Annotated in this window: 66 protein-coding genes (1 of these 66 only partly in view); 18 read left to right on the forward strand and 48 right to left on the reverse strand. The window is 32.3% G+C overall.

From position 1 onward, the window contains the following. Positions 1-127: the 5' portion of a biotin--[acetyl-CoA-carboxylase] ligase gene (locus BXY80_RS12355; protein ID WP_120202402.1), read on the reverse strand. 605 nt of this gene lie to the left of the window's left edge; only the first 127 of its 732 coding nucleotides appear in the window; its start codon is at positions 125-127; its stop codon lies off the left edge, out of view. A gap of 95 nt (positions 128-222) precedes the next feature. Here BXY80_RS12355 and rsfS point away from each other — a divergent pair, with 95 nt between their 5' ends. The 7 genes from rsfS to BXY80_RS12390 all read left to right on the forward strand — a co-directional run bounded on the left by rsfS (position 223) and on the right by BXY80_RS12390 (position 6,207). After that, positions 223-594, forward strand: a complete 372-nt coding sequence (gene rsfS / locus BXY80_RS12360; protein ID WP_120202404.1) for a ribosome silencing factor — start codon at positions 223-225, stop codon at positions 592-594. A gap of 10 nt (positions 595-604) precedes the next feature. After that, complete coding sequence (gene ftsH, locus BXY80_RS12365) at positions 605-2,530, forward strand: ATP-dependent zinc metalloprotease FtsH (protein WP_120202407.1); 1,926 nt, start codon at positions 605-607, stop codon at positions 2,528-2,530. A 112-nt stretch (positions 2,531-2,642) separates the two neighbouring features. After that, on the forward strand, positions 2,643-3,248 hold the full coding sequence (locus BXY80_RS12370; protein WP_120202408.1) for an LUD domain-containing protein: 606 nt from the start codon (positions 2,643-2,645) through the stop codon (positions 3,246-3,248). Continuing rightward, on the forward strand, positions 3,249-4,070 hold the full coding sequence (locus BXY80_RS12375; RefSeq protein ID WP_120202410.1) for a phosphatidate cytidylyltransferase: 822 nt from the start codon (positions 3,249-3,251) through the stop codon (positions 4,068-4,070). Further along, positions 4,060-4,713 (forward strand): phosphatidylserine decarboxylase family protein, encoded by a 654-nt coding sequence (locus BXY80_RS12380; protein ID WP_120202412.1) that lies wholly within the window; start codon positions 4,060-4,062, stop codon positions 4,711-4,713. The genes BXY80_RS12375 and BXY80_RS12380 overlap by 11 nt, the downstream gene beginning before the upstream one ends. Further along, entirely contained in the window at positions 4,710-4,976 is a 267-nt protein-coding gene (locus tag BXY80_RS12385) for an acyl-CoA-binding protein (RefSeq protein WP_120202414.1), read from the forward strand. Before BXY80_RS12380 ends, BXY80_RS12385 begins: the two co-directional genes overlap by 4 nt. Before the next feature lie 61 nt (positions 4,977-5,037). After that, the gene (locus BXY80_RS12390; RefSeq protein WP_120202416.1) at positions 5,038-6,207 is read left to right on the forward strand and encodes a M20/M25/M40 family metallo-hydrolase; all 1,170 of its coding nucleotides are present in this window, start codon (positions 5,038-5,040) and stop codon (positions 6,205-6,207) included. Here BXY80_RS12390 and BXY80_RS12395 read toward each other — a convergent pair. Together BXY80_RS12395 and BXY80_RS12400 are read right to left on the reverse strand one after the other, a co-directional pair. After that, entirely contained in the window at positions 6,204-7,118 is a 915-nt protein-coding gene (locus BXY80_RS12395; protein ID WP_120202583.1) for a dimethylarginine dimethylaminohydrolase family protein, read from the reverse strand. The two genes, BXY80_RS12390 and BXY80_RS12395, sit on opposite strands and share 4 nt — an antisense overlap. Before the next feature lie 63 nt (positions 7,119-7,181). Beyond that, positions 7,182-8,468, reverse strand: a complete 1,287-nt coding sequence (locus tag BXY80_RS12400) for a citrate synthase (protein ID WP_120202418.1) — start codon at positions 8,466-8,468, stop codon at positions 7,182-7,184. A 216-nt stretch (positions 8,469-8,684) separates the two neighbouring features. Between BXY80_RS12400 and BXY80_RS12405 the strand changes: the two genes are divergently transcribed. Then, positions 8,685-9,434 carry a DUF481 domain-containing protein gene (locus BXY80_RS12405; RefSeq protein ID WP_120202419.1) on the forward strand — a complete coding sequence of 250 codons (750 nt, stop codon included), beginning with the start codon at positions 8,685-8,687 and terminating at the stop codon, positions 9,432-9,434. Between the two features lie 11 nt (positions 9,435-9,445). Here BXY80_RS12405 and eno read toward each other — a convergent pair whose 3' ends face one another. The 34 genes from eno to rpsL form a co-directional block, all read right to left on the reverse strand. Then, entirely contained in the window at positions 9,446-10,738 is a 1,293-nt protein-coding gene (eno, locus tag BXY80_RS12410; protein WP_120202421.1) for a phosphopyruvate hydratase, read from the reverse strand. 162 nt (positions 10,739-10,900) lie between these two features. After that, a complete protein-coding gene (gene carA, locus BXY80_RS12415; RefSeq protein WP_120202423.1) occupies positions 10,901-12,001 on the reverse strand; it encodes a glutamine-hydrolyzing carbamoyl-phosphate synthase small subunit in 1,101 nt (366 codons plus the stop codon). Between the two features lie 85 nt (positions 12,002-12,086). Continuing rightward, entirely contained in the window at positions 12,087-12,557 is a 471-nt protein-coding gene (gene rplQ / locus BXY80_RS12420) for a 50S ribosomal protein L17 (RefSeq protein ID WP_120202424.1), read from the reverse strand. A gap of 73 nt (positions 12,558-12,630) precedes the next feature. Next, complete coding sequence (locus BXY80_RS12425; RefSeq protein WP_120202586.1) at positions 12,631-13,623, reverse strand: DNA-directed RNA polymerase subunit alpha; 993 nt, start codon at positions 13,621-13,623, stop codon at positions 12,631-12,633. A gap of 94 nt (positions 13,624-13,717) precedes the next feature. Then, the gene (rpsD, locus tag BXY80_RS12430) at positions 13,718-14,323 is read right to left on the reverse strand and encodes a 30S ribosomal protein S4 (RefSeq protein WP_120202426.1); all 606 of its coding nucleotides are present in this window, start codon (positions 14,321-14,323) and stop codon (positions 13,718-13,720) included. A 170-nt stretch (positions 14,324-14,493) separates the two neighbouring features. Next, on the reverse strand, positions 14,494-14,877 hold the full coding sequence (rpsK, locus tag BXY80_RS12435) for a 30S ribosomal protein S11 (RefSeq protein ID WP_120202429.1): 384 nt from the start codon (positions 14,875-14,877) through the stop codon (positions 14,494-14,496). Between the two features lie 105 nt (positions 14,878-14,982). Further along, complete coding sequence (gene rpsM / locus BXY80_RS12440) at positions 14,983-15,357, reverse strand: 30S ribosomal protein S13 (protein WP_120202431.1); 375 nt, start codon at positions 15,355-15,357, stop codon at positions 14,983-14,985. Between the two features lie 2 nt (positions 15,358-15,359). Next, the gene (ykgO, locus tag BXY80_RS12445) at positions 15,360-15,476 is read right to left on the reverse strand and encodes a type B 50S ribosomal protein L36 (RefSeq protein WP_008269159.1); all 117 of its coding nucleotides are present in this window, start codon (positions 15,474-15,476) and stop codon (positions 15,360-15,362) included. Between the two features lie 55 nt (positions 15,477-15,531). Then, entirely contained in the window at positions 15,532-15,747 is a 216-nt protein-coding gene (infA, locus tag BXY80_RS12450; protein WP_027126052.1) for a translation initiation factor IF-1, read from the reverse strand. A gap of 9 nt (positions 15,748-15,756) precedes the next feature. Then, positions 15,757-17,112 (reverse strand): preprotein translocase subunit SecY, encoded by a 1,356-nt coding sequence (gene secY / locus BXY80_RS12455; protein ID WP_120202433.1) that lies wholly within the window; start codon positions 17,110-17,112, stop codon positions 15,757-15,759. Positions 17,113-17,125: 13 nt separating this feature from the next. Next, positions 17,126-17,578: a 50S ribosomal protein L15 gene (gene rplO, locus BXY80_RS12460; RefSeq protein ID WP_120202435.1), complete on the reverse strand. Its 453-nt coding sequence runs from the start codon at positions 17,576-17,578 to the stop codon at positions 17,126-17,128. 9 nt (positions 17,579-17,587) lie between these two features. Next, on the reverse strand, positions 17,588-17,770 hold the full coding sequence (gene rpmD, locus BXY80_RS12465; protein ID WP_120202437.1) for a 50S ribosomal protein L30: 183 nt from the start codon (positions 17,768-17,770) through the stop codon (positions 17,588-17,590). Between the two features lie 12 nt (positions 17,771-17,782). Then, positions 17,783-18,307: a 30S ribosomal protein S5 gene (rpsE, locus tag BXY80_RS12470; protein WP_120202439.1), complete on the reverse strand. Its 525-nt coding sequence runs from the start codon at positions 18,305-18,307 to the stop codon at positions 17,783-17,785. A 6-nt stretch (positions 18,308-18,313) separates the two neighbouring features. Then, positions 18,314-18,670 carry a 50S ribosomal protein L18 gene (gene rplR / locus BXY80_RS12475; protein ID WP_120202441.1) on the reverse strand — a complete coding sequence of 119 codons (357 nt, stop codon included), beginning with the start codon at positions 18,668-18,670 and terminating at the stop codon, positions 18,314-18,316. Positions 18,671-18,680: 10 nt separating this feature from the next. Further along, positions 18,681-19,223 carry a 50S ribosomal protein L6 gene (rplF, locus tag BXY80_RS12480; protein ID WP_120202443.1) on the reverse strand — a complete coding sequence of 181 codons (543 nt, stop codon included), beginning with the start codon at positions 19,221-19,223 and terminating at the stop codon, positions 18,681-18,683. An 11-nt stretch (positions 19,224-19,234) separates the two neighbouring features. Further along, positions 19,235-19,633, reverse strand: a complete 399-nt coding sequence (gene rpsH / locus BXY80_RS12485) for a 30S ribosomal protein S8 (RefSeq protein WP_120202445.1) — start codon at positions 19,631-19,633, stop codon at positions 19,235-19,237. A 62-nt stretch (positions 19,634-19,695) separates the two neighbouring features. Then, positions 19,696-19,965 (reverse strand): 30S ribosomal protein S14, encoded by a 270-nt coding sequence (gene rpsN / locus BXY80_RS12490; RefSeq protein ID WP_099563531.1) that lies wholly within the window; start codon positions 19,963-19,965, stop codon positions 19,696-19,698. A 4-nt stretch (positions 19,966-19,969) separates the two neighbouring features. Beyond that, positions 19,970-20,521: a 50S ribosomal protein L5 gene (rplE, locus tag BXY80_RS12495; RefSeq protein ID WP_120202447.1), complete on the reverse strand. Its 552-nt coding sequence runs from the start codon at positions 20,519-20,521 to the stop codon at positions 19,970-19,972. Positions 20,522-20,523: 2 nt separating this feature from the next. Continuing rightward, positions 20,524-20,835 carry a 50S ribosomal protein L24 gene (rplX, locus tag BXY80_RS12500; protein WP_120202588.1) on the reverse strand — a complete coding sequence of 104 codons (312 nt, stop codon included), beginning with the start codon at positions 20,833-20,835 and terminating at the stop codon, positions 20,524-20,526. Between the two features lie 11 nt (positions 20,836-20,846). Continuing rightward, a complete protein-coding gene (rplN, locus tag BXY80_RS12505) occupies positions 20,847-21,215 on the reverse strand; it encodes a 50S ribosomal protein L14 (protein WP_040248536.1) in 369 nt (122 codons plus the stop codon). 2 nt (positions 21,216-21,217) lie between these two features. Continuing rightward, entirely contained in the window at positions 21,218-21,475 is a 258-nt protein-coding gene (rpsQ, locus tag BXY80_RS12510; protein WP_006988541.1) for a 30S ribosomal protein S17, read from the reverse strand. An 18-nt stretch (positions 21,476-21,493) separates the two neighbouring features. Beyond that, positions 21,494-21,685, reverse strand: a complete 192-nt coding sequence (gene rpmC, locus BXY80_RS12515) for a 50S ribosomal protein L29 (protein ID WP_120202448.1) — start codon at positions 21,683-21,685, stop codon at positions 21,494-21,496. 12 nt (positions 21,686-21,697) lie between these two features. After that, on the reverse strand, positions 21,698-22,117 hold the full coding sequence (gene rplP / locus BXY80_RS12520; protein WP_120202450.1) for a 50S ribosomal protein L16: 420 nt from the start codon (positions 22,115-22,117) through the stop codon (positions 21,698-21,700). A 20-nt stretch (positions 22,118-22,137) separates the two neighbouring features. Next, on the reverse strand, positions 22,138-22,851 hold the full coding sequence (gene rpsC, locus BXY80_RS12525) for a 30S ribosomal protein S3 (protein ID WP_120202452.1): 714 nt from the start codon (positions 22,849-22,851) through the stop codon (positions 22,138-22,140). Positions 22,852-22,859: 8 nt separating this feature from the next. Further along, complete coding sequence (gene rplV / locus BXY80_RS12530) at positions 22,860-23,267, reverse strand: 50S ribosomal protein L22 (RefSeq protein WP_120202454.1); 408 nt, start codon at positions 23,265-23,267, stop codon at positions 22,860-22,862. A 6-nt stretch (positions 23,268-23,273) separates the two neighbouring features. Then, positions 23,274-23,552 (reverse strand): 30S ribosomal protein S19, encoded by a 279-nt coding sequence (gene rpsS / locus BXY80_RS12535; RefSeq protein ID WP_120202456.1) that lies wholly within the window; start codon positions 23,550-23,552, stop codon positions 23,274-23,276. A gap of 10 nt (positions 23,553-23,562) precedes the next feature. Then, positions 23,563-24,390, reverse strand: a complete 828-nt coding sequence (rplB, locus tag BXY80_RS12540) for a 50S ribosomal protein L2 (RefSeq protein ID WP_120202458.1) — start codon at positions 24,388-24,390, stop codon at positions 23,563-23,565. Between the two features lie 10 nt (positions 24,391-24,400). Next, positions 24,401-24,691, reverse strand: coding sequence for a 50S ribosomal protein L23 (gene rplW / locus BXY80_RS12545; protein WP_120202459.1), 291 nt, complete (start codon positions 24,689-24,691; stop codon positions 24,401-24,403). 7 nt (positions 24,692-24,698) lie between these two features. Further along, positions 24,699-25,328: a 50S ribosomal protein L4 gene (gene rplD, locus BXY80_RS12550; protein WP_120202461.1), complete on the reverse strand. Its 630-nt coding sequence runs from the start codon at positions 25,326-25,328 to the stop codon at positions 24,699-24,701. Then, a complete protein-coding gene (rplC, locus tag BXY80_RS12555) occupies positions 25,328-25,945 on the reverse strand; it encodes a 50S ribosomal protein L3 (RefSeq protein WP_120202463.1) in 618 nt (205 codons plus the stop codon). The genes rplD and rplC overlap by 1 nt, the downstream gene beginning before the upstream one ends. A 153-nt stretch (positions 25,946-26,098) precedes the next feature. Further along, positions 26,099-26,404: a 30S ribosomal protein S10 gene (rpsJ, locus tag BXY80_RS12560; protein ID WP_106461997.1), complete on the reverse strand. Its 306-nt coding sequence runs from the start codon at positions 26,402-26,404 to the stop codon at positions 26,099-26,101. Between the two features lie 11 nt (positions 26,405-26,415). After that, positions 26,416-28,542 carry an elongation factor G gene (gene fusA / locus BXY80_RS12565; RefSeq protein ID WP_120202465.1) on the reverse strand — a complete coding sequence of 709 codons (2,127 nt, stop codon included), beginning with the start codon at positions 28,540-28,542 and terminating at the stop codon, positions 26,416-26,418. Between the two features lie 6 nt (positions 28,543-28,548). After that, positions 28,549-29,025 (reverse strand): 30S ribosomal protein S7, encoded by a 477-nt coding sequence (rpsG, locus tag BXY80_RS12570; protein WP_120202467.1) that lies wholly within the window; start codon positions 29,023-29,025, stop codon positions 28,549-28,551. Positions 29,026-29,047: 22 nt separating this feature from the next. Then, positions 29,048-29,422 (reverse strand): 30S ribosomal protein S12, encoded by a 375-nt coding sequence (gene rpsL, locus BXY80_RS12575; RefSeq protein WP_019386263.1) that lies wholly within the window; start codon positions 29,420-29,422, stop codon positions 29,048-29,050. Positions 29,423-29,596: 174 nt separating this feature from the next. On the opposite strand from rpsL, the gene BXY80_RS12580 reads away from it, so the two are divergent. The 6 genes from BXY80_RS12580 (at position 29,597) to rlmB (ending at position 38,053) form a co-directional block, all read left to right on the forward strand. Then, complete coding sequence (locus tag BXY80_RS12580; RefSeq protein ID WP_120202468.1) at positions 29,597-31,285, forward strand: BamA/TamA family outer membrane protein; 1,689 nt, start codon at positions 29,597-29,599, stop codon at positions 31,283-31,285. Between the two features lie 102 nt (positions 31,286-31,387). Beyond that, positions 31,388-34,591, forward strand: coding sequence for a SusC/RagA family TonB-linked outer membrane protein (locus tag BXY80_RS12585; RefSeq protein WP_120202470.1), 3,204 nt, complete (start codon positions 31,388-31,390; stop codon positions 34,589-34,591). A gap of 18 nt (positions 34,592-34,609) precedes the next feature. Next, on the forward strand, positions 34,610-36,049 hold the full coding sequence (locus BXY80_RS12590; protein WP_120202472.1) for a SusD/RagB family nutrient-binding outer membrane lipoprotein: 1,440 nt from the start codon (positions 34,610-34,612) through the stop codon (positions 36,047-36,049). 19 nt (positions 36,050-36,068) lie between these two features. Beyond that, positions 36,069-36,707, forward strand: a complete 639-nt coding sequence (locus tag BXY80_RS12595) for an immunoglobulin-like domain-containing protein (protein ID WP_162843315.1) — start codon at positions 36,069-36,071, stop codon at positions 36,705-36,707. A gap of 23 nt (positions 36,708-36,730) precedes the next feature. Beyond that, a complete protein-coding gene (locus BXY80_RS12600) occupies positions 36,731-37,252 on the forward strand; it encodes a lipid-binding protein (protein WP_120202476.1) in 522 nt (173 codons plus the stop codon). Positions 37,253-37,318: 66 nt separating this feature from the next. Further along, positions 37,319-38,053, forward strand: coding sequence for a 23S rRNA (guanosine(2251)-2'-O)-methyltransferase RlmB (gene rlmB, locus BXY80_RS12605; protein ID WP_120202478.1), 735 nt, complete (start codon positions 37,319-37,321; stop codon positions 38,051-38,053). Here the strand turns inward: rlmB and BXY80_RS12610 are convergent. Next, a complete protein-coding gene (locus BXY80_RS12610; RefSeq protein WP_120202480.1) occupies positions 38,050-38,793 on the reverse strand; it encodes a rhomboid family intramembrane serine protease in 744 nt (247 codons plus the stop codon). The genes rlmB and BXY80_RS12610 overlap by 4 nt on opposite strands. Positions 38,794-38,880: 87 nt before the next feature. On the opposite strand from BXY80_RS12610, the gene BXY80_RS12615 reads away from it, so the two are divergent. Next, on the forward strand, positions 38,881-40,161 hold the full coding sequence (locus BXY80_RS12615) for a replication-associated recombination protein A (RefSeq protein ID WP_120202482.1): 1,281 nt from the start codon (positions 38,881-38,883) through the stop codon (positions 40,159-40,161). Here the strand turns inward: BXY80_RS12615 and BXY80_RS12620 are convergent. The 4 genes from BXY80_RS12620 to radC all read right to left on the reverse strand — a co-directional run bounded on the left by BXY80_RS12620 (position 40,158) and on the right by radC (position 43,855). After that, positions 40,158-41,006: a hypothetical protein gene (locus BXY80_RS12620; protein ID WP_120202484.1), complete on the reverse strand. Its 849-nt coding sequence runs from the start codon at positions 41,004-41,006 to the stop codon at positions 40,158-40,160. The genes BXY80_RS12615 and BXY80_RS12620 overlap by 4 nt on opposite strands. Before the next feature lie 76 nt (positions 41,007-41,082). Further along, a complete protein-coding gene (locus BXY80_RS12625) occupies positions 41,083-41,772 on the reverse strand; it encodes a YjjG family noncanonical pyrimidine nucleotidase (RefSeq protein ID WP_120202486.1) in 690 nt (229 codons plus the stop codon). A gap of 73 nt (positions 41,773-41,845) precedes the next feature. Further along, the gene (locus BXY80_RS12630) at positions 41,846-43,156 is read right to left on the reverse strand and encodes a polysaccharide deacetylase family protein (protein WP_120202488.1); all 1,311 of its coding nucleotides are present in this window, start codon (positions 43,154-43,156) and stop codon (positions 41,846-41,848) included. Further along, positions 43,157-43,855 (reverse strand): RadC family protein, encoded by a 699-nt coding sequence (gene radC, locus BXY80_RS12635; protein WP_120202490.1) that lies wholly within the window; start codon positions 43,853-43,855, stop codon positions 43,157-43,159. It abuts the gene before it with no gap. A 58-nt stretch (positions 43,856-43,913) separates the two neighbouring features. Between radC and BXY80_RS12640 the strand changes: the two genes are divergently transcribed. Beyond that, complete coding sequence (locus BXY80_RS12640; RefSeq protein WP_120202492.1) at positions 43,914-44,507, forward strand: FMN-binding negative transcriptional regulator; 594 nt, start codon at positions 43,914-43,916, stop codon at positions 44,505-44,507. Here the strand turns inward: BXY80_RS12640 and BXY80_RS12645 are convergent. Further along, positions 44,504-45,859 carry a UDP-N-acetylmuramate--L-alanine ligase gene (locus tag BXY80_RS12645; RefSeq protein ID WP_120202494.1) on the reverse strand — a complete coding sequence of 452 codons (1,356 nt, stop codon included), beginning with the start codon at positions 45,857-45,859 and terminating at the stop codon, positions 44,504-44,506. The genes BXY80_RS12640 and BXY80_RS12645 overlap by 4 nt on opposite strands. Before the next feature lie 76 nt (positions 45,860-45,935). Next, positions 45,936-46,889, reverse strand: coding sequence for a tetratricopeptide repeat protein (locus tag BXY80_RS12650; protein WP_120202496.1), 954 nt, complete (start codon positions 46,887-46,889; stop codon positions 45,936-45,938). A gap of 316 nt (positions 46,890-47,205) precedes the next feature. On the opposite strand from BXY80_RS12650, the gene BXY80_RS12655 reads away from it, so the two are divergent. After that, entirely contained in the window at positions 47,206-53,457 is a 6,252-nt protein-coding gene (locus tag BXY80_RS12655; RefSeq protein WP_120202497.1) for an alpha-2-macroglobulin family protein, read from the forward strand. Positions 53,458-53,553: 96 nt separating this feature from the next. Next, positions 53,554-53,925 carry a DoxX family membrane protein gene (locus tag BXY80_RS12660; protein ID WP_120202499.1) on the forward strand — a complete coding sequence of 124 codons (372 nt, stop codon included), beginning with the start codon at positions 53,554-53,556 and terminating at the stop codon, positions 53,923-53,925. A 146-nt stretch (positions 53,926-54,071) separates the two neighbouring features. Here BXY80_RS12660 and BXY80_RS12665 read toward each other — a convergent pair whose 3' ends face one another. The 4 genes from BXY80_RS12665 to BXY80_RS12680 form a co-directional block, all read right to left on the reverse strand. After that, the gene (locus tag BXY80_RS12665; protein WP_120202501.1) at positions 54,072-54,587 is read right to left on the reverse strand and encodes a DUF4136 domain-containing protein; all 516 of its coding nucleotides are present in this window, start codon (positions 54,585-54,587) and stop codon (positions 54,072-54,074) included. Between the two features lie 35 nt (positions 54,588-54,622). Then, positions 54,623-55,330, reverse strand: a complete 708-nt coding sequence (locus tag BXY80_RS12670) for an ion transporter (protein ID WP_245977302.1) — start codon at positions 55,328-55,330, stop codon at positions 54,623-54,625. Between the two features lie 84 nt (positions 55,331-55,414). Next, a complete protein-coding gene (gene obgE / locus BXY80_RS12675; RefSeq protein WP_120202503.1) occupies positions 55,415-56,410 on the reverse strand; it encodes a GTPase ObgE in 996 nt (331 codons plus the stop codon). A gap of 100 nt (positions 56,411-56,510) precedes the next feature. After that, positions 56,511-57,620, reverse strand: a complete 1,110-nt coding sequence (locus BXY80_RS12680; RefSeq protein WP_120202505.1) for an adenylate kinase — start codon at positions 57,618-57,620, stop codon at positions 56,511-56,513. Positions 57,621-57,671: the final 51 nt, after the last annotated feature.

A 57,671-nucleotide genomic window follows, 5' to 3' on the forward strand; every position in this document is an offset into this window, starting at 1 on the left:
TTTGACCTCTACCATTGGTTTGGTGTTTAGCCACTACAACAGTATAATCATCTAACGGCACATTAGTACTCAAAGCTCTTAAATAAGAGTTGGTAGAGTCAATGGCATTAAGTTTGATTATATGCATATAAATGGCAAATATTAATTTATAAATTTCTTAAGAGAAATAAGACTCTAAAGAACTAAAAAAATAATAACTTTGCACAAAATTAAATCAATTTAATGGCGAAAAAAAATACGAATGCTGACCAACTAATTACTACTGTATTAGCTGGTATTGAAGATGTAAAAGGAAAAGAGATTACAATTCTAGATTTAAGAGACATAGAAAATACAGTTTGTGATTATTTTATTATATGCGAAGGTACTTCTAACACACAAGTAAATGCCATTGTAAATTCAATTCAAAAAAAGGTAAGTAAAGAACTCAAAGATAATCCTTGGCATGTTGAAGGAAGTGATAATGCAGAATGGGTTTTAATTGATTATGTTAATGTTGTTGTACATGTGTTTCAAAAACATGTAAGAGAATATTATGATATAGAAAGCCTTTGGGGAGATGCTAAAACAACTACTATAGAAACTAGTTACTAAAAAAACATTAATGGCAAAAGACAACAAAAACATAAATAAAAAACCTAAGTTTAGTCCGTATTGGATTTACGGAATAATAATAGCTGCTTTTTTAGCAATACAACTATTTTCAGGACTTGGAAGCCAAGCATCTGGAAAAACAACACCTACAGAATTTTTTACTTTTTTAAGAGATGGTGATGTCGATAAACTTCAAATAATAAATAATAGAGAAGCAAGAGTTTTTTTAACTAAAGAAGCGCTCGAAAAAGAAATACATAAAAAAACAAAGCCAAATAATATTTTACCTTCTGTTAGCCCTCAAGCCAACTATACTTTTGAGTTTGGTGACTTAAAATTATTTCAAGAAAAATTAGCTAATGTTGAAGCAGAAAATAATTTAAACGTTCCTGTTTCCTTTAATACTGAGGAAAACCTTTGGGGCAATTTTATATTTTCATTACTCCCTTTTATACTAATTATTGGTGTATGGATTTTTATTATGAGACGTATGTCTGGAGGTGCTGGTGGTGGTGCTGGCGGACAAATTTTTAATATCGGAAAATCTAAAGCAAAGCTTTTTGACGAGAAAACAGATATTAAGACTTCATTTCGTGACGTAGCAGGATTAGAAGGTGCAAAAGAAGAAGTACAAGAGATTGTTGATTTCCTAAAAAATCCAGAAAAATACACCTCACTTGGTGGTAAAATACCAAAAGGCGCATTATTAGTTGGACAACCAGGAACAGGAAAAACATTACTAGCTAAAGCCGTTGCAGGTGAAGCAAAAGTACCTTTCTTTTCTTTATCTGGCTCAGATTTTGTTGAAATGTTTGTTGGTGTTGGAGCATCAAGAGTGAGAGATTTATTTAAACAAGCAAAAGAAAAATCACCAGCTATTATTTTTATAGATGAAATTGACGCTATAGGTAGAGCTCGTGGTAAGAGCAATTTTTCAGGCTCAAATGACGAACGTGAAAATACACTTAATCAACTTTTAACAGAGATGGATGGGTTTGGTACAAATACTAATGTTATTGTACTAGCTGCTACAAATAGAGCAGATGTTTTAGATAAGGCACTTATGCGTGCAGGACGTTTTGATCGTCAAATTTATGTTGACCTTCCAGATGTTAGAGAGCGTAAAGAGATTTTTGAAGTTCATTTAAGACCAATTAAACAATCAGAAAAATTAGATGTAGATTTTCTAGCCAAACAAACGCCAGGCTTCTCTGGTGCTGATATAGCCAATGTTTGTAACGAAGCTGCATTAATTGCTGCTCGTAATGGTAAAAAAGCTGTAGATAAGCAAGATTTTCTTGACGCAGTAGATAGAATAGTTGGTGGTTTAGAAAAGAAAAATAAAATTATTACACCAGAAGAAAAACGTGCAGTTGCTTTTCACGAAGCTGGTCATGCAACTATAAGCTGGATGCTTGAACATGCTGCACCTTTAGTTAAAGTAACTATTGTGCCTAGAGGACAGTCTCTTGGTGCAGCTTGGTATTTACCAGAAGAACGTCTTATTGTTCGTCCAGAACAAATGCTAGACGAGATGTGTGCTGCACTTGGTGGTAGAGCTGCTGAAAAAGTAATTTTCGATAAAATATCTACTGGAGCTTTAAGTGATTTAGAAAAAGTAACTAAACAAGCAAGAGCTATGGTTACTATTTATGGCTTAAGTGATAAAGTTGGAAACTTAACGTATTATGACTCTTCTGGTCAGTCTGAGTATGGCTTCACAAAACCTTATAGTGAGCAAACTGCTGAGTTGATTGACAAAGAAATTTCAGATATTATAGAAAAGCAATATCAGAGAGCCATTCAATTATTAGAAAAGAATAAAGATAAGCTTACAGAATTAGCAGAAGTACTTCTCGAAAAAGAAGTGATTTTTAAAGACAATTTAGAAAAGATTTTTGGAAAGCGTCCTTTTGGTAAAGACGAAGAAGAATAAATAATTTTCTATCAACAATCTTATAAAAAACTTAAATTAACTAATCATTAATTTAAGTTTTTTTATATTTGATAAATACTATAATTAATATAGGTTAATAGCTATTCCTTAAATGAGTCTATTTCGTAAAATCTTTGGTCTTAAAGACAGTACAGAAGATAACATAAAAAGCGAAGAGAGAGGCAAGTATATGCCTGATATCAAGTTACCTATAGACGAACGTTTTACAATAAACTTTAAAGCAAATGGTGGTAAATTTTTGTATTGTGAAAATATACAAGAAATTTATAATAGCTTAAAAGAGATTTTAAAAGAAAATCAATGGCAAAATAATCAAGCATTAATTTTTGATGAACGCTTAAATGAGCTTTTTAAAGATTTTAATTTAAAAGCAACAAAACAAATTTCAGAAAGCACCTATTTTTTATCCACTTGCGAATATTTAATTTCTAATGACGGTTCTCTTTTAATATCATCTAACCAAATTGCTGAAAAAAAACTTAAAGAATTACCTACAAACTTTATTATATACGCAACCACAAGTCAGTTTGTAGAAAATATTGGTGAAGGCTTAAGAGGTATTAAAGGAAAAAACAGAGATAAGATTCCTACTAACATTACAACCATAAAGCACTTTAAAACTGCCGAAGATAAAGACTTCCTTACTTACGGAAGTAGTTCAAAAAACTTATATTTGCTTCTTTTAGAAGATTTATAGATGAAAGAACTTGGTACACGAGCACTATCAGGATTATTATACATTGCATTATTAATTGGTTCGTTATATTCTAAATATGCTGTAATCGCTCTTTTTTTTGTGTTCGGTATTATCTGTATGGCTGAATTTAAAAAACTCATTCAATTAAAAAGCTTTTTTCCGTATGTTGCTTTTACTATTCTTTATCTAGGATTTGCTTATTGGTCTATCCTTTCTCCAGTAAACACTGGAGTTAATGAAGCACTTCAAATTTTATTAGTCATCACTATTTTTGTTCAGCTATTTTTAATAAAAGATTTATTTTCAGAGAAAACCATTCCTTTATTCAGTTCAAAACGATTTATTGTAACTACATTCTATCTTACAACTGCATTTATATTTTTAATATCAATTGCAAATTTTGACAATACATTTACGCCATTACTTTTACTAGGCGCTTTTATTTTAGTTTGGATAAACGATACTGGCGCATATTTAGTTGGCAAAAATTTTGGAAAACAAAAGCTATTTCCAAGTGTATCACCAAAAAAGACTGTTGAAGGCTTTCTTGGAGGCTTATTTTTTTCGTGCTTAGCTAGTTATTTTATTACTCATTTTACTGGCACATTAGACTTTACAAATTGGTTAATATTAAGTATTATTGTAAGTGTATTTGGTACACTTGGCGATTTAATAGAGTCTAAGTTTAAAAGGCAAGCAAATGTAAAAGATAGCGGTGTTATTATGCCAGGACACGGTGGTTTGTTTGACCGCTTAGATAGCGTTATTTTTGCTGCACCATTTATTTATTTATTTTTAAGACTAACAACCTATGTTTCATAAAGAAGGCCATAAAATAATTTTTATAACACTAGTAATTGTAGTGCTTTCAGTATTTTTAATTGACTATTTTGTACAATTATCATGGTTACGCACACTGTTAATGCTTACAATGGTTGTATTTTTGGTGTTAATTCTTCAGTTTTTTCGAAACCCTAAACGACATACTCAAACAAATCCTAATAATGTAGTTTCTCCTGTTGATGGTAAGGTTGTTGTTATTGAAGAAGTTTTTGAAAAAGAATTTTTCAACGATAAACGTCTACAAGTTTCAGTATTTATGTCTCCATTAAACGTACATGTAACACGCTACCCTATTGCTGGAAATGTAGTTTTTAGTAAATATCACCCAGGAAAATATTTAGTTGCATGGCACCCTAAAGCTAGTGAAGAGAATGAGAGAACAACTGTAGTTGTAGAAAATTCAACTTTTGGTCAAGTACTCTATAGACAAATTGCTGGAGCTTTAGCAAAGCGTATAGTTAATTATGCTAAGGTAGACGATAAAACAATACAAGGAGCAGACTCTGGATTTATAAAATTTGGATCTCGTGTGGATTTGTTTTTACCACTAGATGCAAACATTAAAGTAACTCTTAATCAAAAAGTAAAAGGAGGCGAAAGTATTATTGCTACTAAATCATGACACCCGAGGAGTTAGACATAGAATTTAAAGATGCTGTAAAGCGAATTAATGGACTTGAAGGACCTTTTCCAGCAGATTTCCTGCTACGCCTTTATGCCTATTATAAAAAAGCAAGTGATGATTATGGAAGACCAAGTAGTAGCAAACCTATTATTAATGCGTTTAAAACCAACGCGCTTTTTCAAGTAAAAAATGTTTCTCAAGATGAGGCCAAACGTATTTATATTGATTTAGTTAACAACTACTTTTTATATCGCAAATAATCCCATCTCAAATTAAAAATATAAAATCTTATTTTTGCCATCAAAATAAATTAACTGAATCATGAAACACCTACTTCTTAATGCAATTCTATTAGTGTTTTTTACAACAAGTTTTACTACTAGTGGTCAAACTTATAAAGCTTTTTATGGTGACATTGTAAGTAATGTATCGTCTACTAATATTCTAAATGACTTAACAACATTTGAAAATTTTGGAATTAAAGATGTTGGATCTACAGCACTTACAAATGCAGAAAATTGGATTATATCTCGATACCAAACTTTAGGGTATACAAATGTTGCTACACAATCTTTTACATATTCTGCTGGTACAAGTAATAATATTATTGTTACTAAAACTGGTACGCTATACCCAAACACTTATGTGATTATTGATGCACATTATGATACTATAAATGGTCCAGGAACCAATGACAATGGAAGCGGTACTGTGTTACTTATGGAAATAGCACGTTTACTTAAAGATGTCGATACAGAATATTCTATTAAATTCATTCATTTTAGTGGTGAAGAAGATGGACTTATAGGAAGCAACTATTATGTAAATAATACTGTAAATCCTCAAAACCTAGACATTAAAGTCGTTTTTAACATTGATGAAGTTGGAGGTATTAGCGGACAAACTAATGACACAATAGTTTGTGAAGAAGATAGAAGCAATCCGCCTGCTAACAACTCTCAATCGTCGACCATGACTGCAATATTGGCTACAACAATTGGGTTATATTCTAACTTAAATACAGAAATTTCTTTTGCCTATGCATCAGATTATATTCCTTTTGAAAATAATGGCGAAATTATCACAGGTCTTTATGAAAAAAACGAAACGCCATATGCTCATACGGCAAATGATTTGTTAGTAAATATGGATCCTAATTATGTGTTTGAAGTGACTAAAGGTTCTTTAGGAGCATTAATGGAATTTGCAGGTGCATTTGATACTTTAGGAATCGATGCTCAAACTTTAGAATCTGAAATCTCAATGTATCCAAATCCATCAAACGGAAATATAAATATTGCATTTAAGTCAAATTTTGACGGCAATACTACTCTTTTCACACTTTATGATGTTCTAGGTAAACAAGTATTTCAGCAAAACCTAATACAACAGAATACATCAGTTAATTTACAGGCTCTAAATAAAGGCATGTATATGGCTGTTTTTCAATCTGGACATACAAAAACTGTAAAGAAATTAGTGCTAAACTAATCTCTAATTAGTGGCATAGTAGAACAGCGTAATAAACCTTCTTGTTTAGCGATTTCTGCATATGGGACTTCTTCAACTGTAAAGCCTTGTTCACGTAACCATGTGTTTAAACGTGTGAAATTTTGTTCTGAAATAATGACGTCTTCAGCAATAGAAAACACGTTACTATTCATATTATACATTTCATCTTTGGTGATTTCAAAAACGTTTTCTTTTCCGAAGAAATTAAGCAACCATTCATATTCGCTTTCTACTAAAAAACCGTTTTTATGAAGTATAGCCTTATTAGTGCCTATAGGTTGAAAACAACAATCTAAATGTAACGCATTATTTTTTGGTTCTGTATTAGATTTTCTAAGTTCAAAAGATTTTACAATTTTATCAGGAAATAATTCTTGAATAGCAATTACAGCATCTGTATTTGTTCGCGCTGTAATATAATCTGGATAATCTTTACCTGAGTATGTACCAATAAAAATATAATCATTCCAAGGCATTACATCACCACCTTCTACATGACATTTTTCTGGAAGTTGAATTACATTATCACTTTTAATTTGTTCTATTACATGTTTAATTGCTTCATACTCACGTTCGCGATCTGGCAAAATATTAGCTTTAATAAGCTTGTTTTCAATTACAAAAGCAATATCTCTTGAAAATATTTGATTATAGTCTTTAATTACTTCTGGTCTATAAACCTTTACATCATATTTTTTAAATACTTTTGCTACAGCTTCCATCTCTTTAACCATATCTGCTTCAACTGGATATGTTCCTGCTTTTATATGCTCAATAGATTTTGGATCGTAAGCCTCTTCAATAGAAGGTGTTGGCCCATTGCTTTCTGCTGTTCCTAAAACAACAGCGCGAAGCCTTCCTGTTTCATTTTTAATGTTGAGTTCTAACATAGTGTTTAAAAATATAAAAAGCTCCATAACTATGTATGAAGCTTTTCTATAAGGATGATAAGTTTATCTTTTATTAATATCTACAAAAGGTCTGTGGTTTTCCCCAACATAAACTTGTCTAGGTCGTCCAATTGGTTCTTTACGTAAACGCATTTCACGCCATTGAGAAATCCAACCTGGTAAACGCCCCAAAGCAAACATTACTGTAAACATTTCTGTTGGTATTCCCATACCTCTGTAAATGATTCCTGAATAGAAATCGACATTTGGATATAGTTTTCGCTTTACAAAGTAGTCATCATTTAAAGCTTCTTGTTCTAACCCTTTTGCGATTTCTAAAATTGGGTCTTCTATTCCTAAATCACCAAGCACTTCATCTGCTGCTACCTTTATTATTTTTGCTCTAGGATCAAAATTTTTATAAACACGATGTCCAAAACCCATTAAACGGAAAGGGTCTTCTTTATCTTTAGCTTTGCCCATGTACTTTTTAGTATCTCCTCCATCTTCTTTAATTGCTTCAAGCATTTCTAGAACAGCTTGGTTTGCACCACCATGTAATGGTCCCCAAAGCGCAGATATTCCTGCAGATAATGAAGCAAATAAACCTGCGTGTGACGAACCTACTATTCTTACTGTTGATGTAGAACAGTTTTGCTCGTGATCTGCATGAAGAATTAATAATTTATCTAAAGCATTAACCAAAATTGGGTTTTGTGTATATTCTTCATTTGGTTGTTTAAACATCATTTTTAAAATGTTCTCAACATAACCTAAAGAGCTATCCCCATAATCTAATGGTAAGCCTTTAACTTTACGCATTGTCCAAGCTACTAAAACTGGAAATTTACCTAAAATTCTAACAATAGCATTATACATTTCTTCTTCAGAATCTACATTAACTGATGTAGGATTAAATGCTGTTAGCGCACTTGTTAATGAAGATAAAACACCCATTGGATGAGCCGTTTTAGGAAATGCATCTAATATCTTTTTCACATCGTCATCAACAACCGCATGCTTTTTTATATCTGAATGAAACGTATCTAGTTGTTCAGTAGTTGGTAACTCACCAAAAATTAATAAGTATGCCACTTCAAGAAAATCTGCTTTTTCAGCTAACTCTTCAATAGAGTAACCTCTATACCTAAGTATTCCTTTTTCTCCATCTAAAAACGTTATACCACTTTCACAAGATCCCGTGTTTTTATATCCTGGATCAATTGTTGTAACACCACCTGTTACGCCTCTTAACGCTTTTATATCTATTGCAACTTCATTTTCTGTTCCTGTAATTAAAGGAAACTCATGCTTTTGTCCATTAATTTCTAATGTAGCTTTATCTGACATATATCTTGAAAATTTATTTTTATTTTGCGGAATGCTAATTTACAAAATATCTAAGGATTTATAAAGTCTATTTTTAAAGGATTTATTAATTCTAATATTGATATAATTGATAGGCATTAAACACAAATTGTACTCTTTGATCACTTAAAAATTTTAATGCTTCTATTCTTGATTTACGCTTTTAATACTATTATTTTTGACTAATAATTAACCATTATGCTTAAGAAGTTTTTCGTCTTGTTTTTTGTTTGTTCATTTAGTAATGCACAAGTTATCAATATAGAATCACTTAGAAAGCCAAGTGATTCTACTAAATGGTCTGGATCTGCTAGCTTAGATATAGGTTTGATTAAAAATGTAAATAGTATTTTTAGAATTGCTAATAAAGTGCATATACAATACACTAATAAGAAAAATTTATGGCTATTTATAAATGATTTAAACTTTCAAAAATTAGAAGGTAATTCGTTTGTAAACAGAGGAACTCAACACTTACGTTATAATTATAAACTAGCAAAAAAGTTAAAATTAGAAGCTTTTACGCAGGCTCAATATGATGCCATTTCTCAAATTGATTTTAGAGGTTTAATAGGTATTGGTCCAAGATATAAGTTGAGCTCTAATGATAATTATAGGTTTTACGTAGGCACTTTAATTATGTATGAGTATGAAAAACCTTCAAATGATGTTATAGATAAATTACAAAAAGATATTAGAGGCAGTGCTTATTTATCATTTAGCTTATATCCAACAAAAACTTTATCAATTATTAGCACATCGTACTACCAACCAAAATTAAAAGCATTTAAAGACTATAGATTTTCTAGTGATACCTCAATACTCTTTAAAATTTATAAAGACTTGGCTTTTAAAACAAATTTTAATTATCGCTACGATAGGTTTCCAATTACTGGTATTACAAAAGCCCAATACGAACTAACGAATGGGCTTTTATATACGTTTTAAAATAAATATTATTATCTCACTTTAAATGCTTTTTCTTGTGGAAAGTATGCAACAACATTTAACTCTTCTTCTATACGCAGTAATTGATTGTATTTAGCCATACGATCACTACGTGAAGCAGAACCTGTTTTAATTTGCCCACAGTTTAAAGCAACAGCTAAATCTGCAATAGTATTATCTTCTGTTTCTCCAGAACGATGTGACATTACAGAAGTATAACCTGCATTATGTGCCATATTTACTGCCGCAATAGTTTCTGTTAACGTACCAATCTGATTTACTTTTATTAATATAGAGTTTGCAATACCATTATTTATACCACGAGATAAGCGTTCTACATTTGTCACAAATAAGTCATCACCAACTAACTGTACTTTATCACCAATTCTATCGGTTAAGTATTTCCAGCCTTCCCAATCGTTTTCATCCATTCCATCTTCTATAGAAATAATTGGATATTTATGAACCAATTCTGCTAAATAATCTGCTTGCTCTTGACTTGTTCTTACAACACCTGATTCTCCTTCAAAAATTGTGTAGTCATATTTTCCGTCTTTGTAGAATTCAGCAGCAGCACAATCTAAAGCAATCATAACATCATCGCCAAGAGTATATCCTGCATTAGCTACTGCTTTAGCAATCGTTTCTAAAGCATCTTCTGTTCCGCCTTCTAAGTTTGGTGCAAAACCTCCTTCATCACCAACTGCTGTACTTAAATCTCTATCGTGCAATACTTTTTTAAGGTTATGAAAAATTTCAGTCCCCATTTGCATAGCATGAGTGAAATTTTTTGCTTTTACAGGCATTACCATAAACTCTTGAAATGCAATTGGCGCATCACTATGTGAACCTCCATTAATGATGTTCATCATTGGTACAGGAAGTGTATTAGCAGAAACACCACCAACATAACGATATAATGGCATTCCTAACTCAGCAGCTGCTGCTTTTGCGACTGCCAAAGACACACCTAAAATAGCATTAGCGCCAAGTTTAGATTTATTTGGCGTACCATCTAATTCACACATAAATGTGTCTATATGATTTTGCTCAAACACTGATGTTCCTAATAGCTCTTGAGCAATAATTTTATTTACATTTTTCACAGCTTTTGTAACGCCTTTTCCCATGTATGCATCATCACCATCACGTAGCTCAACTGCTTCATGTTCTCCTGTTGAAGCACCAGAAGGAACAGCGGCTCTACCAATAAATCCGTTTTCGGTTTCCACATCAACTTCTACTGTTGGGTTTCCTCTAGAATCAAAAATCTGTCTCGCATGAATATTTATTATAATGCTCATTAAATTGTGTTTTTAAATCGTTAAAAAGTTTCGAATGCAAAATTACAAAATAGTTAGACCAATTAATTATTAGGATTTAACTATTACATTAAAATTACCTATAATATTTTCGTAATTAAAAAATGACAGCAAATATTAGTTTCTGCAGTCATTTCTCTAATGTTATTTTTTTAGATTTTCTATAAACTCATCAAATAGATATGATGAATCGTGTGGTCCTGGACTTGCTTCTGGATGGTATTGAACTGAAAAGCAATTTTTACTTTTCATTTTAATACCTGCAACTGTATTATCATTTAAATGTACATGAGTTATTTCTATATCTGGATGCTGTTCGGCATCTTCTCTACTTATTGCAAAACCATGATTTTGAGACGTAATTTCTCCTTTTCCGGTTAATAAATTTTTAACTGGGTGATTAATACCTCGATGGCCATTATGCATTTTATAGGTTGAAATTCCGTTAGCTAATGCAATAACTTGATGACCTAAACATATACCGAATAAAGGTAGGTTTCTATCTATAATTTCTTTAGCTACCGCTTGTGCTTCAACTAAAGGTTCTGGATCTCCTGGACCATTTGATAAAAAATAACCATCTGGTTTAAATGCTTCTAAGTCTTCAAATTTTGAATTATAAGGGAACACTTTAATATAGGTGTCTCTTTTTGCTAGATTACGAAGAATATTAGTTTTAATCCCAATATCTAAAGCAGCCACTTTATAAGTTGCATTCTCATCTCCATAATAATAAGGTTCCTTAGTTGACACTCGTGATGCTAACTCTAAACCGTTCATATTTGGCACTTTACTTAGTTGCTCTTTTAAGTCTTGTATATTATCTACATCAGTAGAGATAACAGCATTCATTGCTCCATGATCTCTTATGTAACTTACAAGTGCTCTTGTATCTACATCAGATATTGCTAAAAGATTATTTTTTTCGAAAAAACTATCTAGAGATTCTATAGCATCTTCTCTTGAATAATTAAAACTAAAGTTTTTACAAATTAATCCAGAGATTTTAATTGTATCAGACTCTACTTCATCTTGATGTGCTCCATAATTACCAATATGTGCATTGGTAGCAACCATTAGTTGCCCAAAATAAGATGGATCTGTGAAAATTTCTTGATAACCGGTTGTTCCTGTATTAAAGCAGACTTCTCCAAAGGCAGTGCCTTCTTTTCCTATAGATTTACCATGAAAAATTGTTCCGTCTGAAAGAAGGATTAAGGCTTTTTTACGTTTTTGATATTTCATTTAAAAAAAAGGTTTTACAAAATTGCATAAAAAAAAGGATAAACTAAAATAGTTTATCCTTTATATTATTAATGCTTATTAACATTTATTCTTCCTCGTTAGTTGCTTTAGTATCAACTGGTGGAGTTGCAGGTTTAGAACCTCCTCTTCTACTTCTACGAGTTGTTTTCTTTTCTGTTTTACCAGCATTATAGATTTCGTTGTAATCAACTAATTCTATCATTGCCATATCTGCATTATCACCAAGTCTATTTCCTAGTTTGATAATTCTTGTATAACCACCTGGACGGTCTCCAACTTTTACAGCAACATCTCTGAATAATTCTGTAACTGCATCTTTTTGTCTTAATCTAGACATTACGATACGTCTGTTGTGTGTTGTATCTTCCTTTGATTTTGTGATCATTGGCTCTACAAATTGCTTTAAAGCTTTTGCTTTTGCAACTGTAGTGTTGATACGCTTATGCTCGATTAACGAACATGCCATATTAGCTAACATTGCTTTTCTATGAGCAGTTTGTCTTCCTAAATGGTTAAATTTCTTTCCGTGTCTCATGACTTTTTAATTTATCATCTTGCTTCCAAACTCAATATTTTGAGGAGCAAAATATGATTATTATAATTTAAAATTAATCTTTATCTAATTTGTATTTTGCTAAGTCCATTCCAAAATTAAGACCTTTAACGTTTACAAGCTCTTCAAGCTCTGTTAAAGATTTTTTACCAAAGTTACGGAACTTCATTAAGTCATTTTTATTGAATGATACTAAGTCTCCTAATGTATCAACTTCTGCCGCTTTTAAACAATTTAATGCACGTACTGAAAGATCCATATCAACTAATTTAGTTTTTAATAGTTGTCTCATATGAAGTGATTCTTCATCATAAGTTTCTGTCTGTGCAATTTCATCAGCTTCTAGTGTGATACGCTCATCAGAGAATAACATGAAGTGGTGAATTAATATTTTAGCAGCTTCTGTTAAAGCATCTTTTGGGTGTATTGAACCGTCTGTAAGAATTTCAAAAACAAGTTTTTCGTAATCTGTTTTTTGTTCTACACGAAAGTTTTCAATACTATACTTAACATTTTTTATTGGCGTATAAATTGAATCTGTAAAGATTGTTCCGATTGGTGCAGTAGCTTTCTTATTTTCTTCTGCAGGAACATAACCTCTTCCTTTTTCAATAGTAATTTCCATGTTAATATTTACTTTTGGATCCAAGTTACAAATCACTAAGTCTTTGTTTAATACTTGAAAACCTGAAATAAATTTTTGGAAATCCCCAGCTGTAATTTGATCTTGCCCAGAAATTGAGATAGAAACAGATTCGTTATCTATTTCGTCTATTTGACGCTTAAAGTTTACTTGCTTTAAGTTTAATATCATTTCTGTAACATCTTCAACTACACCAGCTATTGTAGAAAACTCGTGATCTACACCTTCTATTCTAACTGATGTTATTGCAAATCCTTCTAAAGAAGATAATAAAACTCTTCTTAAAGCATTACCTACTGTTAATCCGTACCCTGGTTCTAAAGGTCTAAATTCAAATTTACCTTCAAACTCAGTCGAATCAATCATGATTACTTTGTCTGGTTTTTGAAAATTTAATATTGCCATATGTGTCTTCGTTTTAATTGTTATTTGGTTGCGCGATTTATAAGTTTGAAGACCACTAATAAATCCTTTGGCCAAATACCAATAAGATTATTTATTATTTAGAGTATAATTCGACGATGAATTGCTCGTTGATGTTTTCTGGAATTTGAATTCTAGCAGGAATTGAAACATATGTTCCTTCCTTTTTATCATTATTCCAAGTAATCCATTCGTAAACATTGCTAGAGTTAGCTAATGCATTTTGAATAGTTTCTAGAGATTTAGATTTCTCTCTAACTGCAACTACATCCCCTGCTTTTAATTGGTAAGATGGTATATTTACAATCTCTCCATTTACAGTAATATGTCTATGAGAAACTAATTGTCTAGCTCCACTACGTGAAGTAGATAATCCCATTCTATAAGCAACGTTATCTAACCTTGACTCACAAAGTTGTAACAATACTTCACCAGTAATCCCTTGTGCAGCAGTTGCTTTTTTAAACATGTTTCTAAATTGCTTTTCTAATATACCGTAAGTATATTTAGCTTTTTGCTTTTCTGCTAATTGTATAGCGTACTCAGATTTTTTTCCACGACGCTTGTTTGCACCATGTTGACCAGGAGGATAATTTCTTTTCTCGAAAGCTTTATCGTCTCCAAAAATAGCTTCTCCAAATTTACGAGCTATTTTAGTTTTAGGACCAGTATATCTTGCCATTTTAATTGTTGTTTTTGAGAGTGATTATGAATTAAGGTCTTAATCTTATCCTTCGAAAATCGTTGATCTCTCGTTGATACTTGTTTGTTATTTTTCAGTTTGCAAATTTACATATAAAAAATTAATATCAACCATAAAAACGATTGATATTAATTCTCTAAAAATATAAATTATACTCTTCTTCTTTTTGGAGGTCTACAACCATTATGCGGCAATGGAGTAACATCGATAATTTCTGTTACTTCTATACCTGCATTGTGAATTGATCTAATAGCAGATTCTCTACCATTTCCAGGACCTTTTACGTAAACTTTTACTTTCTTAAGTCCAGCTTCTTTAGCAACTCCTGCAGCATCTTCTGCAGCTAATTGAGCAGCATATGGTGTGTTCTTTTTAGAACCTCTAAATCCCATTTTACCAGCTGATGACCATGAAATAACATCTCCTTTTTTATTTGTTAAAGAGATGATGATGTTGTTAAAAGATGCAGCTACGTGAGCTTCTCCAACAGCATCTACAATAACTTTACGTTTTTTTGTACTTGACTTTGCCATATTATTCAGTTTCTAGTTGTTAGTTTTTTTGTTTTTAGAATCCTAAACATTTCTATTTCGAACAGATTCCTCTAACGGTTAAAACTAATGACTAATGTCTATTTATTATTTAGTTGCTTTTTTCTTGTTAGCAACAGTTTTTCTTCTACCTTTTCTTGTTCTAGAGTTGTTTTTAGTACGTTGACCTCTTAATGGAAGTCCAGCTCTATGACGAATACCTCTGTAACATCCAATATCCATTAAACGTTTAATGTTTAATTGTGTTTCAGAACGTAATTCACCTTCAATAGTATAAGTTCCAACTGCGTCACGGATTGCTCCAATTTGCTCATCAGTCCAATCTTGTACTTTGATGCTTTCGTCTACTTTAGCTGTAGCTAAAATCTCTACTGCTCTACTTCTACCTACTCCGTAGATATAAGTTAAAGAGATAACTCCTCTTTTTTGTTTTGGTATATCAACACCTGCAATTCTTGCCATAATTACCCTTGTCTTTGTTTGAATCTAGGATTCTTTTTGTTAATGACGTAAAGTCTACCTTTTCTGCGCACTAATTTACAGTCTGCGCTTCTTTTTTTAACTGATGCTCTTACTTTCATCTGTACTTTATTATTATCTTAAATCTGTCAGATGGAACCTTACGGTTTCATCGTATTAGTATCTATAAGTTATTCTTGCCTTAGATAAATCGTAAGGACTCATTTCTAATTTAACTTTATCTCCTGGTAATAACTTAATGTAATGCATACGCATTTTACCTGAGATATGTGCTGTCACAATGTGACCGTTTTCTAATTCAACACGAAACATTGCATTTGATAATGCTTCAATTATTGATCCGTCTTGTTCTATTGCTGCTTGTTTTGCCATAGTTATATATTAAGCTACTGCCTTTCTATTTTTACCAGTTTTCATCAAGCCATCATAATGCTTATTCAACAAATATGAATTTACTTGTTGCATAGTATCTATTGCAACTCCAACCATAATTAATAGTGATGTACCACCAAAGAATAATGCCCAACCAGCTTGTACATCCATAAGTTTAACAATAATTGCAGGGAACACAGCAATAAGTGCTAAAAATATAGAACCTGGTAATGTAATTTGCGACATTATTTTATCTAAATATTCTGATGTTTCTGTTCCTGGTCTAATCCCTGGAATAAAACCGCCACTACGTTTTAAATCATCAGCCATTTTGTTTGTTGGAACCGTAATTGCTGTATAGAAATATGTAAATATGATTATTAACAATGCAAATACAAGGTTATACCAAAACCCAAAGATATCTGAGAATTGTGCTTGCATCCATGCTCCTGCAGTAGAATCTTTTAAAAGTGATGATCCACCAATTAAACTAGGCACAAACATTATTGCTTGAGCAAAAATTATTGGCATTACTCCAGATGCATTTAATTTTAATGGTAAAAATTGTCTAGATCCAAATACATTTTTTTCATATCCGCCAGAAGCAGTACGTCTTGCGTATTGAACAGCTATTTTACGAACTGCCATTACTAGCATAACAGATCCCATAATAATAACAAACCAAATAACCATTTCTATTAATATCATCATTAAACCACCATTTCCTCCTCCATCTAAACGAGATGCAGCATTTTGTATAAACGATTGTGGCAAGGTTGCAATAATACCAACCATAATTAATAATGAAATACCATTACCAATACCTTTATCTGTAATTTTCTCTCCTAACCACATTGCAAATACACATCCTGTTACTAAAATGATAACAGATGACACGTAAAACAATGGTCCAGTTCCTAATAAAAATGCAGATTGAGGAATACCGAATGCTGTTGGTAAACTTGCTAAATAACCTGGTGCTTGCACCAAACAGATAGCTATGGTTAACCAACGTGTTATTTGTGTAATTTTCTTTTGTCCACTTGCGCCTTCTTTTTGTAGCTTTTGTAAATAAGGAATTGCAATCCCCATTAACTGAACAACAATAGAAGCAGAAATGTAAGGCATAATACCAAGTGCAAAAACTGAAGCATTAGCAAAGGCACCACCTGTAAACATATTAAGTAATCCTAATATACCTTCACCAGTACCATCTCTTAATCCTCCTAATTGACTTGCATCAATACCTGGAAGTACAACTTGAGCACCAAAACGGTACACTAAAAGTAAACCAAGTGTTAGCATGATTCTGTCTTTTAGTTCAGTTATCTTCCAAACATTTTTTAAAGTTTCTATAAATTTCATACGTTAAGTTGTCTTATAAAGTTACCGCTTCTCCACCTGCAGCTTCTATAGCAGCTTTTGCTGAAGCAGTAAATTTATGAGCAGTTACTGTTAATTTTGATTTTAATTCACCACGACCAAGAATTTTTACTAATTCATTCTTTCCCGCCAAACCTAAATCTACTAAGGTTTGAAAATCAACTGCATCCTTTATTTTCTTATTGTCTACTAACTCTTGTAATTTATCTAAGTTTACACCTTGATATTCTACTCTGTTAATATTTGTAAATCCAAATTTTGGTACACGTCTTTGAAGTGGCATTTGCCCACCTTCAAAACCAAGTTTTTTAGAATAACCTGAACGAGATTTAGCTCCTTTGTGACCACGTGTAGCAGTACCTCCTTTTCCAGAACCTTGTCCTCTACCTATTCTTTTGCCTTGATTCTTTACAGAACCTTCTGCTGGTTTTAAATTACTTAAGTCCATCTTATATTGTTATTTTGTTTCTTCAACAGAAACTAAATGTGAAACTTTACTTACCATTCCAAGAACACTTGGAGATGCATCGTGCTCAACTGTTTGACCAATTTTTTTTAACCCAAGAGCTTCTAAAGTTCTCTTTTGGTTTTTAGTACGATTAATTGCACTTTTTACTTTTGTTACTTTAATCTTTGCCATCGTCCTATTTAATTAACCGTTAAATACTTTTTCAAGTGAAATACCTCTATCTCTTGCGACAGTTTTTGCATCACGTAATTGTAATAAAGCATCGAAAGTTGCTTTTACAACATTGTGAGGGTTTGAAGACCCTTGAGATTTAGATAATACATCGTGTATACCTACAGCCTCAAGAACAGTTCTTACAGCTCCACCAGCAATTACACCTGTACCAGGAGCAGCAGGAATAATATTTACTCTTGCTCCACCATACTTACCTTTTTGTTCGTGTGGTAAAGTTCCTTTAATAATAGGAATTCTAACTAGGTTTTTCTTAGCATCTTCTACAGCTTTTGCTATTGCAGTTGCTACATCTTTAGATTTTCCTAAACCATGACCTACAACACCAGCTTCATCTCCAACTACTACTATAGCTGAAAAACCAAATGCTCTACCTCCTTTTGTTACTTTAGTAACTCTTTGTACACCAACCAAACGATCTTTAAGATCAATTCCACTTGGTTTTACTAATTCTGCGTTTTTATATTTTTGATACATAATGTCTTAGAATTTAAGTCCTGCTTCTCTAGCACCTTCTGCTAATGATTTTACTCTTCCGTGATATAAATATCCACCTCTATCAAAAGAAATGGTTTCTACACCTGCTTTAAGTGCTTTTTCAGCAACAGATTTACCTACTAATGCAGCTATTTCTGTTTTTGTTCCTTTTGCAGAATTAATGTCTTTATCTCTTGAAGATGCAGCGCTAATAGTTTTACCAGTCACATCATCTACAACTTGAGCATAAATTTCTTTATTACTTCTAAAAACAGCTAAACGCGGTCTTGCTTCTGTACCAGAAACAACTTTACGTATTCTGTTTTTTATTCTTAGTCTTCTTTCGTTCTTTGTTAATGCCATAACTAATTTATTAAGCTGATTTACCTGCTTTTCTTCTTAATTCTTCACCAACAAACTTAACACCTTTTCCTTTGTAAGGTTCTGGTTTTCTAAATCCGCGAATTTTCGCAGCAACTTGTCCTACCAATTGTTTATCGTGAGATGTTAATTTTACTATTGGGTTTTTTCCTTTTTCTGAAATTGTTTCAATTTTTACTTCTGGAGCAACGTTTAAAACAATATTGTGAGAAAACCCTAATGCTAAATCTAATTTTTGTCCTTGATTAGATGCTCTATATCCTACACCAACCAATTCTAATTCTTTAGTCCATCCTTTAGATACACCTTCAATCATGTTATTGATTAAAGATCTGTAAAGACCATGCTTTGCTCTTTGGTCTTTTTTATCTGACGAACGAGAAACGCTAACGTTTCCGTCTTCTACTTTTATCTCAACACCAGAATACTCTTGTGTTAATTCTCCAAGTTTACCTTTTACAGTTATTACGTTTTCTTTAACGTCTACTGTTACGCCTTCTGGAATTCCTACTGGGTTATTACCTATTCTTGACATATCTTTCTAATTTAGTAAACGTAACATAATACTTCACCACCAACGTTTTCTCTTTGCGCTTGTTTTCCTGTAATCACTCCATGAGAAGTAGAAACAATTGCAATTCCAAGACCGTTTAAGATTCTTGGCATTTCGTTAGCACTTGCATATTTACGTAAACCTGGTTTACTTATTCTTTGAATTTTTCTGATGACAGATTCTTTAGTCTCTTTATTGTACTTAAGGGCAATTTTAATTGTTCCTTGTACTGTCGAGTCATCAAATTTATAACTTAAAATATATCCTTGATCGAATAATATTTTAGTCATTTCTTTCTTTAAATTAGATGCAGGAATCTCAACCACTCTGTGATTTGCTTTTACTGCATTTCTAATTCTTGTTAGGTAATCCGCTATTGGATCTGTATTCATATCTATTAATTTGCGGTAACGGTTTTCGATATTATTATCAAACCTGTAACCAATTTATAATTCTACCAACTTGCTTTTTTAACTCCTGGTATTAAACCTTGGTTAGCCATTTCACGGAATGTTACACGTGAAATACCAAATGTTCTCATATACCCTTTTGGTCTACCTGTTAATTTACATCTATTATGCATACGAATAGGAGATGCGTTTTTTGGTAATTTTTGTAATGCTTCATAATCTCCAGCTTCTTTTAAAGCTTTACGTTTTTCTGCATATTTAGCAACTGTTTTTGCTCTTTTTACCTCACGGGCTTTCATTGATTCTTTAGCCATAATCTTAGTTCTTTTTAAAAGGTAAACCTAATTCTTTTAATAATGATTGTGCTTCTTTATCTGTATCTGCAGATGTCACAAATGTAATATCCATACCAGATATTTTATTGATTTTATCAATATCAATCTCTGGGAATATAATTTGCTCAGTAACGCCTAAGTTGTAGTTACCTCTACCATCAAATCCAGTAGCTTTAATTCCTCCAAAATCTCTTACACGTGGTAAAGCTGAAGTAATTAAACGATCTAAAAACTCATACATTTGCTCTCCTCTTAAAGTTACTCTAACGCCTATTGGCATTCCTTTACGTAATTTAAAAGATGCAACATCTTTTTTAGATAATGTAGCTACTGCTTTTTGACCAGAAATTTTAGTCATTTCATCAATAGCATGATCAATTAATTTTTTATCTGCAACTGCAGCTCCAACTCCTTTAGATATTACTATCTTTTTAAGTACTGGTACTTGCATTACATTTTTATAACCGAATTCTTCTGTAAGAGCAGAAACTACTTTGTCCTTATACTCTTGTTTTAATCTTGGAATGTAAGTCATAACTATATTACTTCATTAGATTTTTTAGAAAATCTTACTTTTTTATCACCTTCCATTTTATACCCAACTCTAGTTGTTTCTCCTTTAGAAGTTAACAATGATAAGTTTGATATATTAATGAATGCTTCTTTCTCTACAATGCCTCCTTGAGGGCTTTGTGCACTTGGTTTAGTATGTTTCTTAACCATGTTCACACCTTCAACGATAGCTTTGTTTTTTGCTATCTCTACTTTAAGCACTTTACCTTCTAATCCTTTATGATCTCCAGCAATTACTTTAACAGTATCTCCAGTTTTAATTTTAAGCTTTGTCATCTTTTTAGTCATTAAAGCACTTCAGGTGCTAATGATACAATTTTCATGAATTGTTTATCACGAAGTTCTCTAGCTACTGGTCCAAAAACACGTGTTCCTCTCATTTCTCCTGTTGGATTTAAAAGTACACAAGCGTTATCATCAAATCTAATATAAGATCCGTCTGGACGTCTCACTTCTTTTTTAGTACGAACAACTACTGCTGTTGATACTGCTCCTTTTTTAATGTTTCCATTAGGAGTAGCATCTTTTACTGAGACAACAATTTTATCTCCAATAGAAGCGTATCTTCTTTTTGTACCACCAAGAACACGGATAGTTAAAACTTCCTTTGCTCCAGTGTTATCAGCTACTTTTAATCTTGATTCTTGTTGTACCATAATTACTTCGCTCTTTCAATTATTTCTACTAATCTCCAACATTTAGATTTACTTAAAGGTCGTGTTTCCATGATCTTTACTGTATCACCAATGTTACAGTCGTTTGTTTCGTCGTGAGCAACATATTTCTTTGTTTTCAAAACGAATTTTCCATACATAGGATGTTTTACTTTTTTTACTTCGGCAACTACAATTGATTTTTGCATTTTGTTGCTAGTAACTACTCCTATACGTTCTTTTCTTAAGTTTCTTTTTTCCATCTTTCAGCCAGAATACAATTATTGTATTTCTCTTTTAGTTAATTCTGTTGCAATTCTTGCTACTGAACGTCTTACGTTACGTAACTGAATTGGATTTTCTAAAGGAGATATTGCATGAGCCATTTTTAGGTCTGCATAACTCTTCTTTGTTTCGCCAAGTTTTTCTTGTAACTCAGCTACTGTTAGCTGCTTAATTTCTGTTTGCTTCATAATATTATTTTATTAAGCTTCGTAATCTCGAGCTATAAGGAACTTCGTTTTTACTGGTAGCTTTTGTGCTGCTAAACGTAAAGCTTCTTTTGCTACGTCTACAGGTACTCCTGCTATCTCAAATAATACTCTTCCTGGTTTAACAACTGCCACCCAATACTCAACAGCACCTTTACCTTTACCCATACGTACTTCAAGAGGTTTCTTTGTAATAGGCTTGTCTGGAAATACTTTAATCCATAATTGCCCTTCTCTTTTCATATAACGTGTAGCAGCAATACGTGCAGCTTCAATTTGACGAGATGTTATAAACTTTGAGTCTAATGATTTTATACCAAACATTCCGTTTGAAAGCTGATGCCCTCTTCCAGAATTGCCTTTCATACGACCTTTTTGTTGCTTACGAAATTTTGTTCTTTTCGGTTGTAACATGTTTTCTTTTCTTTAAAAAATTACTTTCTACGACGAGATTGATTCTTGTTTCCTCGTCCACCTTTTCCTTGCTTTTTGGATAAACCAACTAGCGGAGAAAGTTCTCTTTTACCATATACTTCACCTTTCATGATCCATACTTTAACACCTAATCTACCATAAGTAGTATGTGCTTCAACTAAAGCATAATCAATATCAGCTCTAAATGTTGATAAAGGAATACGTCCTTCTTTGTAGTGTTCGCTACGTGCCATTTCAGCTCCATTTAAACGGCCACTAATTTGGATTTTAATTCCTTCAGCATTCATACGCATAGCAGCAGCAATAGCCATTTTTATTGCACGTCTATATGAGATACGATTCTCAATTTGACGAGCAACACTAGATCCTACTAAAAATGCGTCAAGTTCAGGTCTTTTAATTTCAAAGATGTTTAACTGAACTTCTTTTCCAGTAATTTTCTTAAGTTCTTCTTTTAACTTGTCTACCTCTTGACCACCTTTACCGATAATAATACCAGGTCTAGCAGTAGTGATAGTAACGGTTACAAGTTTAAGCGTACGCTCAATAATAACTCTAGATACACTAGCTTTTGATAAACGAGCATGGATATACTTTCTGATTTTATCGTCTTCAGCAAGTTTATCACCATAATCATTTCCACCATACCAGTTAGATTCCCATCCTCTGATAATTCCTAAACGATTTCCGATTGGATTTGTCTTTTGTCCCATATCTCTATTTAAGCTTGTGTGTTATTTTTAGCTCCAATCACAACTGTTACGTGATTAGATCTTTTTCTAATTCTGTGTGCACGACCTTGAGGTGCTGGACGTAATCTTTTTAACATTGATCCACCATCAACTCTAATTTCTTGCACAAATAAATCTGCATCTTCTATACTTGCATCTTCGTTTTTAGCTTGCCAATTAGCAATTGCTGATAATAACAATTTCTCTAAACGACGTGATGCTTCTTTAGAACTAAATCTTAATATTTGAAGTGCTTTTTCAGCTTTTTCACCTCTTACTAAATCTGCAACTAAACGCATTTTTCTTGGTGATGTAGGACAGTTATTAAGCTTTGCAAATGCAACTTTCTTTCTGTCTTCCTTAATAGCGTCTGCCATTTGTTTTTTACGACTTCCCATAGCTTACTATTTTTTACCTTTATTTTTTGCACCTGCATGACCTCTAAACGATCTTGTTGGTGAAAATTCTCCTAATTTATGACCTACCATATTTTCAGTAACATAAACTGGTACGAATTGACGACCATTGTGTACTGCAATTGTTTGACCAACAAAATCTGGAGTAATCATCGAGGCTCTAGACCAAGTTTTGATTACTGTTTTTTTGTTTGAAGCAACATTTTCTGCTACTTTTTTGTCTAATTTATAATGGATGTAAGGTCCTTTTTTTAATGAACGTGCCATATTATCTCAATTATTTCTTTCTACGTTCTACAATATATTTATTACTCGCTTTTGTCTTAGAACGGGTTCTATAACCTTTAGCAGGAATACCATTTCTAGAACGTGGATGTCCACCAGAAGATTTACCTTCTCCACCACCCATTGGGTGATCAACAGGATTCATTACTACTGGTCTTGTACGTGGACGTCTTCCTAACCATCTTGTTCTACCAGCTTTACCTGACACTAACAACTGATGATCTGAGTTAGACACTACTCCAATAGTAGCCATACAATCTACAAGTATTAAACGTGTTTCTCCTGAAGGCAATTTAACTGTTGCAAATTTACCATCTCTTGCCATTAACTGAGCAAATGCTCCTGCACTTCTTGCCATTACTGCTCCTTGTCCAGGACGCAATTCGATACAAGAAATAATTGTTCCTAATGGAATTTCGCTAAGCGGCATTGCATTTCCAATTTCTGGAGCTATACTACTAGTTCCTGAAACCACATTTTGCCCAACTTGTAAACCATTTTGAGCAATGATGTAACGCTTTTCACCATCTTGGTAGTTTAATAAAGCGATAAATGCTGTTCTGTTTGGATCGTACTCTATAGACTTAACTTCTGCTGGAACTCCAGTTTTGTTACGTTTAAAATCGATAATACGATACTTTCTCTTATGACCTCCACCTATATAGCGCATGGTCATTTTTCCTTGACTGTTTCTACCACCAGATCTTTTGTTCGGAACGAGTAAACTCTTTTCCGGCTTGTCAGTAGTAATGGCGTCAAATCCATTAACTACTCTAAATCGCTGACCTGCTGTGATTGGTTTTAATTTTCTTACTGACATTTTTGTCTAATTACATGTTACTGTATAAATCAATAGTCTCACCTTCCGCCAGTTGTACAATTGCTTTTTTAACAGCATTTGTTTTACCATGTTGAATACCAGTTTTTGTGAACTTAGTACTTCTATCTGGACGGACATTTATAGTACGAACTTTTTCAACAGAAACGCCATAAGCAGCTTCAACTGCTTTTTTGATTTCTACCTTGTTCGCCTTGGTATTCACTTGAAAGCTAAAACAGTTGTTTAACTCACTGTTTATAGTTGCTTTTTCTGTGATTATAGGTTTAATTAAGATACTCATGACTTTCTTATTTACTTAAATTCGATTCAATTTCTTCTAAAGAACTCTCTAAAAGAACTAGTTTATTTGCGTTCATAATTTTATAAGTGCTTAATTCTGAGTTAATTACAACGTCAGACCCTTTAAAATTACGTGATGACAAATATACATTATTATTTGAAGCACCCAACACAAACAATGATTTTTTGTCTTGGATATCTAAAGCTTTTAGTACTGCTGTAAAGTTTTTAGTCTTTGGCGCATCAAAATTAAAGTCTTCTAATACAACAATTGCCTTGTCATTTGCCTTCATAGTTAAGGCAGATTTACGTGCTAAACGCTTAAGGTTTTTGTTTAATTTGAAGTTATAATTTCTTGGTCTTGGGCCGAACATACGTCCACCACCTTTAAATACACCAGACTTGATACTACCAGCTCTTGCTGTACCAGTACCTTTTTGCTTTTTAATTTTACGTGTACTTCCTGTAATTTCTGCTCTTTCTTTAGCCTTATGTGTTCCTTGACGTTGGTTAGCAAGATATTGCTTAACATCTAAGTATACTGCATGATTATTAGGCTCAATAGCAAACACATCTTTAGAAAGGTCTACCTGTCTACCTGTGTCTTTTCCGTTTATATCTAAAACTGCTACTTTCATTACTTCTGAATAATTACATAAGAGTTTTTGTGTCCTGGAACACATCCTTTAACTACAAGTAAATTCTTTTCTGGAACTACTTTATATACTCTTAAATTTTCAACATTCACTCTTTCGCCACCCATTCTTCCGGCCATTTTCATTCCTTTAAATACTCTTGCAGGATATGAAGCAGCACCAATAGAACCTGGAGCTCTTAAACGGTTGTGTTGACCATGCGTTGCTTGACCTACACCACCAAATCCATGACGTTTTACAACACCTTGGAAACCTTTACCTTTTGAAGTTCCAGCAATATCTACATACTCACCTTCTATAAAGTGCTCTACTGTTATTGCATCTCCTAATTTGTAATCTCCTTCAAATCCTTGAAATTCCGCGACTTTTGTTTTAACAGAAGTACCAGCTTTCTTGGCATGACCAATTTCAGCTTTTGTAGCACTTTTCTCTGTCTTGTCATCGAAACCAAGTTGAAGGGCACTGTACCCGTCTACCTCTTCGGTTCTGACTTGGGTAACGATACATGGTCCAGCTTCGATTACTGTACATGGAATATTCTTTCCATTTTCATCGAAAATGCTGGTCATACCGATTTTTCTTCCTATTAACCCAGACATAATTATTAATTTATTTATTGTTACTATTTATTAAAAATTCAAGGTCGAAAATACATTCGACCTTGAATTGTATTTTTACCGTTTTTCCTTAACCGATCGTTAAGGACATGTAACGAAAGTTATTTACTTTCGATAGTACGTCGTCTTACTTGCTTACACCTTAATCTCTACTTCAACTCCACTAGGTAATTCTAATTTCATTAAAGCGTCAATTGTTTTTGAAGATGAAGAGTAAATATCTAATAATCTCTTATAAGAGCTTAATTGAAATTGTTCTCTTGACTTCTTATTTACGTGAGGTGAACGTAATACAGTGAAAATTTTCTTGTGTGTTGGTAATGGAATTGGACCCGTTACAACAGCACCTGTGCTTTTTACTGTTTTTACAATCTTATCTGCAGACTTATCTACTAAGCTATGATCGTAAGACTTTAATTTTATTCTGATTTTTTGACTCATTTTCTTAAATTTTAAGCTTCAACACCTTTAGCTGCCTTAATTACTTCTTCAGATATATTTGAAGGTGTTTCAGCATAATGTGAAAATTCCATAGTTGATGTCGCACGACCTGATGACAATGTTCTTAATGTTGTTACATATCCAAACATTTCTGATAATGGTACAGTTGCTTTTACAGTTTTTGCTCCAGCTCTGTCTCCCATATCACTAACTTGACCACGACGACGATTTAAATCACCTACGATATCACCCATGTTTTCTTCTGGAGTGATTACTTCAAGCTTCATGATTGGCTCCATGATTACCGCTTTTGCAGCTTTTGCTGAATTTTTAAATCCGAGTTTCGCTGCTAATTCAAACGATAATTGATCAGAATCTACATCATGATAAGATCCATCGGTTAACGTTACTTTCATAGCATCAACTTCGTAGCCTGCTAATGGTCCGTTAACCATTGCCATTTTGAATCCTTTTTCAATTGAAGGGATAAATTCTTTAGGAACGTTACCTCCTTTAATTTCAGAAACGAATTCTAATCCTACTTTACCTTCTTCTGCTGGCTCTAATGTAAATACGATATCAGCAAATTTACCACGCCCACCAGATTGTTTCTTATAAACTTCTCTGTGTTCTGCACGTTGTGTAATGGCTTCTTTGTACTCTACTTGTGGTTGGCCTTGATTTACTTCAACCTTAAACTCACGCTTTAAACGATCAACAATAATATCTAAGTGAAGCTCACCCATTCCAGAAATAATAGTCTGTCCTGAAGCCTCATCAGTTCTTGCAGTAAATGTTGGATCTTCTTCAGATAATTTTGATAAAGCCATACCTAATTTATCAACATCGGCTTTTGTCTTAGGCTCAACCGCAATACCAATTACTGGATCTGGGAAGTCCATAGATTCTAAAACAATTGGATGTTTTTCATCAGACATAGTATCACCAGTCTTAATATCTTTAAATCCAACTGCTGCTCCAATATCTCCTGCTTCGATAAAATCGATAGCATTTTGTTTGTTTGAGTGCATTTGATAGATACGAGAAATACGCTCTTTTTTACCTGAACGGTTGTTCAAGATATAAGACCCAGCATCTAAACGACCTGAATAGGCGCGGAAAAATGCTAAACGACCTACAAAAGGGTCTGTAGCAATTTTAAATGCTAATGCAGCAAAAGGCTCTTTTACATCTGGTTTACGAATTTCTTCTTGATCTGTATTTGGGTTAGTTCCTACAATACCTTCTTTATCTGTTGGAGAAGGCAAATAACGACAAACAGCATCTAACAAAAACTGTACCCCTTTATTTTTAAACGCAGAACCGCAAATCATTGGAATGATAGCCATATCCATAACAGCAGCTCTAAGTGCAGCATGCACTTCTTCTTCTGTAATAGAATCTTCATCTTCCATGAATTTTTCAAGAAGGTTCTCATCATATGTTGCAACTTCTTCAATTAAAAGTGCTCTATATTTACGAGCTTCTTCTTTTAATTCTTCTGGAATATCGACAACATCAAAAGTTGCCCCTTGAGTTTCATCATGCCAAACGATAGCTCTGTTTTTTACTAAGTCGACGATACCCTTAAAATCTGCTTCGTCACCAATGTTTAAAACAATTGGCACAGCGTTAGATTTCAACATATCTTTCACTTGTTGACAAACAGCCATAAAGTTAGAACCTTGACGATCCATTTTGTTAACAAATCCAATTCTTGGCACTTTATAGTTATCTGCTAACCTCCAGTTTGTTTCAGATTGCGGCTCAACACCATCAACGGCACTAAACAAGAATACTAAACCATCAAGTACACGTAATGAACGATTAACCTCTACGGTAAAATCTACGTGACCTGGAGTATCAATAATGTTGAAGTGATATCCTTTTGTATCTGGAGTTGGATTTCCGTTTTCAATTGGAAACTGCCATGTACAAGTTGTAGCTGCAGATGTAATGGTAATACCTCTTTCCTGCTCTTGCTCCATCCAATCCATAGTTGCAGCACCATCATGTACCTCTCCAATTTTGTGAGACACACCTGTATAATACAGAATACGTTCTGTAGTTGTAGTTTTTCCTGCATCTATATGTGCAGCAATACCTATATTTCTTGTGAATTTTAAATCTCTTGCCATCTTAAATTAAAATCTAAAGTGTGAGAATGCCTTGTTTGCTTCTGCCATTTTGTGAGTATCAACTCTCTTTTTAACAGCTGCTCCTTCTTCTTTAGCTGCTGCTAAAATTTCTGCTGCTAATTTTTGAGGCATAGATTTTTCATTTCTTTTACGTGCATAACCGATAAGCCATTTCATTGCTGTTGAAACTTTACGATCTGGACGAATTTGCATTGGAATTTGGAATGTTGCTCCACCAACTCTACGACTACGTACTTCTACGTGAGGCATAACGTTAGATAATGCATCTTTCCATGTTTCTAATGCTGTTTTTTCTTCATCAGTCTTTTTTGATTCTACAATATCAATTGCATCATAGAATACTTTAAACGCTACAGACTTCTTTCCGTCCCACATCATCATGTTTACAAAACGAGTCACTAACTGATCGTTAAAACGAGGGTCTGGTAAAAGCGGTCTTTTTTTCGCTGCTCTTTTTCTCATGTCTTCTTCTTAAAGTTTTAAATTACTTCTTAGGGCGTTTTGCACCATACTTAGATCTACGTTGCGTTCTACCTGAAACACCTGCTGTGTCTAAAGCACCACGTACAATGTGATATCTAACTCCTGGCAAATCTTTTACCCTTCCACCTCTAACTAATACTATCGAGTGCTCTTGCAAGTTATGTCCTTCACCACCGATGTATGCATTAACCTCGTTTCCGTTTGTTAAACGAACCCTTGCTACCTTACGCATTGCTGAGTTAGGTTTTTTAGGTGTCGTTGTATAAACACGAGTACACACACCACGTCTTTGTGGACACGAATCTAAAGCAGCCGATTTGCTCTTCTTAGTTATTTTGGCTCTTCCTTTTCGTACTAATTGTGAAATTGTTGGCATATATTTCTATATAAATTTTATTAAACCCTCTCTTTTGAGGGCTGCAAAGGTAGAAATAAATTTGAATTTTTCAAACGGAAAACAATTAATTTCCAAAAGTTTAATAAATTATTTTCGCTTACATATATTTTTAGTTAGCAAAATCCGTTAGTTTTGAAAATTATATTCATTTTTATGTCAATAAAATTTCCAGTTTTACAACTACTTTTTCTTTTCATCTGCTCTAATTGTTTATTAGCGCAATCTTTAAACCTGTCTGTAGTCGGGAAAAATGAAATTGAAACGAAGATTATTGACTCTATATCTTATACCAAATCTCATAAAGATTATCTATCTCTTGATTCTGAAATAAAAAGACTTAAAAAAAAATATAATTCATCTGGCTATTTAGAAAGCATACTTTTAGAATTAAAGAAAGAAAATGACTCTACTTTTACTGCTAAATTTAATTTAAGAAATCGTTACAATGTTATACATATATATTATAATGGTATAATAGACAAAAGCATGCTTGATTTAATTTCAGAAAATATAACGGATAGTTATTTTGAGATTGAAGTCAAAAAACTTGAAAACACTCTACAGCTTTTAAATTCTGAAATCGCAAATAATGGCGACCCTTTTTCTACTTTACAATTAGCCAATATTAGAAAAAAAGATGATACTGCTTTAGTAGCAGACTTATCAGTTTCTAAACAATCCAAAAGACTAATTGATAAGATTGTTGTTAAAGGCTATGAGAAATTTCCTAAATCTTATCTTAACCATTATTTAAAAATAAAACCAAAGCAAAATTTCAACTTAAAAAAAGTAAAAGAAAAAACTTTAAGCTTAAACAATCTACAATTTGCAAATAAGATTAAAGATTCTGAAGTTTTATTTAGTAAAGATTCTACCATATTGTATATGTATGTAGAAAAAACAAAAAGTAATGCCTTTGATGGGTTTTTAGGTTTTGGAACAAATGAACAAACTGGTAAAATAGAGTTTGATGGTTATTTAAATCTAAACTTAACAAATAATCTGAATTTTGGTGAATCTATAAAACTACTTTATAAGAGTGATGAGAACGAACAGAAAACATTTGATGTTAAAATAGACATGCCGTATTTGTTTGGCTCACCAATAGGTCTTGGACTAGAATTAAATATATTTAAAAAAGACTCAACTTTTGTTACCTCATCACAAACAGCAAAGATTAATTATCAAATTAATCCTAGCAATAGTATTTCAGTAGGAATTACTTCAACAACTTCAACAGACCTTTTAGATATCAACTCTTTTTCAATAAATGATTACAAATCAAATCAGTACTTTTTAAATTACACACATGTTAAACGACAAAATTATGATTTACTATTCCCAACTAATTTCTTGTTTGACATATCAGCTGGTATAGGTAATCGGAAAACTAATAATAAAAACTTCAACCAATCCAAATTCACTATAAATTCATTTAAAATATTTAATTTAAATAGAAAAAACAACATCTACCTCAGACTCAATGGCGCGATTTTAAATTCTGATACCTATTTAGAAAATGAACTACTTCGTTTTGGCGGCATTAATTCTATTAGAGGATTTGAAGAAAACAGCTTAACAGCAGATTTATATGCTGTTTTAAATACGGAATACAGATATAAACTAAACAACAGTCTTTATGTACACTCTGTAATTGATGCTTCCTATTTTGAAAATCAAAGTTCAAATGCTAAAGAGAAGCTTTTCGGTTTTGGTTTTGGGTTTGGATTACTCACTAAAGCTGGTCTATTTAAATTTAATTATACAAGCGCAAAAACTGAAAATCAGAAGTTTAAATTCTCCGATTCTAAAGTGCATTTAAGCTTAACTACTAGCTTCTAAAACAGTAAACATGTAGTTTTTTTGAAATTTTAAGTAAAATTTATTGTTTAATTAACTTTTTATTATGACTTTTGGCTCAGGCTAATTCAAATTAATTTAAATATGAAAACAAAGTTTAGTGGAATTCTAACGCTATTACTAGCGTTTGTTGTGCAAATGACCTTTGCGCAAGAAAAAACAATTTCAGGAACGGTATCAGATGATTCTGGTTTACCATTACCTGGAGCAACCGTTTTGGTTAAAGGCACATCAACAGGTGCTTCTACCGATTTTGACGGAAAGTATAACATCAAAGCAAATACTGGTAGTACACTTGTGTTTAGTTTTGTTGGTTATGCTACACAAGAAGTCTCTGTAGGAGCTTCAAATACTATAAACGTTCAACTAGCAGAAGACACAGAAGCTCTTGAAGAAGTTGTGGTTACAGCATTTGGTAAGAAAAAACAAAAAAGGTCATTAGGTTATGCGGCGACTGCAGTTTCTGGTGAAAAACTAACTGAAGTAGCAACACTTAACCCTTTTGAAAGTTTATCTGGTAAAGTTGCAGGAGTTGATATCTCTGCTCCTAATCAACCAGGGGCTTCAACTAAAATAGTTTTAAGAGGGTATGGTTCATTAAATGGAAGTGGTCCTCTTTATGTTATAGATGGAACACCTATTTCATCTGCATCTAACAGTAGTAGTCTTAGTGGTTTAACTACGGATGTTAATAGATCATTTGATGGTGGAACAAATATTAATGATTTAGATGCTAATTCTATTGCTAGTATAAATATTCTTAAAGGTGGAGCAGCAACTGCATTATATGGGAGTAGAGCAAATGGTGGTGCTATTATTATTACAACTAAAAAAGGACGTTCTGGACAAAAATTAAAAGTAGAGTTAAATAGTTCTATTGACTTTTTAGAAGTAGCAAGAATACCACATTTACAGCAACGTTGGGGACAAGGTTGGAATGGTGTAGATTTTTCTGGTCTTCCAAATGGTGGTCAAGGCGCAACTAATGAAAATGGGTCTTGGGGGCCATTATTTAATGGAAACCTTCGTGTATGGGGGCAAATCGTAAATGCTTCTCAGCAAATTAAACCTTATGAAAATCTTGAAGATAATATCAAAGACTTTTATGATATAGGTAATACATTCACTAACTCTTTACGTTTAAGTGGTGGTAGCGATAAAGCAGATTTTTCTCTTATTTATACTAGAGTAGATACAGATGGAATTATCCCTACAGATGCAGATGCGCTTAATAGAAACACACTAAGTTTAAATAGCGGTATAGCAGGAGATAAATTTAGATTACGTGTAAATGCTAATTATGCTCAAACAAGGCAAAATGCAGTAAATACAGGTCAAGGAGACAATGCTGGTGAGGGTGAAAGTTTTATGCAAGAATTAATACAAATACCAAGAGGTGTTAGTGTTTTAGATTTAGCGGATTACACCAATAATCCTTTTAATAATAATGATAATTTTTACACACCTTATTCACGTAATCCTTATTGGGTGCTTAATGAGAATGAAACCACTTTAGATAGAGAGCGCTTTTATGGTAATATAAATATGTCTTATGATTTAGCAACGAATTTAGTAGGTACATTACAAATTGGTGCTGATATTTCAAATGGTACACGTCATAGTCATGGTGCAGTAATTAATTATACTCCTGGCTCACCACAAGCTTTATTAGGTGGTACAACTAATGCTGGTGGTGTAACTGAGTACACAGATCAAAGAAGACAGTATGAAACATTTTTGAGCTTTGACTACAATAAATCATTGAGTGAAGATTTTGGATTAGAAGCCTCTTTAGGTGCTTCTATGAACAACAGATATTTTAATAGTTTACAGGTTTCAATTACTAATTTAGATATTCCAAATTTTTATGAAATATCTAACTCAGCTGTATTGCCTATTACAACTCAAAACAACAGTCAACTTAAAGGATATTCAGCTTTTGGAGCAGCAACTCTATCATATAAAGAGCGTATCTATTTAAATGTTACAGGAAGAAATGAGTGGACTTCTACTCTAGCTATAGGAAGTAATTCATTTTTCTATCCATCGGTAAACCTAAGTGGTATTGCCATAGATAATGGTGAGCATTTCTTAAAACTTCGTGCAGGTTATGCTTCTCTAGCAAATAGTGCGCCTATTTACTTAACAGAGAGTTCAGCTTTACAAGCAAGTGCTGTTGCATATTTTGGAAACATAAATTTCCCATTTGCAGGTTTAAATTCATTTGAAATTGCAAGAACACTAGGAAATTTAGATATTGAACCAGAATTTACAGATGAATATGAAATAGGATTTGAAGGTCGATTTTTTAATAATAGAGTAACTGCCGATGTTGCGTATTACAAAAAAACAACAGATGGTTCAATTACATCTCTTTTATTACCTAACTCAACGGGTTATAACCGTATTTTTGGTAACTTTATGGATATAGAAAATAAAGGTATTGAAGTTGCTCTTGGTTTAGTTCCAGTTAGAACAGATGATTTTTCTTGGAATATTGACTATACATTTACAAAAAACGAAAATAAAGTAACTAAGCTCCCTGAAGGATTAGATAAACTTTTAATTAATAGTGCTTTTGGTGTCAATTTTTATGCTATTGAAGGTCAACCTTTAGGAGAATTCCAAGCACGTGTTCCTCTTCTTAATGAAGATGGTCAAGTTGTTGTAGATCCGAATACTGGAATACCTCAGCAATCTACTGAAGAACAAAAAATAGGTAATTCTCAAAGAGATTTTGTAATGGGTCTTCAAAATACCTTTAAATACAAAAACTGGAGACTTTCTTTTGGAATAGACTGGAAAGAAGGTGGAGAAATGTATTCTTACACTTCTAGATTACTTAATTTTACTGGAAATGCACTTTCTACAACTTACAATGATAGAAATACATTTATTGTTCCTAATTCTGTTGTAGACAATGGAGATGGTACATATTCTGAAAATGTTACTCCAATTACTTTTGGTGCCGTAACTGGTTATTATAGTGCTAGTAACAACCCAAGTACTGAAGCTGTAAATCATGTAATAGACAAAACTTTTATTAGATTACGTGATATGTCAATTTCTTATAATTTTCCAGAAAAAATTATTGGAAATACTGGATTAAGTAGTTTATCTCTAAGTTTATATGGTAGAAATCTAGCATTATGGACTCCAGATGAAAACCCTTATGTAGATCCAGAGGTGACAACTTTTGGTGGTAATGATATAGTTACTGAATTTGGAGAATTTGCAGGAAACCCTGCTCAAAGAACTTATGGTTTCGCAATTAAAATGTCATTTTAATAAATAAAAAATTAGACAATGAAAAAAATAATATTTGCATTAATAGGAATAGGGATAATATTTGCTTGCGATTCGCAACTGGATATTAATAGAGATCCCGATAATTTAACTCCAGATGACTTAGCATTTCCAGTAGAACTACCTGGAAGTATTACAGGTGTAGCTGGTGTACAAGGAGCAAGTTGGGCCATAATTGGTGGTATTTGGTCACAAATGTGGGCACAAAGTCCTGGGTCAAGTCAATATAGAGTAGTAGATAGTTATACATTAGGAACTACTGATGCTATTGCTGAGACTGGTTGGCGTAATGCTTATGATGCGCTTTTAGATATAAGAAATATTAAAAGAAGAGCTTTAGCTCAAGAGAATTGGAATTATTATCTTATCTCAACGGTATTGGAAACATACACTTCTCAAATGTTAGTTGATTGGTATGGTGACATTCCTTATACTGAAGCTAATAATCCGGCTATATTTCAACCAAATTTTAATACAGGACAAGATGTTTATGATTTATTGATAGCAGATCTTAATGATGCTTTAAGTCGTAACTTAGATGAATCTATTGGTGATATACCTTTAGGTGATGACCTAATTTTTGGTGGTGATATGTCTGGTTGGGTAAAGTTTGCTAACACTTTAAAACTTAGAATTTATTTACGTCAAACAGAAGCAAGACCTGCTGTTGCAGATGCAGGAATTACTGCATTGTTGAATTCTGGCGCACCATTTTTAGATATAGATGCTATGCTTACAGGGTTTACTGATGCTCCAAATGTTAGTAATCCTTTATATGAATCAGATAAAAGACAATTAAATACATCTTTGAATTTAAGAGCAAGTACAACTATGCATTCGTATTTAACTGACAATTTAGATTCAAGATTACCTTTATTTTATACTACAGGTAATCCACTAGACCAAGGAGATTTTAATAGTACAGTAAGTCCTAACTCAGTAGCGGTATCAATATTACATCCTGAAACTCCAGTATATTTTATAAGCTTGGAAGAAAGTTTGCTTATGCAAGCAGAAGCTAGAGAACGTTATAATGGAGGTTCTGGAGCAAAAGTACTATATGATGCTGCAGTAATGGAAAATTTCAATAAATGGGGACTAGATGGTTCATCTTATATTGCATCAGGAGGAGTTTATGAATATACAGGTGCTAATTTTGATGACAGATTAACATCTATAATCACTCAAAAATGGATAGCTAGCTATCCTGGAAATGGGGCTGAATCTTACTTTGAACAACATAGAACTGGTATACCAGCTATTTCCCCTGTCCCTGCAAGTGATCCGGCTTATGTTCCTGGAGAATTTACATATTCTATTACAGGTGTAACTGGAGGTGTTTTCCCTCAGCGTTTATTATATCCTGCTGAAGAAACTGGTAGAAATGCAAATGCACCAGCCGTTGTACCAATTACTACACCTATCTGGTGGAACAATTAATATAAAAACGATACGAATTATGAAAAATAATATAATAAAAAGTCTCTTATGCCTTGTAGTGCTTATTTTTAGCTCTTGTGATACTGAGAGCACAGATAATGTAAGTGATACTACAGATTATGCTGTATTAGAAATTATTGGTGATACAGAACTAATCATACCACAAGGTGATGCTTGGGTTGATCCAGGAGCAGATGTAACTCTTGCTGGAGCACCTTACCCATATACTACTAGTTTAGTTGTCGACACAAATGTACCAGGTGTTTATTATATAACATATGAAGCTGTTAACGATTTAGGTTTTACAGCGTCAGCAACAAGAACAGTTGTTGTAATGTCAACGACACCTAGCATTTATACTTTAGCTGGTAGTTGGGCTAGATCTAATGGTAGTCCAGGTACTTGTGTACAAATTTCTGATAGAGAATATACATATGATAACGCAGGTGGTGTTACAGGTGCAAATCAACTTATGATTACATTTTTTAATGTAAATGATGATGAAATCTACATTCCATTTCAAGAAAATGCTTCAGCTAGCGGTTTGTCTGTAAGAAGTTTTTTACCTGGTCATATAGATGACAATGATCATTTTAGATGGCAATTATCAGCAAGTGGATTCTACGGAACTTTTGAAAGAACATTCTCTAGACAATAATTAAAAAAATAAATTAAAGAATTATGAAAAACATAAATATAATTAAAACCTTTGTTTTATTATTTGCACTTAGTCTATTTACAGTTTCTTGTGATGAAGGTGGAGATCAAGATCCAGGAGGAACAAGTGTACAAGCAATTGCAGGAGACTGGTGGGCTGTAGCTCTTAATCCAGATGGTTTATCATCTGCTTTTGGTGGAGATTTTGTACAGTTTAGTACATACAATACTGCTGCAAATGATAATACATTTTGGGTTGATGACCACGACAATTGGATGCAACTTAAATCAAAATGTACAGTAAACCTTTCTGATTTGACATTTTCAAGTGAACCAAACACACCAGAATTATACGCTGATGAAACAGTAACTATAACAAATGGTCGTATCACAAGAGGTACATACACTACTACTAGTGGTACAGTTGTAGATCAAATTTTCTTTGACTGCGAATTTAGCTGGGATCCTGGTACTGTGTATAAATATGAAGGTCACTGGAGAACAGGTTTTTTAGAAGATGAAAACCCACATTGGTCAGCTCCTTGATAAATAATAAAATCAATACTAAAAAAACCATTCTTTAAAAGAATGGTTTTTTTTTACCTTTACACCATGGAAAAAGAAACTACTATTTTTGGTATTAGAGCTGTTATAGAAGCCATTAAATCTGGTGAAAATATTGACAAAATATTTCTTCAAAAAGGCTTAAGAGGAGAACTATTTACAGAACTAGAACACCTTTTAAAAAAGGAGCGACTAAATTCTTCTTATGTTCCTGTTGAAAAATTAAATAGACTTTCAAAAAAAAACCACCAAGGCGTTATTGCTCAAATAGCTCCTATAACATTTTATGATATTGAAGATCTAGTAATTAATGTTACCGAATCTGGTAAAACTCCATTATTCCTTCTATTAGATCAATTAAGTGATGTACGTAATTTTGGAGCAATAGTTAGAACTGCTGAGTGCACAGGTGTTTCTGGAATTATTATTCAGAAAAAAGGTGGAGCACCAGTAAATGGTGATGCCATAAAAACAAGTGCTGGTGCCATATTTAAAATTCCTATTTGTAAAGTAGACCACATTAAAGATGCTGTTTTTTATATGCAGGCTTCAGGGATTAAAGTTATTGCTGCAACAGAAAAAACAGACAATACTATATATGATGTTTCTTTTAAAGAACCTTGCGCAATTATCATGGGATCAGAAGGCAAAGGCATCAACCCATCTGTTTTAAAAGTATCTGATGAAAAAGCTAAACTTCCTATATTAGGCAACATTGAATCTTTAAATGTTTCTGTAGCTTGTGGTGCTTTTTTATACGAAGCTGTAAGACAACGCCTTTAATTGTCTTTATTTTCTTTAAAAATATAAGTAACTTTAGGTGGCGATTCTAGTTCTACAATTTCATCAATTTCAGGCTCAAGATTTTCAATGAAATTTCCATTTTCATCAAAATGCTTTAAAAAGGGGTCATCCTCTTCATTATAATCTGGTTGTTGCCAAACATACTGCTTAGGTTTGGCTATAGATTTTCTAAAAATTAAAGCAAATACAAACCCTGTAATTAATCCGCCTAAATGACCTTCCCACGAAATACCTTCTTTTACAGGAAATACATACCAAATCATACTTCCGTATAAAAATATAACCATTAAAGACAGTGCTATAAGCCTATAATGCTTGGCAAAAATGCCTTTAAAGAATATAAAACTAACTAATACATATATTAAGCCACTGGCTCCTATATGGTTTGCTGGTCTACCAATACACCAAGTAATAAAGCCAGACAACAAAATACCATATATTAAAACTTTCCAAGAAATCTTTCGATAGAAATAAAACAATGCTGTTGATAAAACAAAAAGAGGAATTGTATTATGATATAAATGTTGAATATCTCCATGAATAAATGGGCTAAAAATAATTCCGCTCAAGCCTTCAAGTTTTTGAGGGTAAATCCCGAAGCTTTTAATTGAATGAAAAAACCGAACTTGCATCCAAAATACAATCCAAATTATCATTACAAAAGCTATAGGATATGCAATAACTCCAGTTGAATATTTAAAATGTTGTGAATTGCTCATAGCTAAATTTATAATATTATACTCAAATAGTTAACCATTTATAGTTTTAATGAAATATTGTCACGTTCTATTTTGTAATTTTACATTATGAATGAACCTTTAGCAGAACGTTTAAGACCAAAACAGTTAAAAGATTATCTAAGCCAAACACATTTGGTTGGTGAGCAAGGTGTGCTAACACAACAGCTTAAACAAGGCGTTATTGCGTCTATGGTTTTTTGGGGACCACCAGGAACTGGAAAAACAACACTCGCAAATATTATTGCCAACGAGTCTGAAAGGCCTTTTTACACTTTAAGCGCTATTAATTCTGGCGTGAAAGACATACGAGATGTTATAGATAAAGCAAAACAAAGTGGTGGTTTGTTTACAACAAAAAACCCCATCTTATTTATTGACGAAATTCATAGATTCAGTAAATCTCAACAAGACTCGTTATTACAAGCGGTAGAAAAAGGTTGGGTGACGTTAATAGGAGCTACAACAGAAAATCCGAGTTTTGAAGTGATTCCTGCCCTACTCTCACGTTGTCAGGTTTATATTCTTAATTCCTTTAGTAAAGACGATTTAGAATCTTTACTAAAAAGAGCGATTAATGAAGATGGTCAACTTTCAAAACGACAAATTAAGCTCAAAGAAACCGAAGCTTTAATTCGGTTATCTGGTGGTGATGCAAGAAAGCTTTTAAATATTTTCGAACTCATCATTACCTCATATGATGAAAATGAAAAAATTATAATCACTAATGATATAGTGTCACAAAAAGTACAAAGTAATACAGTACGTTATGATAAAACTGGCGAACAACATTTTGATATTATTTCTGCATTTATAAAGTCTATTCGAGGTAGTGATCCAAATGCTGCTGTGTATTGGTTAGCTCGTATGATTGAAGGTGGTGAAGATGTAAAGTTTATTGCTAGACGCTTATTAATTCTTGCTAGTGAAGATATAGGTAATGCTAATCCAACAGCTTTGGTTATAGCAAATAATACGTTTCAAGCTGTATCAATAATTGGTTATCCAGAATCCCGAATTATTTTAAGTCAGTGTACTACATATTTAGCCACATCTCCAAAAAGTAATGCTTCATATGAAGCAATTGGTAAAGCGCAACAACTTGTTAAAGAAACTGGAGATTTATCTGTTCCTCTTTCTATTAGAAATGCACCAACGAAACTGATGAAAGAATTAGGGTATGGTGATAATTACCAATATGCTCATAAGTATGAAAACAACTTTGCTTTGCATGAGTTTTTACCAGACGAAATAAAAAACACAACACTATACAAACCTGGTAATAATGCTAGAGAAAATGCTCAACGTGATTTTTTAAAACAACGTTGGAAAGATAAATATGATTATTAAAACTTGATATTTAATGTTTCAGATTTTAAGTTGCTTCCTGTATTCTCTGAATAAATCCAAAGCGTCCCTTTTTTATAGACAATTGCATCTTTACCTTTTACTATAAACGTATTTGGCACTCCAGAGTTTAGTAAAATCATCACTTTTTTAGGTTCAGTATCTATCACTTGAAAACCATTTTTTATTGGCTGTGCATAAAGTAAATTGCCATCTTCTGTAACTATCACAGATTCATTAATAATCTCTTTCTCTGTAGTTACTTCTTGAGGCTTAGTTTTAACCACTTTTTCTTTAGCTTTTAACGCTTCTACTTCTTTCTTTAAACGTTCAATCTCTTCTTTTGCTTTGACGTCTCCTTTATCTACTATTTCTATTCTTTTTGAGCCTTTAGATATAATATCTTCATTTGGTTTATATACATAGGAAAACTCTTGAAATGTTTTAAAAGCATCTCTTAAAGCCAAATTATAAGCTTTACTATACTCTTTCTCTCTAGACTCTCCTATTTTAGATGAAATCACTAATTTAGTATCACAATTAAATAAATCAAACCTAACCTTAGTTTTTAAGAGACCTCCTTTAGCCTTTATTAATTCTGCTGTAAGAGCTAAACATCTATTATTGCGTAAATCTTCAGGGAAATCTTCGTTTTCTAAAAAAGCAGTATATCCATATTTATTAAACAAAAATTTAGTTAATGAGTTTAACTGAAATTTATCCTTTTTCCCCAAAAACTCATAGCTTGTTGGCACAATAATATATTTGTAATCATTAAGTTGTTCTTGAGAAAATGAGTTAAATTGACTCATAATTGCAATACATAATATAAAGAAAGCTTTATTCATTTTAATTAAAATTATATTTGTTCTTAGCTGTAAAGATACGTTTTGTACTTAATAAATATTTCTAATTTCTTATAAATCATAAGTATTTTTTAACATCTATAAGCGCATCAATTAACTTAATATCTTCATCTGGTTCTTCATTGTGATAATTAAAATATAAAACATCAAGTCCAACATTTATAGCTCCTAAAATATCTGCTTCATAATTATCTCCAATCATAATACTTTCTTCTGGTTTAGCATTTGCAACTTTTAATGCAAGGTTAAAAATAATTGGATTTGGTTTTTTCACACCTGCCATTTCAGAATTAGTAATCGTTTTAAAATAGCTTGTGATTTTTGAAGCGTTCATTTTTTTAAGTTGTGCTTCTTCAAATCCGTTCGTAATTATGTGTAAATCATAATGCAACTTTAAATATTCTAACACATCTATTGTGCCTTCAAAAAGGTGATTAAACGTTGTTAAATACGTTATATAATCTTCAGATAATTGATTAATTAATGCATCTGAAACATCATAATCTAAACTATCAAAAGTATCTTTTAATCTTCCATAGCGCAAGCTTGTTTTATCTACTTGTTCTTCTCTATAGAGTTTCCAATAATTTAAATTAATAGGTTCATAAACCTCAGCAAAGGTTTTTAAATCGACATCAACATTATGAAGTTCAAATATTTTTTTGAATGCTAATGCTGAATTTTTATCGAAATCCCAAAGTGTATGGTCTAAATCAAAAAAAACGTGCTTAATGCCTTTAATTTTCATGTGCTTATTTCTATTTTATTGAATATGTCACATGGAACATCCTAAATAATCATTTCCTTCAGCGTGAAACGCTTTATCTTATGAATGTTTCATCTGTTGAATTTAATATATCTGTAAACAATTCTCTAAAACCTTCCCATCGCTCATCATCACTAAAACTATAGTTGTGAAATACTGGGACAAAGGTTCCGTTAACTTGTTTTATACGATCTATAATACGTTGTACTTCTTCTTTTTTATCTAATAACGATTGTTTTTTAAGTAATGCGTAATCTATACAATGAAACGAATTTATTTGCAATGGTGTTTGTATCTCATAATCTAGATCATAAAACTGGAAAGGCGTACATGTTCCTGCTCTAAAACCTATATGATTTAGATAACCCATTGTAAAATCTTGATTAATTTCTAACTCTATCAAATTTCTATATGACTCTGGCAAGTTTAATTTAGAAAAAGAATGTCTTGTAGCTTCTAATGAATAGTTAGTTATGCTTTCAATTTTTTTCTTTTCTTTCTTTAAAACATTAATATTATCTAAAGCAAAGTACGAAGCTTTTAAACCAACATTACAATAATCTGAAACCGATTTTATAAGCGATACAAATTGCTTTTTATTGATGTTAATATTTTTATCGAATGTGGAATAATCGCCTATTAAAAAGAAAACTTTAAACTTAAATTTAGTTTGCTTTTGCTTATTTATAATCCACTTAAATGTATCGTATGGATCGCGTTTAAAACCAGTTAACACTAAATATCGTTGATAAAACTGTCTGAACTTAAGTCTAAAAATATCATTAAGCGTTCCTCCAATAATACGCATAATGCCTTTTTGCTTAAAGTAAAAAGCCATTGGCACATCAATAACTGGCTGAACACTATACTTTTTTTGAGGAAAAATAAAATCTTCAAATTTAGATTGCAGAATAGCTTTAAATTTATAAGCCCAAATATCTATAACTGGTTGGTGCAAAAAGTTGTTTTTAAACGCTAAGCTTTCTTCGGCTGTAAAACGTCCATATTCATCTTTTACATGAGGTAAATATTCTTCATACCTACTTAATAAATAAAACGAGGCCGCGAAAATATCAAATGGCAAACTGCTCTTATCACTTGTTGAAAAAAAACATTTTGTTTTGTCCCAATTTTGAACATTAATATCAACATCTTCAAGGCCTTGCTCAAATAATAAATCGTGACTTCTTATAAAAATCTCATTACTTAAAGGCTGTCTTGTATACGACATCTTCATACTATCATGAGCTATGAAATCCTCAATAGTTGTTGTAAAACTTACAGGAACACCTAAAACTCTTACACATATATGCTTAAATACATATTTTAATCGTGGTGTTATTTTATGCGTATAAACTAGTAGCATTTACAATAAATTTTCGTCTGCAAAGCTAAAGTATGCTTTTTCTGTTATGATAAGATGATCTAATACTTTTATATCTAAATTCTCTCCTGCATTTTTTAACTTATTAGTAATTTGTTTATCTGCTGCACTTGGTTTTAATGTTCCAGAAGGATGATTATGAGCAAGTATTAAGCCTGTTGCTCCAACTTCTAAAGCATTTTTAAGCACTAAACGTACATCAACTAAAGTTCCTGTTATACCACCTTTACTCAATTGATTTTTTTGAATCACTTTATTAGAATTATTTAAATAGATAATCCAAAATTCTTCATGTGGCAACTCGCCTATTATAGGTTGCATTAATTCAAAAACAGATGTACTAGATGTGATTTTACTTTTCTTTAATGCTTCTTCTCCTCTTCGTCTACGACCTAACTCCATAGCAGCAGTGATTGATATGGCTTTTGCTTCGCCTATACCTTTAAATGCCATTAATTGCTTAATAGATAGCTTGCCTAATTCATTTAAATTATTGTCTACACTAGCTAAAATTCGTTTGCTTAAAGCTACAGCGCTTTCTTGTCTATTACCAGAACCAATAAGTATGGCTATTAACTCAGCATCACTTAAAGTCGCCTTTCCTTTATCTCGTAATTTTTCTCTTGGTTGATCGTCTTGTGACCAGTTTTTTATAGAAAATGAAGATGGCTTTTCTGACATGCAATAAAGATATAAATTGTAAATTTATAAACAGACATTTTAAAAAACTAAAAAACCATTGCAATACCCACCAAAACATCATCAAGATGATACTATTAGTCATATGATAGAAGTTATTAAAACATATCCTCTGGCTACAATTATATCTGTAAAAGACAATAATCCATTTATAACTCATCTCCCTTTAATATATCATGAAAGTGGCAAACTTATTGGCCATATCGACAAATACAATCCGCAAGCTGAATTATTAAACAACAATAAAGAGATAACTGTTATATTTTCTGGTCCTCAATGTTATATTTCGCCAAGTGTTTATACTACTACCCAATTACCAACTTGGAACTACATAAAAGTGCACCTCAAAGGAAATGTAACTGCTATTACAAATGAAAACATTATAAAACACAGCTTGGTAGATATGACTCGCTTTTTAGAACAACCAGATAATAAATACCAACTCTCAATAGACAACTCAAGAATGCATGGTTTAATTAACTACATTGTTGGCTTTGAAATTGAAATCACACATTGGGAAGGTAAATTTAAGCTCTCACAAGACAAAAAACCAAATGATGTTGCAAATGCAAGAGCTGAATTATTAAGAGCAAATCAAGACTCTATTAAAGCGTTTTTAGATAAGGTATTTTAGTTAATCAACCCTTTTACCTCGTCAAAATCAAGACCTCCATAATTACCAGAACTCATTAGTAATAGAGCTTTATTCTCAAAAGTTTGAGAAAACAAAAAGTCTTTAAAATCTTTTGGGTTGGTATAAATGATTAAATCATCTCGTTCAAAGGCAGTAGCAATTTGCTCGTGTGTAACTTCTTCTAGTTTTTTAATTTCTACAGCATGTGGTGAGTAAAACACAACAGCAACATCTGCAGCATCTAAAGCACCTTTATACTCCTTTAAAAACTCAGCATTTAGGCTAGAATACGTATGCAACTCTAAACAAGCGACTAAAGTTCTATTTTTGTATTGCTCTTTTACGGCTTTGGTTGTTGCTTCAACCTTACTTGGTGAATGCGCAAAATCTTTATAAGCAACACTTGTTTTACTTTCGGCAATCTTTTCTAAACGTTTACTTGCTCCTTTAAATGTTGCAATGGCTTCGAAAAAATCGTCTTCATCAATTCCCATATGTTGACAAATCCACTTTGCTCCTGCTAGATTATTTAAATTATGAGCACCAAAAACTTCAATTGGCAAAGGGCCTTCAGGAGTTTCTAATAAGGTTTGTCCGTTTTTAACTGTATATTCTGGAGTTTTATATGCAAGCTTTCTTATTGTATTTCCTGAAGCTTCTACTACGCGTTTTACTTCTAAATCTTCTTCGTTATAAGTAATGCTTCCACCATTAACAATAGAGTCTACAAAAATGCTAAACTGCTCTACATAATTTTCATAGGTAGGAAACACATTAATATGATCCCAAGCAATTCCACTTATTAATGCTATATTGGGTTGGTATAAATGAAACTTTGGTCGTCTATCTATTGGCGAACTTAAATACTCATCGCCTTCAAGAACTATAAAATCATTATCTTCTGTAAGCTTTACCATAACATCAAAACCTTCTAATTGAGCGCCAACCATATAATCTACATCACGGTCATGATAATGCATTACATGCAATATCATAGACGTAATCGTTGTTTTACCATGACTTCCTCCTATTACAACACGCGTTTTGTGTTTAGATTGCTCATATAAAAACTCTGGATAACTATATATTTTTAAACCTAAGTCTTGTGCTTTTATAAGCTCTGGGTTATCAGCTTTTGCATGCATCCCTAAAACAATAGCATCTAAATTTGAAGTAATTTTTTCTGGGAACCAACCAAACGTTTCAGGCAATAAACCTTTAGCATCTAATCTAGATTTTGAAGGCTCAAAAATAGTGTCGTCACTACCTGTTACTTTATATCCTTTATTATGCAATGCTAAAGCTAGATTGTGCATTGCAGATCCACCAATAGCTATAAAATGTACGTTCATAAACTTAGTTTAAAAATGTAAATATAAGCATTGAAGTTGTAAGAAATACTATTGAAATTAGAAGTTTGTATAGCTTTTATAATTTCAAAATTTTATCTTTTTCTGATGCGAAAGTTTTGATTTTTGGCAACTCAGTTATTGCCAAATCAATATGCTTTAATGCTTCTGTTTTATTACCTCTATGTTTATAAATTTGAGCTAATCTATAATTAGCCCAAGCTTTTGGCACACCATCTGCTGCCGAATAATTTTTAAGATATATATGCAAGCACTGTTCTCCTTTTTGAAGCTCAACATTATATTCTGCTGCCACCTTTCCTATTTGGTAATGTAACGCATTGCGTTTATGTTTTTGATGCGCATTTTCAATATTTGCTATAGCTTTTTCTGGTTGATTTTGAGTTTGGTAAAACGCAGTAAGTTTCTCAAAACAGGTTAACGAACCACCTTCTTCAATACCTAACTTATAAAACTTCTCTGCTAGTTTGGGTTCATCATCATACTCATAAATATAACCTTTGGCTAAATACCCATCTACCTTAGAGAGCTGCTCCAACTCATTAGCGTATTTAAAAGATTTCTTTTTGCTTCCTCCAATAATGCCTGGTAATTGCATATATAATTCCACTAAAGCCCAACGTGTATCGATATGATTTGAATCTAATTCGGCAGCTTTTAAAAATGCGTTTTTTACATCACCAATAATGCCTAAAGCTTTTATTTTACTAACAGACAAGGCTTTCATACCCAAAGCACCTCCATATTTATAATGGTAATTCGCTGTATTTGGTTGTCTTTTCACTAGCAACTTATATTGCTCAATGGCTTTATCCCATTTTTTTTGATGCCCATATGTATCGCCCAATAATTCAATACCTTTTAAATTATCTGGATGTTCATCTACAAAATTTTGCATAAATAATTCAGCCTTTGCAAAATGTTTGTCAAAAATAAGTTGTTCTGCCTTTTTTAAATCTGATTGGCTAAAAACAACCATTGGAACCATTAAAAAGAAAACTAATACCTTCATTTATATTCTGTCGAAAGCGTAAAAATAAACTTTCATTAGCAAAACCACTGTTTTTTTTAAAGGTCACATATCAATTTTCATTTATTAGATAATTTCAAATTATTATTAAAAACAGACTTCCTTTTAACTATTTAATTGGCTAACTTCACTCATTGAAAAGTACCTATTACTCAATAGCTGTTTTTTTGGAACAGCTTTTGAAGTTATCATTGTGATAATTATATAATATGAAACATTCTTAACCAAGGCTTAATCACTCTATAAAATGGTTAAATGAATGTTCCATGTGACTATTGAAAACAATAAATAACAACACATGAAAAACATACTGTCTATACTAATGATTATTCTTTTTGCAAACCTCTCACAAGCTCAAAACAGCAATTACACTAAATTGTGGAAATCTGTTGAACAACTTGAACAAGAAGGTTTACCTAAATCTGCTTTAAAAATTGTAGAGCAAATTAGTCTGCAAGCAAAAAAAGACAGCAATACACCTCAACATATTAAGAGTTTACTTTATAAAAGCAAATATGCTTTAACACTAGAAAAAGATGCGCAGTTAAAAATCATCAACGATTTTAAATCTGAAATCTCACAAAGCGAAGCTCCTACAAAAAACATATTAGAAAACCTACTAGCCAACTTGTACTGGCAATATTTTAATCAAAATAGATACAAATTTTATAATCGTACAAAAACTGAAAATAAAATAGATACTGAAGATTTTAGAACTTGGGATTTACAAACATTGTTTGATGAAATTAATATTCATTTTCAAAACTCATTAAATAACGGTTTAATTCTTAAACAAACATCATTAAACGATTATAAAGCTATTATTAGTGAACAAAAAGACTCAAAACTTTATAGACCTACTTTGTTCGACTTATTAAGTTACAATGCTTTAGATTTTTATAAAACAGACGAAAATAGCATTACAAAACCTGCTTATAAATTTGAAATTGATGACCCTAAGTTTTTAAGTGATTATAATACATTTTCAAATTTAAGCATTGAATCTAAAGACAGTACATCGTTACAATTACGGGCTTTAAAAATTTATCAAAATTTAATTAAGTTTCATTTAAAGGATAAAACTAAAAAAGCCTTAGTAGATGCTGACATTAAACGTTTAAAATTTGTTTTGCAACATGCTACATTTAGCGACAAGGAATCGCTTTTATTACAAACATTAAAAAATGAAAGTGACCTCTTTAACGGAAATTCACTATCTACTCTATATGATTTTGAAATTGCTAATATTTACTATCAACAAGGTTCTGCTTATAATCCAAAAACTAAAACTGATGTCCGTTGGAAAATAAAAGATGCTTTAGAGCTTTGTGAAACAGTAATAAAACAATTCCCAAAAAGTAAAGGCGCAGAAAAATGTGCTGCTTTAAAGTCTCAAATCTTACAATATAGCGTCAATATTGTTTCAGAAAACATAATTCCAATTCAAGATTATAGTCGGCTATTAATTAATTATAAAAATATTGACGAGTTAAACTTTAAACTCTTTAAGGTTAATACAAATGAGATTAACAAGTTTAATAAGGCTTATAGGTCTGACCAAAAACTAGACTTTTTTAAAAATAAAAGACCTGTTGATCAATGGAGTTCGACACTTAAAAACGAAAGTGATTACCAAAGGCATAGTACAGAGATTATAGTACCAAAACTAAACAATGGTAGTTATATTATTTTGGCGCAGGTCAATACAGACCATAATATTTTTGCAACGCAAATTATACAAGTCACTAATCTGGCCATTGTAGAAAAAACTACAGACGACAAACTTGCATATCAGGTTATTGATAGAAATAACGGAAAACCTGTTTTTGGTGCTTCGGTAACCATAAAGTTTCAAAATAAGTATAACGGAAGTTTCATTTCTAAAAACCTAACATCAAACAAACAAGGTGAAGTTGGTTTAGCAAAAACCGAAAAAAGATACATTAACCTAACAATTAATGTTTCGTATGAAGGAGACAAGGCTTACTTCGGAAAATACCACGTCAACAATTATGGCAGACATGATTTAGATGAAGACAAAGAAACACATCAAAACTTTCTTTTTACAGACAGAAGCATTTACAGACCAGGACAAACGGTTTACTTTAAAGGCATAGCAATGACTACTAAAGATGATAAATCTGAAGTGTTTGCTAATAAAGGCACAAAGGTTAGACTATTTAATGCAAATGGAGAAACTATAAACGAAATCTTATTAAAAACGAATGAATTTGGCTCAGTAGCAGGAGAATTTATACTACCAAATGATGGTTTAAATGGTCAGTATTATATTGATTTTTTTGCAGGCAGATATTCGTATGCATATTTTTCTGTTGAAGAATATAAACGTCCAAAATTTGAAACCAAATTTGATCCAATAACTGAAACCTTTAAAATTAACGACTCTATAACCGTTAAAGGACAAGCATTAGCATACGCAGGAAGTAATATTACAGATGCCAAAGTTGTATATCGTGTAAAACGAAACGTACAATATCCTCAATGGTATTATTGGTACAGACCTTGGTTTAATAGCGAGCCTCAAGAAATCACACATGGCGAAAGCATTACCAATGAAAAAGGTGAATTTGAAATTACTTTTAAAGCCATTCCTGATGAAAGTGTTGACAAAAGCAGCTTGCCTGTTTTCAATTATGAAATTACAGCAGATGTTACCGATTTAAATGGTGAAACTAGAAGCGCAACAACCATTGTTAATGTTGGTTATCATGCACTAATAGCAACTGTAACTATAAACAGTAAACTTGATAAGGCTAAAAAAGATAACCTATTAAAAATTGATACTAAAAACTTAAATGGTGAATTTGTTCCTGCAAAAGGAACACTTAAAATTTACAAATTAGAAGCGCCAACAAAGGTGTTTCGCCCAAGACCTTGGAACGCTCCAGACTACCAAGTAATTACAAAGGATGAATTCAATTCTAAGTTTCCTCATGACAGCTACTCAGATGCATCTGATAGTAATTCATGGGAAAAAGGAGAACTTGTTCTTTACGAAACTTTTGATACAGAAATTTCAAAAGAAGTAAAACTAGGCAACATTAAAAAATGGAATTCTGGTCAATATGTTATTCTTTTAGAGAGCAAAGACAAATTTGGTCAAACCGTTAAAGATGAAGCAAAAACCACATTATATAGTGATAATGATAAAACAATTGCAGATAATCAATTATTTAGCGTTACCACAGATAAAGATTCGTATGCTGCTAACCAAAATGTTTTGGTTACAGTAGCTTCTGCTGCCAAAGATGTAACTGTGACTTTAGATATTGAGAAAGACCACAAGATAATTAAAACTTATATCATTCCGTTAAGTAATAACAAAAAGACAATTGCTATTCCTGTGACTAAAGAAGATATTGGTGGCTTTGCAGTACATTATAGTTTTGCTACTTTTAATAGCTTTCAAAGTTCATCAATACCAGTTGTTGTGCCTTATCCAAAATCTGATTTAGAGATAGAAACTTTAACCTTTAGAGATAAGTTACAACCAGGGCAAGATGAGACTTGGAACTTTAAAATTAAAGGCCCAAAAGGTGATAAAGTAAGTGCAGAGTTATTGGCAAGTATGTATGATGCTTCTTTAGACCAATTTAAACTACATGCTTGGACTTTTAATCCAATACAGCAACCAAACTATTACTCGTATAACCATAGAAATGCAGCACATAGTTTTGGCACAAAAAGCTTTAGAGTTTTTAACTTAAAAAACATATATAAAAATTATGAGCAACAAGCTTATGACCACATTAACTGGTTTGGTTTTTATTTTGGAAATGGAAATAGATACCTAATGAGAAGTAAAGCTGCTAGTGTTGTTCAAATAGTGGAAGAATCTGAAGCTTTAAATGATGAAGTTGTTGAGGCTCTTCAAGGGCAAGTAGCAGGCTTAAATATAACTACAGGTTCAGGCCAACCAGAAGCAGATTCTACTATAATTTTAAGAGGAACTGGGGCAATTAATGGTAATATTGAGCCTTTGTTTGTTATTGATGGTGTTTTGGTTGACCAAACCACCTTTAAAAATATAAACCCAGATGATATTGTTGAATATAAAATCTTAAAAAATAGTGAAGCTACTACTCTTTATGGTAAAAAAGGAAAGAATGGAGTTATTATTATAACGACAAAGAATAATCAAAATAAACTATCACAAATTAAGCTAAGAAAAAACCTTCAAGAAACATCATTTTTCTTTCCGCAATTACAAACAGATGCAGAAGGCAATGTAAGCTTTAGTTTTACAACACCTGAAGCATTAACCAGATGGAAGCTACAACTTTTAGCGCATACAAAAACTTTAGAAAGTGCTGTTACGAGTTTAGAAACTGTTACGCAAAAAGAATTAATGGTTATCCCAAATGCACCTCGTTTTTTACGTCAAGGTGATATCATTAGCCTTAGTACGAAAATTGCAAACTTAACAGATACAGCATTATCTGGAGAAGCAAAATTAATACTTACAGATGCTGTTTCTGGTGAAGACATTACTCAAAAATTAGAAGTGCTACCAACAACTGAGCACGCAAAATTTACAGTTAATGCCAAAGGCAATACACAAGTATCATGGACATTAAAAATTCCAGATAATGTAAATGCTGTTCAATACAAAGTTATTGCAAAAGCAGGAGATTTTAGTGATGGTGAGCAAAACGCAATGCCAGTACTTACCAACAGAATGTTGGTTACCGAGACGCTTCCTATGTGGATTAAAAGTAATGAAATAAGAACATTTACGTTAGACAAATTGGCTTCGACAGGCTCAGCCAACGCTTCAAAAACCTTAAAACATCATAAGTTAACACTTGAGATGACCTCTAATCCCGCTTGGTATGCTGTACAGGCTTTACCATACTTAATGGAGTATCCTTATGATTGTAATGAACAAACTTTTTCTCGTTATTATGCCAATGCATTAGCTAGTCATATTACAAATAGTAATCCAAGAATTCAAGAGGTGTTTAATCAATGGAAATCTCAAGATACTTCGACAGGCTCAGCAACAGCACTTATTTCTAACTTAGAAAAAAATGAAGAATTAAAATCAATCTTAATTCAAGAAACACCTTGGTTACGTGATGCTCAAAGTGAAACAGAGCAGAAAAAACGAATTGCTTTATTATTTGATTTAAACAAAATGAATAACGAATTGAAATCTGCGAAACAAAAACTCAAAAGCAATCAGATGGCTAATGGTGCTTGGGCTTGGTTTAAAGGTGGTCGAGAAAACCGTTACATCACACAACACATTATTACAGGTTTTGGACATCTTAAACAACTTAATGTTTCTTCAAACGAAACAGAATCGCTAATGATACATAAAGCAATCTATTATCTAGACGCTCAATTTGTACAAGAGTATAAAAACATTAAAAAATATAATAAAGATGCAGATTTAAATAAAGACCATTTAAGCTACACACAATTGCATTATTTATATATGAGAAGCTTCTTTCCAGAACTTAAAAAATCTAAAGAAGTAGAACTAATTACAAAGTATTATCACACTCAAATTCAGAAGTATTGGTTAAGTCGTTCGCTATATGCAAAAGGGTTAATGGCATTGGTGACTAATAGAATAGATGATAATAAAACAGCTTCAAAAATTTTAAACTCTTTACGAGAAAACAGTATCACTAATGAAGAATTAGGTATGTATTGGAAATCTAATTCCGCATCATGGTATTGGTATCAAGCACCTATTGAAACCCAAGCATTACTTATAGAAGCATTTGCTGAAATTGAAAATGATACAGAAACGATTGATAATTTAAAGATTTGGTTACTAAAGAACAAGCAAACCAATCGTTGGAAAACGACCAAGGCTACTACTGAAGCTGTGTATGCATTATTACTTCAAGGAAGTGATTGGTTAAGTGTTACAGAAATGGTTGATGTTGTTTTAGGAGGAAAAACTATTTCTCCAAATACATTAGAACATGTAAAAGCTGAAGCAGGAACTGGTTATTACAAAACCTCTTGGAATGCTCAAGAAATACAACCTGAAATGGCTGAAGTAACACTTACTAAAAAAGGAAAAGGCATCGCTTGGGGAAGTTTATATTGGCAATATTTTGAAGATTTAGATAAAATAACTTCGGCAGAAACACCTTTACAGTTAAAGAAGAAACTATTCTTAAAAACCAATACAGGTACTGGTGAAGAGCTTTCTGAAATCACATCTGAAACTCATTTAAAAATTGGTGATTTAGTTAGAGTACGCATAGAATTACAAAGTGACAGAAATATGGAGTTTATACATATGAAAGATATGCGAGCTGCAGGACTAGAACCTATTAATGTAATTTCTAAATACAAATGGCAAGATGGTTTGGGCTATTATGAAAGTACCAAAGATGCATCAACAAATTTCTTTTTCGATAATTTACCAAAAGGTGTTTATGTGTTTGAATATGACTTAAGAGTGAATAATGCTGGAGATATGAGCAATGGCATAACTACCATTCAAAGCATGTATGCGCCAGAATTTAGTAGTCATAGCGAAGGTGTAAGAATTAATGTAGACTAAATAATTGTTAGTAAGTCGTTTATAATCAATTTAAAACTTTAAAATTGAAGTATACTAATTTCTTAATTTAGGATTCTAACTAATACATATAACATTATGAATTCAAAAGTTTTTATGATTGTAAGAATCCTTCTTGGAGTTTTTGTTCTCTTTTTTGGTTTAAATAAATTTTTCCATTTTATGGATATGGGCGAAATGTCTGAAGCGGCAGGAAATTATTTTGGTGCCTTAACTGCTACCAAAACTATAACTATGGTTGCTATTGTTGAAATAATTGCTGGTTTAGCTTTAATATTAAACAAATATGGTGCTTTACTAGCATTAATTTTAATGAGCATCTCTGTAAATGCTGTATTATTTCATGCTACTCTAGAGCCAGGAAGTATAGCTGGAGCAGCTATTTTACTAATTTTAAATATTGTTGTTCTTTATGGCTATAAAGACAAATACAAAAGTTTACTTAGTTAACTTTTTAAGAAGAGTTATATAAAAATATGATAGCTGTCATTTTGAGCTTGGCTGAAAAATCTTAAACATCTATAAATAAAAAAAATCATTTATTTAAAATTCTTCACTTTCGTTCAGAATGACATTTATTAAAACTCCTTTTATTTCTATTTTGGAGGATATTTTGATAAGACTTTTTCTACTAAAGCCATAAAAACTGCTTCACGTTTTTCTGGTGTGGCATTTGGATTATACGAGTTTTCACTTACAGCTTGCCAGAACAAACTATTTTTGTTTTCGTCAACAAAATCGATAATAATCTGACGACTGTGTTTAGATTGCCCTATAGGAATACCTACAGAAATTCCTCCGCCAATAGTTCTACCTCCACCACCAAGGCCAACTCCAACAGTATTTCTTTGATTATTTTGAAATTCACTACTCTTTATATCTATTAAAAAATCTGGCGTTTCAGATAAACTAAATCCCTTTTGCTTAAGATTAGCGTTAAGCACATTAAATAATCGTTTTGTATCTAACTCACTCATACCAGTATTCATATCTGTATAATAATTATACGTTTTGTACTGTGTAAAATCTGTACCCTTTTCGTAATCGTAATTAACGGTTGCACCGCATGACATTAGTAAAAGAGCAATAATGGTGATTTTTAAAATTTTCATTTTTTAAGTAATTTTAAATTTATAAGTATCAAAAATCATTCCTCATTATCAATAGAGCGTGATAGTGCTGAAGAAATAATACCTGTTGGTATAGCAACAATGCCCAAACCAATCATTAATATAAAAAAGGTAAACACTCGACCACCAACTGTTATTGGGTACACATCACCATAACCAACAGTGGTAAGCGTTATGATTGCCCACCATAAACTATCAAAAACCGAAGAGAAATGTTCGGGTTGAGCTTCGTGTTCAAAATAATAAATGCCAACTGCAGCAAAATAAATGAGCATTAGCGTTATAAATAAAAAGAGCATAATTTCTTCTTTTGCAGAGGAAATAGCTCTTGTAAAATGTTTCATGGCTCGGTTATAACGAGCCAATTTTAAAATTCTAAACAAGCGTAGAAAACGTAATGCTCTTAAAGATGCTAAACCTAAGCCTAGTGATAAATAAAATGGTAAAATTGCTACTAAATCAATAATTCCAAAAAAACTAAAAATGAATTTAGGCTTACTATCTGCCACATATATTCTTAGCAGATATTCTAAGGTAAAAATCGCTACGCAAATTATTTCAATGGTATGTAAGAGCGTTTTTGTTTCTGGTTTTAAATCAGGAACTGTCTCAAATGCAAAGCTTACTATAGTTAGCAAAATCAATGCCTGAATAAACATCGAAAAAAAACGACTGGCTTTGTTGTCATTTAGTTCTACTATACTTTTAATAGTTTCTCGCATCATATTTAGGTTGGTTATTGCTAAGTTATGACGTTAAACAGAGAATTGCAATTATTCCTTAAAAAGAGGTTTTCTGCAAACTGCAAACTAATTAAGCATCTTCCACAATGCATCCTTAAGTTCTGTAATCCCTTGTTGCGCTACAGACGATATAAACATATATGGTATTGGTAGTTTTTCATCTAGCTCAACCTTAAGTTCAGTCTTTAGTTCATCATCTAACATATCACATTTAGAAATGGCAACGATGCGTTCTTTATCTAGCATTTCTGGATTATAACGCCTAAGCTCATCTAATAATATTTGATATTGTTTTTCAATATCATCTGCATCAGCAGGAATTAAAAACAATAAAATTGAATTACGCTCAATATGACGTAAAAAATAATGCCCTAAACCTTTTCCTTCTGCTGCGCCTTCAATAATACCAGGAATATCAGCCATTACAAAAGTTTTAAAATCACGGTATTTTACAATTCCTAAATTTGGCTTTAGAGTTGTAAACTCATAATCTGCAATTTTTGGTTTTGCTGATGTAACGACAGATAGTAATGTAGATTTTCCTGCATTTGGAAAACCAACTAATCCCACATCTGCAAGAACTTTAAGCTCCAAGGTAATATCCTTTTCTTCTAACGGAATACCAGGTTGTGCATAACGTGGCGTTTGGTTGGTTGAGCTTTTAAAATGCCAATTACCGCGTCCTCCCATTCCACCTTCGGCAATAATTCGCTCTTCTTGATCTTCAGTAATTTCTAAGATAATTTTATTGGTTTCAGTATCTCTAATTACTGTACCTAAAGGCACATCAATGTAGACATCTTCACCATCTGCACCTGTGCTTCTACCTTTACTTCCATTTCCACCATGACCAGCTTTTATATGGCGTTTAAATTTTAAATGTAAAAGTGTCCAAAGATTAGAATTTCCTCGTAAAATAACGTGGCCTCCTCGTCCGCCATCTCCACCGTCAGGACCTCCTTTTGCGATGTATTTTTCGCGATGTAAATGCGTAGAACCTTTACCTCCTTTTCCAGAAGCAACATGCATTTTTACATAATCTACGAAGTTTCCTTCTGTCATATCTTAAATTAAATTAAATGCTGAAAAATTAAGAGATAAAACTTTTAATTTTTCAGCTATATCATTTTCCGCAAAAAGCGAAAGTCTTTATTTTTATTGATTATAATTTATCAATAACACTATTTAATCGTGTAGTAATCTCTTCTATACTACCAACACCATCAACGCCAAAGTATTTATCTTGATTTGAGTAAAAATCTTTTAAAATAGCGGTTTCGTTATAATAGATTTTTATTCTGTTTCTAATCACAGCTTCATTAGCATCATCTGGTCTTCCACTGGTTTTACCACGTTCTAATAAACGTTGTACTAAAATGGCATCGTCAACTTCTAATGCAACCATAGCATTTACTTTAGAGTCTTTTTCTTCCAAAATTTTATCTAGCGCATCTGCCTGAATTGTATTACGAGGGAAACCATCAAAAATAAACCCATTTGCATCAGCATTTTTATTTACTTCTGCATGCAGCATATCTATAGTTACTTGGTCAGGAACCAATTCGCCTTTATCCATAAAAGATTTGGCTAAAACACCTAATGCCGTTTCATTTTTTATATTGAATCTGAAAACATCTCCTGTTGAGATATGAACCAAATTATATGTCTCTTTTAAAAAATTGGCTTGAGTACCTTTTCCGGCTCCTGGAGGTCCAAATAGGACTAAATTAATCATGTGTTGTGTTGTTTTTAATTGATATATTTCTGGTAAATCGCGTCCCAATCCATCATAGTCTAATCCATAACCAACTATAAATTTGTTTGGGATTTCAATACCAACATAATGTAGTTTGTAATCTTTTTTATAAGCTTCTGGCTTGTAAAACAATGTAGCTATCTTAAGTTCGTCTACATTTTCTCTTTCAAAAATTCGATGTACTTCTTCAAGCGTGTTTCCAGAATCTATAATATCTTCTAGAATTACAACTTTGCGTCCGGATAAATCTTGAGTTAGACCTATAAGGCGCTGTATATCTTCTGATGATTTAACGCCTTCATACGATGCTAGTTTTATAAATGTAACCTCGCAAGGTTTTGGGTATTTTTTAACAAAATCACTAACAAACATAAAAGACCCATTAAGTATGCCAACAAATACAGGAATTTCATCTTGCAAGTCATTAGCAACATCATCAACCATACGTTGTACAATTGCATCTATCTCTGGTTCAGAAATAAACGGTTTAAAATATAAATCGTGAAGCTTAATCACTTGTTTTTAATTTTAGAAATGCAAAGATAATCAATAGATTGACCAATTACG

It is taken from the genome of Ichthyenterobacterium magnum (assembly GCF_003610635.1).
Classification (GTDB): domain Bacteria; phylum Bacteroidota; class Bacteroidia; order Flavobacteriales; family Flavobacteriaceae; genus Ichthyenterobacterium; species Ichthyenterobacterium magnum.

Excerpts from the sequence above, each read along its gene's own strand:
- BXY80_RS12650 (WP_120202496.1), bottom strand. The coding sequence starts at position 46,889 with ATGAAGGTATTAGTTTTCTTTTTAATGGTTCCAATGGTTGTTTTTAGC.
- BXY80_RS12585 (WP_120202470.1), top strand. The coding sequence starts at position 31,388 with ATGAAAACAAAGTTTAGTGGAATTCTAACGCTATTACTAGCGTTTGTT.
- rplF (WP_120202443.1), bottom strand. The coding sequence starts at position 19,223 with ATGTCAAGAATAGGTAATAACCCAGTAGGAATTCCAGAAGGCGTAACA.
- rplR (WP_120202441.1), bottom strand. The coding sequence starts at position 18,670 with ATGGCATTAACAAAGAACGAAAGAAGACTAAGAATAAAAAACAGAATA.
- BXY80_RS12595 (WP_162843315.1), top strand. The coding sequence starts at position 36,069 with ATGAAAAATAATATAATAAAAAGTCTCTTATGCCTTGTAGTGCTTATT.
- rpsN (WP_099563531.1), bottom strand. The coding sequence starts at position 19,965 with ATGGCTAAAGAATCAATGAAAGCCCGTGAGGTAAAAAGAGCAAAAACA.
- BXY80_RS12425 (WP_120202586.1), bottom strand. The coding sequence starts at position 13,623 with ATGGCAATATTAAATTTTCAAAAACCAGACAAAGTAATCATGATTGAT.
- rplP (WP_120202450.1), bottom strand. The coding sequence starts at position 22,117 with ATGTTACAACCGAAAAGAACAAAATTTCGTAAGCAACAAAAAGGTCGT.
- BXY80_RS12665 (WP_120202501.1), bottom strand. The coding sequence starts at position 54,587 with ATGAAAATTTTAAAAATCACCATTATTGCTCTTTTACTAATGTCATGC.
- BXY80_RS12660 (WP_120202499.1), top strand. The coding sequence starts at position 53,554 with ATGAATTCAAAAGTTTTTATGATTGTAAGAATCCTTCTTGGAGTTTTT.
- BXY80_RS12370 (WP_120202408.1), top strand. The coding sequence starts at position 2,643 with ATGAGTCTATTTCGTAAAATCTTTGGTCTTAAAGACAGTACAGAAGAT.
- rplV (WP_120202454.1), bottom strand. The coding sequence starts at position 23,267 with ATGGGAAGTCGTAAAAAACAAATGGCAGACGCTATTAAGGAAGACAGA.
- rsfS (WP_120202404.1), top strand. The coding sequence starts at position 223 with ATGGCGAAAAAAAATACGAATGCTGACCAACTAATTACTACTGTATTA.
- BXY80_RS12590 (WP_120202472.1), top strand. The coding sequence starts at position 34,610 with ATGAAAAAAATAATATTTGCATTAATAGGAATAGGGATAATATTTGCT.
- infA (WP_027126052.1), bottom strand. The coding sequence starts at position 15,747 with ATGGCAAAACAAGCAGCAATAGAACAAGACGGATCAATAATTGAAGCA.
- rpmD (WP_120202437.1), bottom strand. The coding sequence starts at position 17,770 with ATGGCAAAGATTAAAGTAACAAAAGTAAAAAGTGCAATTAATCGTACT.
- rpsH (WP_120202445.1), bottom strand. The coding sequence starts at position 19,633 with ATGAATACAGATCCAATAGCGGATTACCTAACAAGAATTAGAAATGCA.
- rpmC (WP_120202448.1), bottom strand. The coding sequence starts at position 21,685 with ATGAAGCAAACAGAAATTAAGCAGCTAACAGTAGCTGAGTTACAAGAA.
- rpsK (WP_120202429.1), bottom strand. The coding sequence starts at position 14,877 with ATGGCAAAGTCAAGTACAAAAAAACGTAAAGTTATTGTAGATGCTGTT.
- BXY80_RS12580 (WP_120202468.1), top strand. The coding sequence starts at position 29,597 with ATGTCAATAAAATTTCCAGTTTTACAACTACTTTTTCTTTTCATCTGC.
- obgE (WP_120202503.1), bottom strand. The coding sequence starts at position 56,410 with ATGACAGAAGGAAACTTCGTAGATTATGTAAAAATGCATGTTGCTTCT.
- carA (WP_120202423.1), bottom strand. The coding sequence starts at position 12,001 with ATGAAATATCAAAAACGTAAAAAAGCCTTAATCCTTCTTTCAGACGGA.
- rpsM (WP_120202431.1), bottom strand. The coding sequence starts at position 15,357 with ATGGCAAGAATTGCAGGTGTTGATATACCAAAACAAAAAAGAGGAGTT.
- rplC (WP_120202463.1), bottom strand. The coding sequence starts at position 25,945 with ATGTCTGGGTTAATAGGAAGAAAAATCGGTATGACCAGCATTTTCGAT.
- rpsC (WP_120202452.1), bottom strand. The coding sequence starts at position 22,851 with ATGGGACAAAAGACAAATCCAATCGGAAATCGTTTAGGAATTATCAGA.
- BXY80_RS12600 (WP_120202476.1), top strand. The coding sequence starts at position 36,731 with ATGAAAAACATAAATATAATTAAAACCTTTGTTTTATTATTTGCACTT.
- BXY80_RS12390 (WP_120202416.1), top strand. The coding sequence starts at position 5,038 with ATGAAACACCTACTTCTTAATGCAATTCTATTAGTGTTTTTTACAACA.
- rpsS (WP_120202456.1), bottom strand. The coding sequence starts at position 23,552 with ATGGCACGTTCATTAAAAAAAGGACCTTACATCCATTATAAATTAGAC.
- rplD (WP_120202461.1), bottom strand. The coding sequence starts at position 25,328 with ATGAAAGTAGCAGTTTTAGATATAAACGGAAAAGACACAGGTAGACAG.
- rplN (WP_040248536.1), bottom strand. The coding sequence starts at position 21,215 with ATGGTACAACAAGAATCAAGATTAAAAGTAGCTGATAACACTGGAGCA.
- BXY80_RS12385 (WP_120202414.1), top strand. The coding sequence starts at position 4,710 with ATGACACCCGAGGAGTTAGACATAGAATTTAAAGATGCTGTAAAGCGA.
- BXY80_RS12645 (WP_120202494.1), bottom strand. The coding sequence starts at position 45,859 with ATGAACGTACATTTTATAGCTATTGGTGGATCTGCAATGCACAATCTA.
- BXY80_RS12630 (WP_120202488.1), bottom strand. The coding sequence starts at position 43,156 with ATGCTACTAGTTTATACGCATAAAATAACACCACGATTAAAATATGTA.
- rpsG (WP_120202467.1), bottom strand. The coding sequence starts at position 29,025 with ATGAGAAAAAGAGCAGCGAAAAAAAGACCGCTTTTACCAGACCCTCGT.
- BXY80_RS12395 (WP_120202583.1), bottom strand. The coding sequence starts at position 7,118 with ATGTTAGAACTCAACATTAAAAATGAAACAGGAAGGCTTCGCGCTGTT.
- rlmB (WP_120202478.1), top strand. The coding sequence starts at position 37,319 with ATGGAAAAAGAAACTACTATTTTTGGTATTAGAGCTGTTATAGAAGCC.
- BXY80_RS12620 (WP_120202484.1), bottom strand. The coding sequence starts at position 41,006 with ATGAATAAAGCTTTCTTTATATTATGTATTGCAATTATGAGTCAATTT.
- BXY80_RS12625 (WP_120202486.1), bottom strand. The coding sequence starts at position 41,772 with ATGAAAATTAAAGGCATTAAGCACGTTTTTTTTGATTTAGACCATACA.
- rpsJ (WP_106461997.1), bottom strand. The coding sequence starts at position 26,404 with ATGAGTCAAAAAATCAGAATAAAATTAAAGTCTTACGATCATAGCTTA.
- rpsE (WP_120202439.1), bottom strand. The coding sequence starts at position 18,307 with ATGTATCAAAAATATAAAAACGCAGAATTAGTAAAACCAAGTGGAATT.
- ftsH (WP_120202407.1), top strand. The coding sequence starts at position 605 with ATGGCAAAAGACAACAAAAACATAAATAAAAAACCTAAGTTTAGTCCG.
- rplQ (WP_120202424.1), bottom strand. The coding sequence starts at position 12,557 with ATGAGACACGGAAAGAAATTTAACCATTTAGGAAGACAAACTGCTCAT.
- secY (WP_120202433.1), bottom strand. The coding sequence starts at position 17,112 with ATGAAATTTATAGAAACTTTAAAAAATGTTTGGAAGATAACTGAACTA.
- rplX (WP_120202588.1), bottom strand. The coding sequence starts at position 20,835 with ATGACAAAGCTTAAAATTAAAACTGGAGATACTGTTAAAGTAATTGCT.
- BXY80_RS12670 (WP_245977302.1), bottom strand. The coding sequence starts at position 55,330 with ATGATGCGAGAAACTATTAAAAGTATAGTAGAACTAAATGACAACAAA.
- rplO (WP_120202435.1), bottom strand. The coding sequence starts at position 17,578 with ATGGACTTAAGTAATTTAAAACCAGCAGAAGGTTCTGTAAAGAATCAA.
- BXY80_RS12610 (WP_120202480.1), bottom strand. The coding sequence starts at position 38,793 with ATGAGCAATTCACAACATTTTAAATATTCAACTGGAGTTATTGCATAT.
- BXY80_RS12615 (WP_120202482.1), top strand. The coding sequence starts at position 38,881 with ATGAATGAACCTTTAGCAGAACGTTTAAGACCAAAACAGTTAAAAGAT.
- BXY80_RS12405 (WP_120202419.1), top strand. The coding sequence starts at position 8,685 with ATGCTTAAGAAGTTTTTCGTCTTGTTTTTTGTTTGTTCATTTAGTAAT.
- ykgO (WP_008269159.1), bottom strand. The coding sequence starts at position 15,476 with ATGAAAGTAAGAGCATCAGTTAAAAAAAGAAGCGCAGACTGTAAATTA.
- rpsQ (WP_006988541.1), bottom strand. The coding sequence starts at position 21,475 with ATGGAAAAAAGAAACTTAAGAAAAGAACGTATAGGAGTAGTTACTAGC.
- BXY80_RS12380 (WP_120202412.1), top strand. The coding sequence starts at position 4,060 with ATGTTTCATAAAGAAGGCCATAAAATAATTTTTATAACACTAGTAATT.
- rplB (WP_120202458.1), bottom strand. The coding sequence starts at position 24,390 with ATGTCAGTAAGAAAATTAAAACCAATCACAGCAGGTCAGCGATTTAGA.
- rpsD (WP_120202426.1), bottom strand. The coding sequence starts at position 14,323 with ATGGCAAGATATACTGGTCCTAAAACTAAAATAGCTCGTAAATTTGGA.
- eno (WP_120202421.1), bottom strand. The coding sequence starts at position 10,738 with ATGAGCATTATAATAAATATTCATGCGAGACAGATTTTTGATTCTAGA.
- BXY80_RS12400 (WP_120202418.1), bottom strand. The coding sequence starts at position 8,468 with ATGTCAGATAAAGCTACATTAGAAATTAATGGACAAAAGCATGAGTTT.
- rplE (WP_120202447.1), bottom strand. The coding sequence starts at position 20,521 with ATGACTTACATTCCAAGATTAAAACAAGAGTATAAGGACAAAGTAGTT.
- BXY80_RS12655 (WP_120202497.1), top strand. The coding sequence starts at position 47,206 with ATGAAAAACATACTGTCTATACTAATGATTATTCTTTTTGCAAACCTC.
- BXY80_RS12375 (WP_120202410.1), top strand. The coding sequence starts at position 3,249 with ATGAAAGAACTTGGTACACGAGCACTATCAGGATTATTATACATTGCA.
- radC (WP_120202490.1), bottom strand. The coding sequence starts at position 43,855 with ATGTCAGAAAAGCCATCTTCATTTTCTATAAAAAACTGGTCACAAGAC.
- rpsL (WP_019386263.1), bottom strand. The coding sequence starts at position 29,422 with ATGCCAACAATTTCACAATTAGTACGAAAAGGAAGAGCCAAAATAACT.
- rplW (WP_120202459.1), bottom strand. The coding sequence starts at position 24,691 with ATGAGTATCTTAATTAAACCTATAATCACAGAAAAAGCAACTATAAAC.
- fusA (WP_120202465.1), bottom strand. The coding sequence starts at position 28,542 with ATGGCAAGAGATTTAAAATTCACAAGAAATATAGGTATTGCTGCACAT.